Here is a 57,671-nt window from a genome sequence, read left to right on the forward strand (position 1 = left end):
TTCATCGCTGAACCACTCTTCGAGGCCGTCGGCGACGTCTTTGGCCGATCCCACGAACAACGGATGCTCGCGAACGTTCCCGCGATTGCTGACCTCGACGAAATCGCGGACGCTCGGATTCTTCTTACCGCTCAGCGCGACGACCTGATCGCGGATCGCCTGCAAACCGCTGATATTCGCGAGTTCGTCGTCCGTGAACGGCTCATCGAGCCCTTTGGAAGCGAAGTCGAAATTGAGGACTTCCGACAGCAAGACAACGCCGTCGATCGGCTTTGGAAGCGACTCGATGAGCGCGAGCTTCTCTTCGGCCGCGGCGCGCGTTTCGCCGACGACCGTGACGACGAGCGGACAAATCTTGACGAGCGTCGATTCACGTCCGAGCAGTTGTACTTGCGTCTTAAAGAGCTGATAGAACTTTTTCGCGAGCTGCAAATCCGGATGCAGCGCGAAGACCAGCTCCGACCAGCGTGCCGCAAACGCTCGTCCTCGTCCGCTTTGTCCGGCTTGAATGACGACGGGATAACCTTGCGGCGAGCGGGGCACCGTGAACGGCCCGCGCGACGTGAACCAATCGCCGCGGTGCTCGAGCGGATGGACCTTGGATGGATCCGCAAAGCGTCCGCCCTTGTCGCCGATGATCGCATCGTCTTCCCACGTGTCCCAGTGGCCGTGAACGACTTGCATGAATTCTTCGGCGCGATCGTAGCGCATGTCGTGCGGCAGCGCCTCGTCGCGCCCCATGTTCGCGGCTTCGGAATCGTTTAGCGATGTCACGACATTCCAGGCGGCGCGTCCGCGCGTCATGAGATCGAGCGTCGCAAAGACGCGTGCGACGTGGAACGGCTCGTAGTACGTCGTCGAATACGTCCCGCCGATGCCGATGCGCGACGTCGTCGCAGCCATCATCGACATGACCGGAACGAGATCCATCTTGACGGTGCGAATTCCGTTTGTGACGGCCTCGATGTAGTCGTCGCCGTATTTGTCCGGCATCGCGAGCCGGTCATCGAAGAACGCGAGGTCGAATTTCCCGTCCTCGAGCGTCCGTCCGATCCGCTGATAGTATTCGGGCGTCAGGAAATCGCTCATCGTGTCGGGATGCCGCCACGAGTAGACGTAGTTCGAGCAATTCTGCGCCTGCAGAAATGCAACGAGCGCCATCTGCGAGTTGACTTGCGCCATGTGCTCTGCTTTCTAGCTCAAGAGCGCCTGCATACCTGCCTTCAAACGGTCGTAGTTCTCTGCGCTGAGGGTCGCGCTGCCGTCGTCGCGCAGCTCGATTGCCTCGTTCGTGAGATACAACCCGTCGAGGACGCGGCTTGCTCCGAGAACGGAGAGCACGGGCTTGAGCGCGTAGTCGACCGAGAGCATATGCGCACTTGATCCGCCCGTCGCAATGGGGTACGCTGACTTGCCGCGTAACGCACCATCCGGCAGATAGTCCAAGAACGTTTTGAGCAGTCCGGAGTACGCCGCCTTATAGACGGGCGTCGCAACCACGATCGCACGCGCATCAGCAATCAATCCGTGGGCGCGAGCCAGCGCCTCCGAGGCGCGGCCGAAGAGCAGGCCATCTGCCGGAAGTTCACGCAACTCGAGCAAGGTCGATTGCCCGGGGTCGGCCAGCTCTCGCGCCACGCGCAGGACGGCCGTCGAACGCGATGGACTCGACGGACTCCCGGCGAGCAGCACGATCGCGCTCACGGCGGGGTTTCGCCGAGCGAAACGAGTGCAGTCGCGAGTGCTTGCGCAGCCGGTGCGATGTTCGACTCATCGATGTCAAAGTGTGGCGTGTGATGCCCGGTGTTCGTCGGGGAACCGACGCACGAGTAAATCGCAAGACCGCCGCGCTCTTGCACGCGCTTCATGAAGAATGTTGCGTCCTCGCTGCCGACGGCAGCTTTCGGTTCAAGCGTTGTCCGAATATTCGGAACTCCCGTGGTCGCGCGTGCCACGGCTTCCCCAAGCGGAACGCTCGACTCGGCTGTCGTTGTGCGCCCCGCCAAGATGATGTCGACGTCGACGCCTTCCATCTCTGCAGCGCCTTTGATCACCGCGTTCGCACGCTCGATCATGTAATCGCAGATCTGCTCCGTATCGCCTCGAACCTCCATCATGAAGAAGGCTCGATCAGCGATGACATTGCGGCCGGCTCCGCCTTCGAGCACGCCGACGTTAATCCGTGAACGACCGGCGCTGTGGCGCGCGATCCCGTACAGTCCGACAACCGCGTGCGCCGCTGCGAGCAGCGCGTTGCGTCCTTGTTCCGGATGTCCACCGGCGTGCGCCGCCTGTCCCTTGAAGGTAACGTCGAGCTTCGCGCTCGCGAGCTGACCCGTCACAATCGGATAGAACACGTGGCTTTCCGAATTCATACCCACGTGAATCGCGACAAAGAAATTGACGTCGTCGACGACGCCGGCGTCGCGCATCGGGATTGCGCCACGTCCGCCTTCTTCCGCCGGTTGGAAAATGAACTTCACCTTCCCGTAAATGCGATCGCGCTGCGATGCGAGCATCTCCGCGACCGCAAGGCCGATCGCGGCATGCACGTCATGACCGCAGGCGTGCATGATGCCTTTATGCGACGACACGAAGGCCTCGCGTACCGGCAGATGCGTGTTGTCATCCGCTTCGAGAATCGGCAGCGCATCGATGTCGCAGCGCAATGCGACGACCGGACCCGGCTGCGCTCCGCGAAGCGTACCAACGATGCCGGTAAAGCCGCCTTCGAACCGTGCCAGCCATTTCGGATCGGCGCCCTCGTCCTTTGCACGCGCGAACGCGGCGTGTACGACATCGTCGCCGGGGACTCCGACGCGGCTGCGTGCATCCATTACGTCGCGTCCGGTTTGCACTTCGATTCCGAGCCCGTCGAGCCGCGCAGCAATCGCGCTCGCGGTACGAAACTCGGTGAGACCAAGCTCGGGGAATTTGTGAAAATCGCGGCGCGTTGCAATCGCGCGCTTCGCGATCTCATCGGTTAGGCGAACCGGATCGAAGGTTTTCATGCGGCGAGGTTTTGGCGCTCGGCCGCAATCGCGCCTTGCGTGACGGGATCGAGCGTGTCGCGCAGCCAGTCGCCGAGCAAGTTGATCGCGAGGACCAAGATAACAAGCGCTAGTCCCGGCATCACTGCAAGCCACCACGCGCCGCTGAACAAATATTGATAGCCTTGCGCGATGCGAATGCCGAGCGACGGCGTCGTGATCGCGACGCCGAGTCCCAGAAACGAGAGGGTCGCCTCGAGCTCTATCGCGCGCGGGATGTCGACCGCGATTTGCACGAGGGACGGACCGACGACGTTCGGCAGAATGTGCCGGGCGAGAATGCGCGGCAGCGATGCGCCGAGACCACTCGCGGCAACGACGTACTCTTTCGTTCGCTCCGCAAGGACGCTCGAGCGTATAAGCCTCGCGTACTGCGCCCAACCGACGATCCCGATGACGATGATGACCTTTTCCAGACCCCGCCCCAGCACGGCCAGAACCGCGAGTGCGATCAGCACCACGGGCAGCGAGAGCTGCACGTCGGCGATGCGCATCGTGAGATGTGCGAACCAACTGTTGGGACGGTAGCCGGCGAGCAGACCGATCGGTGCGCCGATGACGACGCTGATCGTAACCGCGCAGAACCCGACCAGAAGACTGACGCGCAGGCCGTACAAAATGTTTGCGAAGATGTCGCGTCCCAGCTCGTCGGTCCCGAGAAGATAGAATCCGGAGAGCGTGTGACCGAGCGGGGGCGTGAGGCGTGAAAGTAAGTCTTGATGCTGTGGATCGTGCGGCGCAGCGAACGATGCAAATATTGCAAGCACGATCATCGTTAGCAAGACGATTGCCGGAATACGCGGGAGATCGCGCAGCTTACCCATACGTCACGCGCGGATCGAGGAAGCTGTACATGAGGTCGACCGCGAGATTGATCAGCGTGAAGAGACCGGCGATCACGATAACGTACGCAACGACGATCGGATAGTCGAGCCGAGCGATGGCGTCGAGCGCCAGCCGGTTCATCCCGGGAAGTGCGAAGATCGTCTCGGTGATGACGGCGCCGCCGAGCAGCTGGCCGAACTGCAAGCCGAACGCAGTCACGAACGGCAGCAGCGCGTTGCGAAGCGCGTGTTTGAGCGTTACGACGATCGTCGGAAGTCCTTTGGCGCGTGCCGTGCGTACGTAGTCTTGCGAGAGTTCGCCGATCAGTGCAGTGCGAATCAGCCGCGTAAAGAGCGCGATACGGTAGAACGCGAGCGTAAACGCGGGTAAGACGAAATTACGCCAATCGCCGACACCCGACGACGGAAACAGCTCGAACTCGACGCTGAAAATCAAGATTAGCAAGATGCCCAGAAAGAACGTCGGGATCGACGACCCGAGCACCGAGACGAGGCGCAGCGTTCGATCGAGAGCTCGTCCGGGCCGAAGCGCCGCGATGATTCCGAACGGCACGCCAAAAACGAGCGCAACGACCATCGCTGCCACGACGAGCTCGACCGTGACGCCTAAGCGCTGCAGGACGAGCGTCATCGCCGGCTCCGACGTATAAAACGAAACGCCGAGATGTCCATGAAGCACGTCGCCAAGGAAGTGTATGTACTGCGCGCTGAGCGGTAGATCGAGCCCGAGCGAGTGCGCAAGCTCCGCGCGCTGTGCTTGCGTCATCGTCTCGGGCGCGAGAACGGCGATCGGGTCGCCGGCAGCGTGCAGCAGCACGAAGACGACGGTCACGACCGCCCACATCGCGAGGATTGCTTGTAGGAGGCGGGTTAGGACGTATTGCGCCACGTCATTTGCGCGACATCATCCATGCAAGGATGAGCTCGTCGGACGGACGCGATTCCCATGCAACGTGGTTGTTGACGCCGGCAATGACGTCTTCCCAATAAAGCGGTACGTACGCGAAGTCTTTGCGCTCGGCGACTGCATAGCCTTGACGCTCGGCCTGAATGCGGAAATGCGGATCGAAGATGCTCGCGGCGCGCGCCATCGTCTGGTCGGCGCTCGGATCGCAATAATGCTCGCGATTTGTGAAGCCGTATCCAGCCGCATTATCCTTGCAATGAAAGACGGTTTCCCAGGCGCTGATCGGATCCGTCGTTCCCCAACCGGCCATGTACAGCGTGAAGTCGCCTTTGTCCATATTGGGAAAGAAGATCGTCTTTGTGACCGCGTTGACCTGAACGGTGATTCCGGCTTGCGCGAGCATGCCCGCCAACGCTTGCGCGACCACCGAATCGTCGAGATAGCGGTCGGTCGTTGCGTCGAGACGGACGGTAAAGCCGTTAGGGTAACCGGCCTCCGCGAGCAATTTCTTGGCGCCGGCCGGATCGTACGGTAGTCGTTTGACGGATGGATCGAATGACTCGATTGCGGGGGCATTCCATTGTGTGGCCGGAACAGCGGCGCCGTTGAAGACCTTGTCGCGCAACGCATTGACGTCGATCGCTTGATAGACTGCACGACGCACGCGCGGATCCATAAACGGGTTGTTGCCGCCGGGGATGCCGGGCGTTCCGGTCTTGCGCCAATAGTCCATCGCGAGATAGATGATGCGCACGCCGCCGACAGCCGTGATGTAGGCGCTTCCGCTGTGCTTGACGCGTTCGAAATCCTGCGGATCGATTTTCTCGGCGACCTGGACTTGACCCGAAAGCAACGCGGCGAGTCGCGTCGCGCCGTTCGAGATGTTCTCGAGCTTGACGTAGTTGAAAGTCGGCTTAGATCCCCAATAACCGTTCCATGTGCGTAGGTCGAGATGATCTTGCGCAAGCCAGCTGACGAACTCGTATGGACCTGTTCCGACCGGATGCGTGTTGAGAAACTCGCGGCCGTCGCGCTTGATCTCGACCTCGGGCATGACCGGGATTTGCGAGAGATCGAGCGGGATCTGCGGGTTCGGCGTTTTTGTCGTGATGATGACGGCGTTCGGACCCTCAGGATCGACCTTTGAAACGGTGACGAGAAAGTTTCGAATCTGCGCCTTCGGATTCGTCGCCGCATCCATGATCGAGTCGGCGACGTCTTGCGACGTCATCGCACGGCCATTTTGGAATTTGACGCCCTTGCGTAGCTCGATCCGCCAGCGATTCTGTCCGATGATTTTCCAGCTCGTCGCAATGCGCGGCTGCGGGCTGCCGTTCTTCGGATCTTGGATCGTCAGCGTATCGAAGATGTGGCGCTGCCATGCGTACGACGTGTTTTCCGCGCGCATGATCGGGTCGAGGGTAACGGCGCCGCCGTTATAGGCGATGACGAGCGGACTCGAGGCCGAGTTGCCTGGACGAGCTTGTGAGAACGCGGTTTGCGGCGCGATCACAAGCGCGCTCAATACGACCGCGACGAGAATACGAAGTCCAATCCGGCTCACGAAAACCTCCAGAGCGCGCCCAGGGTGGGGCTCCTTCTCCGCCAAAGCGGTTCCTCCGTGCTTCTTCGTCTATTGCTGCGCGGCGTGCTGAGTGCGGTCGCAGCGATCGTCGTGGCCGTCGTCGCCTATGTCGCGTACGTTGCCGTGGGTTGGCACGCCGAGGCCCATCTCGATGGCACGCTCTCCGGTCTGCCGGTAAAAGCGCCGGTCATCGTCTTACGTGACGGGCGCGGAGTCCCTCACGTCCGTGCGCAGTCAATGCACGACCTCATGGTGGCGCAGGGATACCTCGAGGCCTCGGATCGGCTCTTTCAAATCGACCTCGTGCGCCATGTCATCTACGGCCGGCTGGCCGAATGGTTCGGCGAGAAGCTGTTGGAGCCGGACATGCAGGCTCGCACGTTCGATGTAGAGCGCATTATCTCAACTGAATATTCACGTTTGAGCCAGGAACAACGCGACGATCTCGTTGCGTTCGCGAGCGGAGTAAATGCTGCAATGCGGCGCGAGCCGCTGCCGGTCGAATACCGGCTGCTTCTGCTTTGGCCGCAACCTTGGCAGCCGCAAGACACGCTCGCGGTCGGCTTTGCAACGGTGCTGACGCTCACCGATCCCTGGGACGACGTTATCGAACGCGAGCGCGTCTTCGATGCGATGGGACAGAGCGGCACGGATGGTCTGTATTCGATTACCGATCCGCGCTACGACGTGCCGATCACGGACGGACCGCCTGCAGCCGTTCCGACGTTGCCGCCGCTGCGCGTCTACAAACGTCCGCCCGTGCGCGCTGCGCGCGGTAGCAACGAATGGGCGGTTGGCGCCGGGCGCTCGAGCGACGGGCACGCGCTGCTCGCCAACGATCCGCATCTCGACATTACGATGCCGGGCATCTGGTATCTGATCGACTTGCAGGCACCGGGCTTCCACGCGGCCGGCGCGACGCTGGCCGGGACCGCCGGCGTGATTCTCGGGCACAACGATCACGTCGCGTGGGGTGCGACGAACGGGAACGTCATCTCGGAGAGCGTCTACGTCTCCGGCTATCGCGAACAAGAGCGTGACGAAACGTTTCACGTCCGCTTTGGACAGACGGTAGAGCATACGTACAATCAAGATACGCATGGTTTTTCCGTGCTTGGCGACGTCGGCTATTCGGTCGATTGGCCGGCCGCTGCCGATCCCGTTTCACCCGAGACGACATTCGAGCAGCTGAATCGGGCAACGAACGTTGCCGGTGCGCTCGCAGCGCTTCGCGATTATCCGGGTCCGACGCAAAACTTCGTCGTGGCCGATACGAACGGTCAAGCTACGTATCATTTGGCAGGAGAGATTCCTAACGATCCCCTGTGGGGACTACGCACGCATCCGCCCTCGGATCCGCACTACCCGCCGATTCCGTTCGATCAGTTGCCGAAGGTTGCGCCGTCACGTAACGCAGTCGTGTTCACCGCCAACAACCGCATGTACGGCCGCGACTATCGCTATCGGCTCTCGGCATGGTTTGCACCGCCCTATCGCGCCGCGCGCATCGCCCAACTGTTGCGCGCACGCAAGCAGTACGATATTGCATACTTTTCACAGATGCAAGCCGACACGCTCTCGTTGCCCGAGCAAGAGCTCGTCCAGATGACGCTGGATGCGGCAAAACGCGAGCACGCGCAAAACGATCCGCAGCTCGGCCCGCTGCTGAATCAGCTCGCGCATTGGGATGGCCGGTTCGAACCGGATTCAACGGCAGCAAGCCTGGCTTTCGCGCTACGTCAGGCGGCCGTCAACGATTTCATCAGCCAGCATTTCGAGAGCTACGCGGCGCAAGCGTATCGCAGCAGCTCGGATGTCATCGTCGTTTTGATGCGCGCGCTACGTGAACATCCGAAAGGCTATGTACCTTTCGACAATGTCGATGACTTCTTGTTAACGGCGTTGCGTGAAGCGGCACCGCACGCAAACGTGCCGTGGCGAACGGCGGGCTCGATTCCGGTACGGCACGCGTTTTCGTTCCTCGGCATTCCGTGGTTCAACGGGCTCCCGCTGCGGGGCGACGGTGATGCGTACACGGTGCACGCGCAGCTGCCGTTTGCCGGTCAGAGCTTTCGTGCAGTATGGGACGTCGGCAATTGGGATGCAGGCGGGATCGTCATTCCAAGTGGCGAGTCGGGACGTCCGGGATCGGCGCACCATGACGATGCATCCGCCGCATGGTCGTCACAAACGCTCGTGCCGCTACCGTTTTCGACGCAAGCAGTTGATGCGGCCGCGCGCCATCGGCTGGTTCTGGCACCGTAGACTGACAGCGTAATCGCGCCGCACAAATCAGTGCGCCACACACGCATGTGCGCGTCGAGCAGATGCGCAATCGTTTGCGGCGCGGGATGATGGTAGAGGTTGTGCCGGCCATCGGAGATGACGGCGTCGCGTGCGCCGACCGCTGCGATGAAGGCAGGCGTCGAAGCGAAGCGGCTGCCATGATGGCCAACTTTTAGCACGTCGGCATGGAGATCGGCGTGACGCGCGAGTAAGATGTCTTCCGAGAGCTTGCCTGCATCACCCATGAAGAGCACGCGAAACGGACGTACGCGTCCGCAATCGCATTCGAGCATCGCAACGAGCGAGTTCTCGTTGACACCATCGGTCGGGTCATCGATCGGCGTCCCGGAGTCTGTCAGGAATCGCAGACGTATCCCGTCGTCGGTTTGCCACACGTCGCCGGCGCGCGGTGCAACGACGCGCACGTGGCGCTCCCTGGCTTCGTTCAGAGCGTCGTGGTAGGCGTGTCCGCCGTACTCTTGCCCGCCGTCGAAGAACACATCCGCGCCCAGCGCGCGAAGAATCGGTGCGATTCCACCAACGTGATCACCATGAGGATGCGTGAGTAAGATCGCGTCGACGTGATGGATGCCTTGGCGGACCAAGAACGGCACGACGACTTTCTCGCCAACAGATTCAGCTGCTGACGCGCCGTCGCCCGACTCGTTGCGCTCGAGCCGGCCGCCGGTGTCGATCATGATCGCGTGCCCGCGCGGCGTCTGAATCAGGATTGCGTCGGCCTGCCCGACATCGATGAACGTAATGCGTAAATCGTTACGCGCCGCTCGCGGCGGCCATAGGACAAGCGCACACGCAAGCACGGAGACGGCCAGCGCAGCAAGCCTGAATCGCACTAGTCCCTATCGCGACAATCTCTCGCGCGACAAGCAGCAGCCGACCAGTGTCGACACTTCTTGTCATCCCGAGCGAAGTCGAGGGAGAGCGACAAGCACCACCGTAGAGGTGTGAGGTCGACGTCGTGAGCGGTTTCGTGCTCGTATCCGACTCGGCCAACCTCATAAAGAGCTGTTTGAAGATGGATGGCTTGCCGGTTGCCATCCTCTGTCTTAGCCGCTAGAGCAGGCCGGCTGGGGGGAGATTTTCATGGCATCCTTCGATGATGAAGAACGAGTGCGCGCCAGTATTTCCATAAAACTAGAAACTCTGCGCCAACACACTCCGGAATCGCTACAACGCCTCGAACTTCGCGATCTCTCCTTTAAGGAAGCTGAACCAATATTCCGCCGATATTGGGACCTATTCGAGGAGCTTCGCAAGATTTCTCTCAGCACGATCCCTTTTACCGCACTACAGGCCAGCCTGAACCAGATCGATGGCGTGCTCAACTCCTTCACAGCGTTTCAGAACTTCAACCCTGCGCCGTTTGCGCCCGGTCAAGCGCAAGCGACGCAACGAAACATGATTAATAATATTTGGAATCAATGGGATGCTTGTTGGAGCACACTCGCTCCGATTGTAAGCTATGGGACTCGCACCGATCTCGACATCTCCTCCTACGAGCAGCGAGTGAGAACGGTTCTGGACGAGGCCGCAAACCAATCCAGATCAAAGCTCGAAACGCTAGATGAAATGTTATTACAAGCGCAGAGACAAACCGAATCTGCGAAGCAAGCTGCACAGCAGATGCTGGCCACGATGCGCGAAACGGTCGCCGACATTGGTATTGTTAAGCAAGCTAAATTCTTCCGCGACGAGGCCACGCATCAAAGGAACCTGTCTCGAGTCTGGTTGGGAGCTACGATCGTATCTGCCATACTGACCCTCGCCTTTGGCCTATCAAGCCCGCTAATCTATCCAAACGCGGGGACTGAAAGTGGCACCGGACTACAGGAGGCGATTGCGAAGGTCTTGGCTTTTTCCGTACTATCGTTCTTGGTGTTCACATGCGGCAGAAACTACCGAGCTACGCAGCACAATGTCGTCGTAAACACGCATCGACAAAATGCCCTCGCAACCTTCGAGGCGTTTGTCGGCGCGACGACGGACGAAATGACCAAGAATGCCGTCTTACTGAAGGTTACCGAGGCTGTCTTTAATCCCGAACAGACTGGCTATCTGAGTAAGGAAGTTCCCGATAGCCGTACATCTCAGATTCTAGAAATCATTAAAGGAGCCAAAGGAGACTAACAGCGCTAGTTCGTGCGGTAGACAGTCGACTTCGGATGCGGTCGCCCGCGTGCGCTTTTCGGTGAGGAGTAGGATGCAAAATAATTCGAAGCGTCTTCAAGACCAGCTGAATCGCATTAAGGGCGCATTCGCAATACTTTCCGTTCGAGATGAACCTGGTCGGAAGAGGCTTTTGAACGAACTTGAGACTGTGCTACGATTCGCGTTAGGTGAAGAGTCGGAGCGGTACATCCGGCAAACGCGAGAGGTGCATTTTTATCCGCTTGCGTTTATCGCTGGCGGCCCCGATCACACGCCCGAAACGTGGAACAAGGGCAAAGCTGAGGTAATTGGGTTAATTGAAAGTATAGAGCATCACCTGTCCTTTCTTAGCGATCAGAGTGAAGCAGCCGAGACAGAGCCAGCGGAAGAAACCCGCCCCCAAGGGACGAGCATCTTCATCGTTCACGGACACGATAAAGCTATGCTCAACGCGGTCGAATCATTTATTAATAGGCTTGGCTTGCAGGCGGCAGTGCTAGCGGAGGAAGCGAACGAGGGCCGAACTTTAATTGAGAAGTTCGAAGAACACAGCAACGCCGTTTACGCCGTAGCGCTGCTATCGCCCGATGATGTGGGCAGATCAGCCTCAGCCCGGCCGGAGGACGAGAAGCTGCGCCCGCGCCAAAACGTCGTGCTGGAAATGGGATACTTCATCGGCAAGCTAGGCCGTAAGGGCGTCGCTGCGATAATAGACGCTGAAAAGGACGCCGTCGTGGAGTATCTCAGTGACATAAAGGGTCTGGCCTTCGTCCCTTACGACCAAGGCAATGGCGATTGGAGGCGTCTTCTTGCCAAGGAACTGAGGGCGGCGCGGTTACCTATTCGGGAAGACCGGATCTGAAACCCAAGGGAATCTGATTATGCCATTTCAGCTTGAAATACGTTTAAAAAACGGAAACAAACATCGAGGACTACGAGACGCTGCGCGATGCGCAACGAGCCATGGACGAATTGGCCAAGACCGAAAGCGGTTTTGTCAGAACGACTCTCGGCCGATTCACAGTACGTCGTGAAGACATCGATGGGATGCAAATCCACGAATATCCATCCGCATCGTTTGAGGACGTTTTGCCCTGGGATCCAATTCGCGGATTAGACGAGCGAGATTAGGCGGTCGGGGTTCTTGCGGCCGTACTGCGTATCGCCCATGCGCGGGCGATCGAACCTCCTGGCTGACCATAGGCCGTCTGGATGTCGGTAAAGCATGCCGCCGTCGACGTGGCGTACTGCGGGTCATGGATCGTGTAGATCTGTGTTGCGGCATTGTAATCCGCAACGAGAATATAGTGATAGGACGCCGGTAGGGAAAGCATCACGAGAACCTGGCCGCTGTTCAAGGCGGTCCGAAAGCTGGGTTCGTCGCTTCCCATGTTCGCCGCTATGAAGGCTCCCGTTGCGAAAACAGCGGTAACTTGGTTTTCATCGAGAGTCTTATTACAGGCTGGAATCGAGCCGTCAGTGCAGCAGTCGGCAACACCAAGAGCCCGCTGCGCGACAATACACTGTTCGTCGACAGCAACTCCATACTCTGAGCACACCATCAAATAGCACGCGATCCAGCACCAATTGGTCTGTTCCTGCGTCTGAGGTGCAATCATTTACCCGCGTCTAAGTCTGCGTTGGAAGTGTTGCGCAGGTATCGTCGCCCGGCTTGGGATCGGTGAAGGCGTATTCGCTCGGCGTTGGCAGCGCGATAAGTCCCGGACGAACTTGACTGGGTGCGTTCACTCCCTGCTTGAGAACTGAGGCAATATCGTTCCGAATTGTCGTGCTTGAGCTCCAATAGCCGTGACCAAGAGCGTCGCAGTGAAACACAGAAGCATCGATCGCATTGAATTTTTGGTTTGAAGGGACTGCAAAATCGCAACCCACTAAGCCGGCGCGACAATGTCCATGAATCTCACGCGATGCTCGGAGAGCTTCGTCATGGTCACTCCCGTAAAGCGTGAGACCGTTCGCGACAGTCGCTATGCGGGGAATAGCCTCAAAGAAGGTTGCCGAATCGACGTCAGGCGCAGCGAAGATAACCTGTCCAATATGGCTTGTCGTCGTCATTCCTGATCGCGCCAAAAAATCGAGAGCTGAGAGCGCGACGCGATTACCCATGCTGTGAGCTAGAATATTGATCGTTGGCGGAGCTCCAGGCGTGTTGAGGAGCGCGATGAGAAAATCCCGGAAATGGTCCAGCGCCCATGTGTTATTCGTCTCGTCATCGAGATATTTTAGGAGCTGCGCGTTCGATGGCCAGCTATAGACGAGAACGGGAGATCCATTTGAGAGCGAAGCCGTCCACGTAGCGCCCAAGACAAACGGCGAATAAAAGTTGTTGTTAAAGCCGTGGATGAAAATGAGCATGCTTGAAGCTGATGGATAATACTGCTTAATTGCGGCGACGAGATCGGTAACGGAAGCGTCCGGCATTGGAGCCCCGAAAATTGGGCCAGCGGCGACGCCTGCTCCGTAGTTCATCACGCATGTAGGCGAGGGATCGCATGGGTCGATCAGCCTGGTATTGCTGAAAAGGCTCGAAAGGGGAGTTGCGTTCGTAGCGCCGTTCGTCTTCGTGCGATCAGTTGCGTAGAACGTCGTCACAGATGGCGGCGCGGGGGCTCCGCCACCCGAAGTTGTCGAAATCTGCAAGCTCGCAGAGGGCAATCCACTCTACGGTGAGGAGCTCGCGCGAAGCAGACTCGAGCGATCGGGCGACGGATCTCGGACTGTGCGTGCTAGCGTCTTGGCACGTCTCGACGAGATGCCTGAGAGCGATCAGCGGATCTTACTCCAAGCAGCCGTCATCGGACGGTATTTCGATGCCGAGCTACTGGCTCGGATCGTCTCGGAACCGATTGAGCGCGTGCTCGAGGTTCTGCGAAAGGCCCGCAACAAGCAGATACTCCACGAACAACCGGACACACATCTCAAATTTGCCTTCCATCATTCCACGATCCGAGATGTTCTCTATCGTGAATTGCTTGCCGCCGAAGCGATGTTGATCCACACCAAGATCGCAACCGACCTGGAGAAGCAAGTCGCTAGCCCAAGTCGTGATTCCGAGCTCGCGTATCACTGGGGTGCCGCTCGTGTTGCGGATAAAGCCGTCGCCGCCAACGAACGAGCCGGCGATTCGGCGATAGCTGTGTTCGCATATGCCGATGCGGCGCGTTGGTATCGTGCGGCTCTCGATTTCGAAACATCCGACGCCCGCCGCCGAACCGTACTCTGGGAAAAGTTTACGACAGCGTTGTGTCGATCCGGCATTTCTGACAAGACGCGGGAGGCATTCGAAGCGGCGCTTGATGGCTACAGCGAACTCGGTGACACCGACAAGCTGGTCGATCTGCTGATCGCTGCATCGCGACAGTGCTGGAGCGCTGCCGAAAGCAAGGCAGGTATCGAGTATGCGCAGCGAGCGATTGCGCTCAGTCGCAAGGGTACTCAGCGGTATGGTTATGCGGCCATCATGCTCGCCTCATACCATGCTATTCTCGGCGACGTTGAGGCGGCCGAGGAATATCTCGAGGCACTCTCCGGCAGACGGTTGCCTCCTGAAATCTCCGCGCGATGGCATGATACCCGAGGAATTGTCTTTGCACATCGTGGCGACAAGGAAGCGGCGACGACGGCCTTTGAGGCCGCAGCCGTTGACGCTGCCGTCGTTGGAGACGCCGACCTTACGGTAAGGACTCTGAGCAATCGTGCCGACTTTATTCTTGCAAGCGGCCATGTGGATGAAGCGCTTGCATTGTGGGAGGCTGCTTTCCGAACGGCGCGCGATGCAGGATACACGGGGCGAATGGCCTATGCCGCACTCGGCGCCGCCGATGTTCTGCTAAGAGCAGGACGCTTGGCCGAAGCACGCGACCGATTATTGTTTGCGAGCACGTCGGGCGTGCAAACCGCGAGCGTGCGCATTCTACAAGCAAGTCTGGCTACAAGGATAGGGACTCTGCTCGATGACGAGCGCCTGACCTGGTTAGGCCGCGACGACGAGATCGTTGAGATTGCATTTCGCTCTATGGAAGGCCCATGGATCGGCCATGTTGTGTCTGCTAGAGTCGAAGCTGAGCTCGCTGCCGGCGAGCCAAAGGAAGCGATCGACCTTCTCGATCGCGCAATCAGCGCATTGCGTACAGCTGACGGCGCGGAATGGATGCTGGCGCTCGCGGCCAGCCTCGACGACAACCTCGCGCAACGCGCGATCCCATTGCTGGAGGAAGCTGCGCGGCGCCGCCCCTGGCCCAGCGTTGAGGGTTTCGCACTTATGGCGCTTAGCCAGCGAGCGAAGTCGAAGCTTCCGACCGATGCGAACCCTTCCAAGCTTTTCCAAGCCGCTGGCTGGCGCTGGTTTGAAGCACGCGCACTTGAAGCGATCGGAGATGCAAACGGCGCGGGACTGCTCTACGATCAAATCGGCGACAAGGCGTCCTTGTCGAGACTCGAGCGCACAGGACGTCGTCGCGGAGCACGCGCCGGCTCGGACCTCACGCCGCGGGAACGGGAAGTCGCCTCGCTGGCTCTGCAAGATCTCACCTATCGCGCCATCGCGCTTCGGCTCGGCATCAGCGAACGCACGGTCGAGCATCATCTCTCGTCCGCTCTTGGAAAGCTCGGACTACGATCACGCTGGCAATTGCCGGGAGTCCTGGATTCAATCGCGGGCTAGGTAGTATCCCGATGCGAACACCATCCGAATTCCGCCGTAATGGATTGGGTGAAGGCGACACGTAGCGATGTTGTCCGTAACGCTGCCGGAACGGTCGACGTATATCGCGGCTCTTATTTGGAGTCGGTGCACTCGTTTCTTGCGTGTATTGCCGACGCCGATGGCAACGTAATTGAGGCGCACGGCGGCGTTGACCAAATATTCCCCGTCCGCTCGCTCGCGAAGCCGTTTATCGCCGCCGAACTCGTCCGAAGCGGCACCGCCGAAGCATTCGCCTTTACTGACGCTGAGTTAGCCCTTAGCGCAGGGTCGCACGACGGAGAACCAATCCACGTTGCAGCCGTACTCGCGCTCTTACGTCGGCTGGACCTAGACGAGTCGGTACTCCAGTGCGGGCCGGCAATGGAGGGGAAAGTATTGGTCGGCACGCCAGCGGCGAACAATTGCTCCGGCAAGCATGCCGCGATTCTTGCAATGTGCCGGCACGAGTCTCTAGTGTATGAATCCTACTTGGATCCTCTGCATCCGATTCAGCAGAGACTTCTTGCGCGTCTGTTCCTAGATTTTTCGTGCCCTTCCGATACCGCAATTGCGACCGACGGATGCGGTCTTCCAATATTCGGTTCCAGCCTAAAGAATATCGCCGTTGCGTATGCGCGATTCGGTGTTTCTACCGAAGAGTCGACCGCAGCGATACGTCTCGCCATGACAACGAGACCAGAATTTATGGGCGGCACGCACGCGAATCTCGATACGAACGTCATCTGCAACAGTGGCGGAGCGGTGCTCGGAAAAATCGGAGCGGAAGGACTGCACGCGGACACGATCGTCGGAACCGGAATCGGCATTGCCATTAAAATCTGTGACGGCAATTCCAGAGCGATCGGACCTGCGCTTGTTCAAACACTCGAAAAACCGTTACAACGGGCGCACGGCGACAGTCCCTGGCTTCGAGAGTTCGCCTTACTGACAGTTACGAATGCTTCCGGCACGACAGTTGGCCAGATCGTCGCCCGAGCAAAATGAAGATTGGGTGATTCCCCGATGCAGACCCCGCCGGCTGTTTGGTAGCGTCTTAGAAATCCGATCCGAGGCAAGGAGACGCCCATGCCCACACGCCTCCGTTACACGCTTGGTCTATTGACGCGTATGGCCTCGCTCGTGCCACGAGCGCGAATGAGCTGTGTTGCAGTTTCGCTCGCATTGGTCTGCGTCCTTAGCCTACAGATCCCGGCTCGTGCGCAAACTGTGACAACAACGCTCGGCCAAATTCGCGGAACCGTATCGGGGAGTAAAGGGCCCATCGGCGGTGCGAGTGTTACTGTTGACGGTCCGGTTGTACGAAGCACGGTGTCGCAGTCGGATGGAACGTTTCATCTTTCCGATTTACCGGCGGGTCTTTACAAACTTGTCGTTAAGGCCAAAGATTACGAAGCGGCAACGAACAGTACCGTCGCCGTGCTCGAAGGCGAGACGGTTGTTACGGTCTCCATGAAGCGGCCGAACGAAAGCGGTCTTAAAGAGATCGCGAGAGTTTCCGTGAGCGCAGGTGGCGGAGGCTTCAATACCACTCCCGCATCGATTCAGACGATATCGACGCAAACGTTGGAAGAACGCGATCTTCCGACGCTCCGGCAAGAATTGGAATCCATTCCGGGTGTTAGCGTAAGCCGTTCGCTCAGCTGGGAAGGCAACGGCAGCACTGCAGTCGACAATGCCGAATTCGTCATCGTCCGCGGCGGCTTTCCGTATGAGACAGGCACGCTCTTCGACGGTCATCCGATGTATGGAAGCGTAAGCGACGAGGGCTTCAGCATCGGGTTCATCGACTCCAATCTGCTTCAACGCGTCGATGTTGTTAAGGGACCCGGTGCAACCACACCGACAATCAACAACGCAATCGGCGGAACAGTGAACTTTGTTACAATCGATCCTCGGGCTGCAAAGCCGGGCGGGTTCGCAGAGCTCGAGACTGACGGCTACGGTGGGTCGATCCTCAAGCTCAAATATGTGGAGCACATTGGAAGCAAGCTCTCGTTGGCGCTTGGCTATCAGCAACAGGAAAGCCCCGGACCGAACAGCGGAGCACGAGATTACTTCGCGCTCAGCACCTATTCGTCGGACACAGTCAACGGCCAACCGTTCGTTCCATGCGCGCCGCAAGGCTGCTACTCGACGCCAAATTCGAACCCCAAGTTCTATATACCGTATGGCGGCCCTACACTGAACTATCAGGGCCTTCTCTGCTGTACACCGGATTTCAGCGGATACAGCGATCGTGGACAAGTGCTGAAGCTACGCTACGATGTCTCGCCGGCACTTTACATCCAAGCGGGATACTTCGGCGATCAGACGCGACAACAACTCGGACTCGAAGACTTGGCTCAAATCACCTTCACTCCACCGGCAGGCTATGCGGGCTCTCTACGACCCGGTGGACTTAATGTCGCCTCCTCGTACAACAACGGCCTCGATTACCTTTCTGGTAGCGGGTATACGTCGGCATTTACACTCGATGCTGTCGGTCAAATCGGACCCGTCACACTCTCGGCTAAGTCCATTCAGTTCAATCAATCGCAGACGTACGCGAACGGGATTCCGTTCGTCGGTATGAACAGCGTCGCGACGATCCCAGTCAACGCTACCCTATACGGAGCGGTCGCGACAGGTGACCCAAGTGCTCCGACCTACACACTCTACAATGGGACGCCCGTCTCGGTAACGACGACGGATCCAGCCTACACGTACACGTACGGTACTCGACTGGGTGGGTTGACGTTACAGGCCGATCTCCCGATCGGCAGCAGCCTGTATACGCTCGCAGTTGACAAAACGCAATACGCGCCGCTGTTTCAGTTCGCTGAGGGCCAAGCTTCGCTTCCAGACTTTGTCTACCCGAATCAATATGCCGGAAATTTCCAGGTGATTGAGTCAGCACTCGCGCGCGCCTCGTTCGCGCTTGCGCCGAAAGTGCAGGCTGTCGCGAGTCTCTATCTGAATCGCTATGATGCGCACGTTTCGACGGACGGAAACGTGACCTTCGCGGATCACTGGAGTAGCTACGACGCTCCCCGTCTCGGGATCACGTGGCGGCCGCAAAGCGACTTGTCAGCGCGATTTTCTGCCGGTGCTTCGATAGCTCCGCCCGTTCTCACGACGATGGTGGGCACGAGCACGTCGCCGAGCGCTAACAGTGTAACGAGCCCAACCTACTATGAGCAGTACTTGACGAACGCGAACCTGCGCCCTGAGACCGCGTTCGGATACGATGGAGGCTTGGACTACCGCTTACGAAACGCGGGGATTGTAACATCGTTCGATATCTATACGACGAATATCATCAATCAGTTCTTTACGGCGACGACGCTCACCGGCGCGGATAACGGATTGCCTTTATATACGGCGGAAAACGAGAACCTCGGGCATGCCAGATATGAAGGTGTCGAGCTATCTCTCGCTCACAATCCTCAACGTGGATTCTTCTGGTCTGCAAGCGCCGCACTGATGCGAGCGGCACCCTACGATCTCCCGCCCGGATTCTACAATCAGCCCGGAATGCCGCTCTCGACAAATCTTGGCATCATCAGTGGACATAACTGGACCGGTGTCCAGGGCGACGCTCTGAACGTTTCGATTCCGTATTCCGTCGGCAACGCGGGCATCGGGTGGCGCGACACAAGGAGCGACTTTCTTCGATTCGACGCGAACTATTACGGCAACAACAACCAATACTATCAGCCGGCCTTCGTCGAGATCGACGCGTCTGCGGGGATACCGCTGGCGCCGAGGACGCAGCTCATCGTCTCCGTCACAAATCTCACAAATATCCACTCCTTTCCTTACACCATTCAAGCCAACGGCTACAACGGCGGCGTGACGCCAATCCTCGCCAACGGACAGCTCGACTTGCCATCGTTTGATGGACCTGGGCCGCGTGTTTTACGCATTGGAGCGACGCGAAAATTCTGATGTATCTCCAAATACTGCGCAAATCGATCCTGGCTATTATTCTCATAGTCGCAAGTTGCATTTCGTTCGCCTCCGCGCAACCAACGGGCGACAACGCGTCAGCGCCGCCGCTCGGCTTTGGGTCACACGTGTGGAGCGACACCATCGCGAACCCAACCAATCCACGCAATATCGTCGTGTGCGGCGCTCGTTGGCTTCCGTCAAACAATGCGATGGCAAGCTTCGTCTACGCCTCCTTTGACGGAGGCAATACCTGGGCACTCACACTCGACGACCGTTCGACGTGGTGGCAGACTGAGCAGTCCTGCGCATTTGGATCCGGGAATCGTGTGTATTTCAACTCGGAGTCTTCCCGCCCGATAGATGGCGACTTGCATCACGAGCTTGGGCAAATGCACTTTTATCGGTCAATAGATGGTGGCAAGACTTGGCTTGCCCCGTATCTCAGTGGCTGGTTCGATCATTCGGCGATGACCGTTGATCCTCGCGGAACCATCTATCTTTTTGCAAACGCCACTTCAGAATACTGGAATAACACGTTCCGAATCGGGCCGGCATTGAGGGTTTCGCACGACGGCGGCCAGTCGTTCGGAAAGATGGTTGAACTCCCGACACGTTTGGGATCAATCTACAGCGGAGCCTACCCATCAGCGGCTCGCGTCCTGCGTTCTGGACGCGTTATCGCAGTCATGTACGCGCGCCATAAGGGCGACGACGCGCGACGCGCCTTTCGCGTCGACGTGGCTTGGACCGACGACGGAGGCAAGACCCTTGGAGGAGGCATCACGATTGCCAGAGATCAGTTTTGCAGCTCGGATGGAAACATGCCATCCATGGCGGTCGACGGCGCAAACCCTCAACGCGTCTACGTCGCCTTTAGTCAGCGCGTGGGCAACGTTCCCTACGATCGAGTCAAGTTATGTCGAGCCGTATTGGCATACTCCGACGATGGCGGAACACATTGGGTCACACGTGTCGTTCCCGGCGCAGGCAATGCGGCTGGCGCTGCCGTGTCCGTAAATCGTCGCGGAATCGTGGCGGTTGCATCGAGCGAGCAGCCAAATCGCTGTTGGCGTTTTCAATATTCGACGAACCAAGGTGCGACATTCTCAAAGGCGACTGATCTCACTCCTTGTCACCCGTTTCGTCCCAACGAACGCTACTTTCAAAATTCCCTGTGGGCAGCAGCTGCCTACGATGCTCCTCCTCACTCAACCGATGCGCAGTATTCAGCGGCATATGAAAATAACTTGGGAATCACCGTCCGAGGCCAAATGGGACAAGTCTGGCGCTCCAACATGGCGGCCTCATCGGACGGCGTCTTTTACATCGCTTGGCCCGCGCCCGGCACTGGTTGGCTGAATGTTGCGAGAGCGCGAGTGGGCGGAAATGTCGTCTCCGTACATGATGTGCAGATTACGCCCCGTACGATTCCGGTCTCGCAACTACCAAATCCAGACACAATTCCAGCGTGGCAGGGCGGAGCCAACAACTTCGTTGACGTGACGAAGACGATCGGACTCATGGTCAACGGAGCCAAGTACGATGCAACAGGCAAGACCGTCACACTTCAATTTCAGTTGTCTAATCGCGGCAGCGAGCCGCTTTATGGCCCCTTGCTGTGGCGCATTGTCCGGTTGGATTCAGATGTTGGCGCTCCGATTGGGACCGACGTTCAACGCGGGAGCACCGTAGATCTGAGCCAATTTCTTCCCAACGGTACATTAGCCGCATTTGCGGCAAGTGATCCGATCACGATCCGTTTCAAGATATTGCGGTACCGACTCCCAGCTTCAGTCATCGTTGGTAGCTACCGCATCGTTGCGCTCGCTTCACGCGTGTGGGCGCAAGTCCACGCTCCGCCAACACCGCAACAGTAAACGTTAGTTATGCGAGACTCGCCCGTCGCTACGAGAGCGGCTTGGTTCATCACGCTCTCTGTTGCACTCTATGTAGTTGCGGGCGCTTTTAGCGACGAGAAGCTGTCATTTCTCTACAAGAACGAACTACACTACAGCGCCAGCGAGGTCTCGACGCTGGGCCTGCTGGTCGGTATTCCCGCCTATCTCCGCCTCTTTGTGGGCGCTGGCGTCGACATCTTCACGCTCTTTGGATATCACCGGCGCAGCTACTACATGCTGTCCTGGCTTCTCTCGGCCATTTCAATGGCCATGCTTGCACTACCGGCGACGTACTCACCACCGCTTGTTATCGCCTCAGCTTTCGTGTCGGCAGCCGGTGGAAATCTTTTCTACGTCATCATGGACGCGGTCATGGTCCATGTTGGAAATGAAACGGGGACCATCGGCCGACTCCAATCGATCCAACAAGGTGTCGGTTTCGTGCTGGGTCTGACGTTCATCGGACCCCTTTCCGGCTACGTCACTCAGCACTGGCCCAATCAACTTTGCTTTGGCGCGTCCGCACTCTGCGCCATACTTGGTATCGCAATCACAAACCTCATCGACGAGCGGCGCGTAGTAGTAAGGACGAACTCTGCCGAGGAAATTGCAAGCCGCTGGAGAGCGGTCGCCGCGATACGTGGCGCGGTTTCGTCGCCGACTTTATGGATATTGATCGGGTATATTTTCTTTCTCATCTTCACGCCTGGTTCGGCTACGGCGCAGTTTTACTATAGCGTCGACGTCCTCCACCTCTCAAAGCAGACGATTGGAAATCTCCGCATCCCCTCATCAATCGGTGTAGTTGCCGGTATCGTCGTCTTTGGCGCCGTTTCGCGTTGGATCGCGGTGTGGTGGATCATTTGGATCGCCTTCATCACCGATTGTCTCGCGTGTACCGTGGGGTTCTGGCTCGTTGATGTCCCGACTGCATACATCGTGAGCCTGGTCGGTGGATTTTTCGGTTCCCTCTACAACCTATCACTTCTTACAATTGCCGCGCGAGCATGCAGGCCTCCCGTCGAGGCAGCAATGTACGGCCTGATGATTGGCGTAATTATCCTAGCCGGAGCGGTATCGGAAAGGCTCGGAAGTGCCATCTACGATGCGCTCGGGCCGCCTCACCACCACACTCTCACATATGCCTTCCACGCCGTGTTGTGGATTGGTCTCATCACGACTCTTCCAGCAGTGCTCCTCATCCCGTTTCTTCCAAGTTGGACGCGCAGCCGTGATCCATTACAAAGACCAACGGAAGCTCAGGCGGCGAATAAACCTTGATATGCCTTTCGGAAACTCCACGCCTCATCCGTGAACGCGTTGCCAGCTCATTCCGACGTTTCAATATTGTGCGCATGTAAGTCTTTATGGTCACCATGAGGGTGCGACCAAAGAATTGCGTCGACGTCATGGATGCCTTGCCGGATCAGAAACGGCACGACAATCTTTTCGCCGACTGATTCCGCTGCAGACGCGACGTCGCCGGACTCATTGTCCTCGAGACGTCCGCCGGTGTCGATCATGATTGCATGTCCGTGTGGCGTTTGAATCAGGATCGCGTCGGCTTGCCCGACGTCGATGATGTGATGCGCACTGTCTAGCTGGCCTCGGTGGTCACTGCACGAGGGCACACGCAGAGTGTGGCAGCGGCCAGCACGCGAACCTTGAATCGCACCAACCCTTATCGCGACAATCAGCTAGACGACCAGCTTGATTCTTTATTGAGGTAGTGTCGACATTCGTTGTCATCCCGAGCGAAGTCGAGGGACCACAATAAATGTCACCGTAGAGCATCTTTGCCGCTAAAGTAGCGAGCAGCGAGTTGCATCCGAGGAGCGCGATATGACGAGCTCAATCAAGACACCGTCCGGCCCCCGTTTTCGATTCGACGTTGTGGCTACGGCCCTGGATTCAATTACTGGGCTTGCAGCGATGTCAGCAGGTCTGGGTTTCTCGCTCACTCTGTCGTGTTTAGGCGCCTTTGCGGCTGCGGTGGTATCTGCAGTCCGCCTTTTCGTGGTTGGCGATAGAGGCGGAGGTTTCGTTATGATTCTTGTGGCTCTGTTCTTCAACCCAATCCTGCCGGGTATCACGCTGCTAGCCGGCGCCATCGTACATATGTTTAGCTTTCGATTTCACGAGCCGTACGATTCCGCGTTACTTGATATGTACAGATTCATTTCGATGCCAATCGGAGTTGGCATCATCGTTCTGGGCGTTGCCTTGCAAATGACGCGCCGGCGCATAAGACTCCGAGAGGCGGCAACACGTGATCAGACGTTCAGTTAGCCCCATGGTAGTGCGCGGCTTCCTGGTAATCGGCCTCTGGATACTGAGCGAGATTCCCATAGACGCCAGTGCGCAAAGCAGTTCATACATTCCGATAGCGATTGCCTCACGGAGGACGACGATAAATAGCGGTCCAGGACGTTACGTGATGATGGAGCTGAAAGCGCCGGGCGGCGGAAATCAAATCGATTACTCCCTGCATTGGCGTCCTGCGGACGGCTTTGACAAGGGCGTCGTATCGATCATCTGCATCGGGTTTCGAATTCGCCTCCCGCAAGCTTTGGCTGGGGGCGAAATTCCGCCAACTCCTGGGGATATCGTCGTTCTCAAACTCGAACATCCAGGCTCGACGACGATAAACTTTCGTTACATGCGAACGACAGATAAGGCAACGGTCTTTCCTCCGAAAACGTCAGTCGTCGTAAACGTTCACTGAGTCATCTCGAGAGCGCTAATGGCATCTCCAAGACGTCCACTGAATATCTCGCACCTCTACACTATAGCCGATTGGGAAGCTGCTCTCGCCTCGGGCCCTGATTGGGAGAAGGCAATTGACATCGCTGGGGATCGTATTCGAAGCCGATGGATCGATCCAGCTGAGCGGATTCTTGGGATGGATGGTGCTGGGTTCGCCATCGTAGCGCTCGACTGCATCATATTGGAATCGTTGTGGGGCTTCATTCACGGCGTCCCCGTCCGACGTCGCGAGGGAGCTTTCGCGTATCGGGAGATCCTAAGCGGGCCTCGTTTTAATTGGAGCAGTGAAGAGTGCGACGGCTTCCGATGCTTTGTACGTAACGGTCTCATGCATGATGCTGAAACACGAAGCCGATGGCGCATAGAAAGGACGATACCAAAGCGGGCGATACTCGAGAAAGGCGCCGACGGATACCTTTTGAATCGCACGACTTTTCATAATGCAATAAAACTCAGTGTCGAAGACTGGGTCGGTACACTACGGTCTGGCGACGCAGAGCGACTGGAACATATGCGAAAAAGGATGAATACGCTGATCGCAACGCACTACGCATAGGTTTCCCGCTAAGCTATGCGCAACGGTTTCGACTAACACAGTGAATCACGATGAGCCATCAGATGGTCAGCTCGAGTTCGCGTATGTGCAGACCTTTACCGCCGGCGGAAACCCTCGGCAGCTGGCTGTAACGTCGAAGCGCTCGAAGGCGCTCTTCGTAGTAAACTGCGCCGAAGACGAAGTAGATCGGGTTTTCAAGACCACCCTTCCCGATCTTCCTCTTATCCCGCTGCATGAGCTGGTAGCTGCGCTGTTAGCGCGCGCCGCGGGAATCCCGGTTCTTAATCCATGCATCGTCAAGGTTGACGAGCAGTCGTGGTTCGGGATGGATTACCTAACCGGCGATCAGAAGCTGGAGTACTCTCTCTCCGGTCCAATATTTGACGAAGCCGAAAACGCGCGTGGCATAGTGTATGAAGCAGTCTGTCTTGATGCCTGGCTGCTGAATCCCGACCGTCACGACGACAACTTGCTCCTGCGCTTAGAAAACGCTGCGAAGTCCATTTGGCGGGCGTACGTGATCGACCACAATAAGGCGCTGGGAAGCGACCTGCCGGAGGCGATGGCGGAGAAAAGGCTGGATAAATTCAGCTCTGATTTCGCGAGCTGGGTCGATCACACGACAGCGTGGCTGCATCCCCAGGCGAGCTGGACCGACCGAGTTGTCTCCTTCACTTGTCTTGAGAAGGTTGCCGAGCGGATTCAAGGTATACCGTCGGGCACAATCGATGCTGTGATGCAGTCGATCCCGGCGAGCTGGGCAAGTGGCAGGTATGTCGAAGCGATTCGCTCCTTCGTACTATCCCGGCAGAAGGCGCTCCCTGCTATACTTAGGACGCATCGTGACAAGTTTCCAAGACTAGGCTTATGACTGACGAAAAGTTGCACTACACCTTGCTACGATATGTTCCTGACAGCCTCAGGGGCGAGGTGTTCAACGTTGGTCTTGTCGGTGTCTATAGTGGAAGGCTGTATATCCGCTCGTTCACGGAGCCCAGCCCACTCATGCGCTCGTTGCTGCCACGTGCGATCATCGATCGATTGCAAAGCTTCGAGTCAGCGCTCATGAAACGTTTTTCGAAAACCTTCCCTAGTCTCGATGAGAATGGGGACGTCCGCACGGACGGATGGCCGTCGGCCGGGTTCTTGACGTACTTGAACCAGGAGGGCTTCGCCGGTTTTGTTATCGACGAACCGCAATGGGTGAAAGTCGCAAATGGCGACGACAGCGCATACACGTTTGATGCCCTGTTTGCCCGCCTCGTCGAGCCACATAAAGTGCAGCAAATTGGGCGACATTCTCGCGGTCAACGTGCCAGAACGATCGTTAGGCGCGTATTCGACGAAAACGATATCGACCCGAATCGGGTTCCACGAGACGTGCGTATCCCAGTTCCTTATTCAAAGAAACCGCGCGATTTTGGCTTTGCATGGGCGAACGGACAGATTACGCTCGGGCAAGTTGTAGATTTCAACGTGCAAGAGGAACTGCAGAAGCAACACGCTGACAGCGCGATCGCGCTAACAGTAGAGATGCAACATGTGCTGCAGGAAGAAAAGCCCTGTATCAACATTATTGCAGCTTCGAATCTTGATAATGTCAACGTCGAGCATGTGAAACGCCTTGAGCAAGTGGGCCAAACATTGATTCTCCCGCGAGACGAAAAAGAGCTCGTAGCTCTGGCTCGGGAGCAGGCACATACTGATGTTTTTGAGGCGTTAAGCAAGCGCGGGATTATCGTTAAAGTTGAAACTACACCGCTTCAGGAGACGGTGCCCATTTTGGCGGAGTCAAAGAAGAAGCAGTAAGTAATCGCGCGTCGCGCTTGTGCAGGCGTGACCAATCGACGAACTTTCAATGGTTCAGCCCGCCGGTCTCTTACGAGCTTTTCAATCGGTTGAGCGAGAACATTCGCAATGTTGCGGAGCGTCTAAGCGTCGGGTGGTGTCGTAGCACGCCGTGCGCACGCCGGTCTCAGCCCGTTCCGTCACGCCGTCGGCTGCGGATTCATCTTGTTCCAAGGTTTAATGAGTACGAGGACTCGCTCCAAGAAGGCAAAGAAGTTGGCGAGATTTCCGGCCGGGTCAGGGTGGTAGTAGAAGGCACCGGTCTTGTCTTCAAGATAAATGAGATGCTTCGCTGGGTCCCCGAATAACTTCAACTTCGCCTTATGGCGCGCCAACGAAATCATATGGTAGCGTATGACGTCGGGCAATGGGAACGGGAGAGCCTCCAGTACGTGAAGGTCATCGTAGTATCCGTTCTCCTCCGCAGCAGCATCTAGTTGCTCGTCGGTATATTCGTCGTCGCTAAAGTAGAGCGTCTGCGGCGTTATTGGTCCGCGATGAGCAGCTTTGTGACGAATGAGGCGTGGAATCCGGTACATCTCATCGAATTGCGCGTCGGAGAATACCTCGTCCAGTCCCGGCACGGTTTTGCGCGCCTTGATAAATGCGCCGTAACCCGCTCCTTGGTCTCTTTCATCTACCGGTAACGTATAAAAGTGAACGACAAGCGCGACGACCTGGTCGACGGCGCTGTAAAGCGTCAAGTAGAACAGATTGAGCGCGTTCGTGTACTCGAAACGAAAGTCTTGACGTTCCATATTGTTTCGCTCCGCCCAGCGGTCTTGCTGGCGATAGAATTCGATGCGGTCTCGGTTGAAGCACAGGCTCGGAATCGAGTCAACGACAAGCGAACGCATTACATCGGCCACTTCTGGTTTTGCCTGTGCCGACTCGTTCATGTCTTGCCATAGTTGTTGGCCGTTTGATTCGCCAAGGACATAGAACATTGTCCACGGCTGATTCTTGATCGGACTAACGAAAGACCAGGGCACATCGAAGCCCCTCATGTGGATTTCCGTCGCGTAAAGTACGGTTTCGACATCGTCGGCGACCAGCATAACTTCGTCTTTCAGAATGTTCACGACAGCGCCGCAGTCGGCGGCGATGACAAGGTCGCAATCGTGCGCGAACGCCTCCTCCGAAATCTTCACCACATCCGTCTCGTCAAGGGCCGCCGCCCTTTTGTACTCCACGCCGAGGCGGTCGAATACATCGCGGACGGTATCAGCGTTTTGCGGGATGATAAGATTGATTTGCAGCGCGATGTCGTCGGCGATGTCTTCGCAGTACCACTTCGCGAGCTGCACGTCGGCCAGACGCGTCGCGTCTGCCTCATTGAGTGTCGTTCGCGCGACGAGGACATTGAGGTGTTTCTTAGCTCGCGCGCTTCCTAATATGGCTCCGATCGTGTAGTCGTAGCGAAAACGGAGCGACGGATCGGGCGGTGCGGTGTCCATGTGTGAATTCTCGCCGGCGGCGATGGCGCGCCAGTGCCCCCCAGCTCTTAGGCAAGGAAATCAGGTTACCATACCTGTCAAGCTCCGACCGCCTGTAGATCCTTGCGGCGGCCGAAATCACCGGCAGTCTTCAATTCGAATTCGTTGTGGCGAACGAATACCGACGTTCTTTTCTAGCAATGAACTCCAGTGCGGAGAGGCTCGTCAACCATCGGTGGGCGAGCTCTTGCCTGGTGCGTATGAACGGAGTAAATTTCATTTGGTTGTGCGTATCAAAAGCTTTATGGTCACCATGAGGATGCGTGAGTAAGATCGCGTCGACGTGATGGATGCCTTGGCGGACCAAGAACGGCACGACGACTTTCTCGCCAACAGATTCAGCTGCTGACGCGCCGTCGCCGGATTCCTTCTGTTCGAGTCGACCACCGGTGTCGATCATGATCGCGTGTCCGCGCGGCGTTTGAATAAGAATCGCATCGGCTTGCCCGACGTCGATGAATGTAATGCGCAAGTCGTTGCGTGGCGTTCTCGGTGGCCGCAACACGAGTGCACACGCCGCCGCCGCGATTACGACGATGCCAAGCTTGAGTCGTAACACAACGCTCTATCGCGACAATCGGCTAGACGGCTAGTGTCGACATCTTGTCAACCCGGGCGAAGCATGTGCCCGGTTGTTGAGTCTCGAGGGACAGCGACAAGCGCCAATGTATAGCCGTGTGTGGGGTATGAGCCTGATATCTCCAACTTCTTTGAGGCCGTTTCTGGCCGATATCGCCTCACTGCAGTCGACGTACTCAAGACGCTTTTTGACCAACCCAAGGTCGCTGAGACTCTTCGTACGCATGGGCTATCTACCGTCTCGATCCTAGATGCAACCTGGTTAATTGATGATGTATCCGAACGAGGTGCGCAGCACCGGTCTACTCCAATTGGGCAAAAACTCGGCGTCATTCTCAAGAGCGACGAGATCACCGACCTTGCCGTCGAATTGTTAAGCTATATCGGGAATCCGCAGTTCGGACAGGAAGTTCAAGACGCAATAGCCGGGAATCGTTCGGTTAGCCCAGCGGTTGATGTGTTCCGGGATATTCGCTCGTTTACGCAAGTCGTTCTCGAGTCGCTCCGCGATCGAGTCACCTGTAGGGGAGTGACGGCGTTGGACGTTGATGATCCAATTGCTGCTTTAGAGTGACTGTCGGAACGAGCAGGGACAGTGACGTCCTCCTTGCTCAACGCGTACTCATGGCCGATCGGTACATCAACCCTTGGCATTTGGGTTGCTTAAAGGCAGTGCGTGACACATCGAATGAGCGCGAGACAATGGCTTACGGCAGCCCTATGGCTCGGGGTGCTGATTGTGCTTTTTTCCTTGGAACGCGCGTTTGGCCAGAGTACTTCCGTTACTTCGGCGGCGCTGCGTGGGTGATTCTCTTCTACTACTGCTTTGGGATGATGTGTGGCTTTTCGCAGGGGAGTTTTGACGACTGGGGAGGTCAAAGTCGGAATCAAACTGCGGCCCTTTGGGCTCTTGGTGTCGCAGTTTTCGCCGTGTGCTACTGGGGGCGCCTCATCAGTGCGCCTGAGGCCATAACAACTTCCGCCATCATAACTGCGTTTGCGTTCCTTGGTCTTTTCCTCCGATGAGCTGTTTCATGGACGCCGTTTGTAGCCTCGATCGCATCACTGCCGTCGACTTACTCAAGACGCTCTTTACCAGCCCAAGGTCGCTGAGGCTCTTCGCACCCGTGGGCTGTCTAAGGCTTTCAATCTCGGTCTGATCACAAATTAATAACCCTAACCTCGCGTGGCCTTGGATAGGCTGAAGGTGCTCGCTGATCAAATTCCCCTGGGAGTTCGATGCCTAGAACCTTCGCAAGATTACTCTGGCTCGATATGCGGCTTCATGCAAAGAGTTTTTTGATCTACGTGGTTTCACTCTTGGCAATCGAGACCGTAGTGTCAAACCCTCAATCCGTCGCCACTTCTGCGGCATTCGTCGCTGTCGTCGTCGCGATCTTCGGCGTAAGCGCTGTTCCGACAATCATCATCGCGAGAGATCGCAGCAAACGAATGGTCAGGTTATTACTGTCTCTGTGTGTAACACGACTCGAGCTCGCCATAATAAAGCTTCTGGAGAGTTTCATATTAGGGCTCGGGTCGCTTTTCGTTCCCTTGTTGATGCTATGGTGGCTCGCGATCGTGCCGCCAAATGGGGCCCTGACCTGGTTGGTCCTCGTCCTAGTGGCCGTTCCGCCTTTGACCATCATTGCGAGCGGCTTGAGCTTGCTGCTTGACGCATCGTTCGCATCATATGCCATGCTGGGAATCTCGTTTGCATACGTGGGTCTGATTGATCGCGCAAATGGCGGCTTTACGCCTTGGTCGCGACCACTGTACGAGAGCCTTATCTTTATTGTGGCGAGCGCGTTAGCGATCGGAATGTTTTCGGTCTGCATTCGTTTGTGGACGTTGCGATCGATATCGGAATAGGTGCTGTCCGACGCTTCATCGGACGGAATCGAACTTGAATGGAACAATGCCGGCCTCGACAAGAAGTCCGATGGTACCGTATGGGAATTAGCACGATGAAACGTTTATCTATTCTGGCGGCGTTCGTGGCGCTACTCGGCGCATACCAGCCACACGTCCTTACGTACGCGGATGGCGGCGACATCTCGTCGCTGAATCCGTTCCTTGCGACGGAAGGTAACGCGCCGCTCTACTCCGAGCTAACGATGGCGCAATTCGTTCGGTTTGATGCGCACGGGAATCCGATCCCCGAGCTGATTACCGAGATCCCCACTCGCACGAACGGCGGCATTAGCAACGACGGCAAGACGATTACGTATCATCTCCGTCCTAACGTGAAGTGGAGCGACGGGCATCCGTTCGATGCAGACGACGTCATCTTCACGGTCGCCGTGGCGAAAGACGATCGCAATAATCTCTACATCAGAGATCCATGGGACCGCATCACATCGGTAAGCGCACCAAACAAATACACGGTGCTCTTTCACCTCGAGGAACCGTACGCAACGTTCATCGAGGATTATTTCTCGACCCAGAGCTCGTCGTGCATATTGCCGCGGCATATCATCGGGCCGGGAACGCAGATCAACCAGGCGCCGTACAATAGCTTGCCCGTCGGCATCGGGCCGTTTCGTTACGCAGCCTATAAACGCGGCGACAGCGTCGTAATGGAGGCTAATCCCTACTATTGGCGCGGCCGGCCAAAGCTGCAGCGCGTCGTCTACAAGATCATCACGGATCAAAATACGCTCATGACGCAGCTGCAGACGGGCGAGATCTCGTTGTGGCCGGCGATCAACGGTCCATTACTCGATCGCGCAAAGGCGCTGCCGGGAAAACGGTCGACGACATGGCTGACCAATTTTGTCGGAGGCATCTTTTTCAACGTCGCCAAACCGCAATTGTCCGATCCGCACGTGCGGCGCGCGCTAAGGCTCGCGACCGATCGCGCCACGCTCTTCGATAAGGTCGTCCATCGCAATGGCGTACTCACGCAATCGCTTGTCCCGCGAACCTCGGTCGACTATCTCGACATCTCCGTTACGAAACTCGACCCGGACGCGGCTGCGCGCATGCTCGATGCTGCCGGGTGGAAGCTCGGAGGCGACGGCCTTCGCCACAAAAACGGCGTGGCGCTGACGATCGATCTCGCGATTCCCTCCGGCTACCAGCCAAGCGAGATCCTCGCTTCGATCCTCAAAGAGGATTGGGCAAAAATCGGCGTTGGCGTCACGATCCACATGTGGTCGACGCCGCAGTTTTTTGCTCCATATACGAGCGGCGGAATCATACAGCGAGGGCGATTCGACGCTGCCTTGTATTCGAACGCATCGGGCCCCATCTTCGCGAGCATCAACGGCTATTTCGACTGCGCCTCAATCCCGCCGCGCGGCGGCAACTCGGATCGCTATTGCAATCATCAGGTCGACGCGCTCGATAACCGGTATCTGCATTCATACGATCCGCGCGTGCGCCGCCAAGCTGCCGCGGCGATGCAGCGGCTTCTCGATCAGGATGCTCCTGCGATCACGATCTACGAACGCAAGTACGTTTCCGTCTTCGACAATCGCTTGACGGGCTATTACCCTAGCTCGTTCTCGTTTTGGGGCGACCCGTTGGAGCTAGATATCTAGTTGCGGGTAACACGTCGTTCTCGTGATTTCATCGTGCTCGTCGCCGCGGTGATTGGTCTCTCGCTTGGCGCGGATGCTGCCCAATTAGCCACCTTCGATCCCGGTCCGTATTTGAGCGCACAGCGATTGGTCGATATCGGCGGCCGGCGGCTCAACTTGTATTGTTCGGGTACGTCGTCGCCGACGGTCGTGCTGGACGCAGGTCTTGGCGGTACGATGGCCTTGTGGCGTCTCGTGCAACTCCAGGTTGCAAAAACGACACGCGTTTGCTCCTACGATCGCGCAGGAATGGGATTCAGCGATCCGGCGCCTCCGCCGCGTGACGCCGCAGCGATCGTCACGGATCTTCACGCGCTGTTGCATCGCGCCGGGATCGCCCCGCCATACGTTGTCGTCGGACATTCAGTCGCGGGTTTGTACGATCGCCTTTATGCCGATCGCTATCCGAACGATGTGGCCGGGATGGTGCTCGTCGATCCGGTGTATCCGCATCAAGCGCGAGATTTTGAAATGTCAGCGCCCGTCTTTGCGAAATCCTTGGCGACGGAAGAGACTTTCTTTTCCAAATGCTCGGCTGCGGCGTCGTCCCACGAGCTCATCCCCGGCTCCACGATCTTCGGTGCGTGTGGTCTCCTCGATGCAACGGAACTTCGCAAGCAATGCGATATCGACGGTTTCGCGATATGCAGGTTCGACGAGCTGCAAAACAACCAGCAAAGTACGGCCGCCTATTGGCAGGAAACCGCTTCAGAGTATGAGGCCATGCGCGGCGCAAGCTCCACCGAAGTGCAAAACGAACAGCGCAACTATGGAAATCTGCCGCTCATGGTTTTGACTCGCGAAAAAGGCGGTTTCGGTGACACGGACACGCCGGTTTCGGCTGAACAAAACCTCGAAATGTGGAAGCAGATGCATGCCGCACACCAGCGGATTGCTGCGACATCGACAGCCGGCACTGACGTCGTCGTCGCGCATTCGGGGCATGATATTCAGTTCGAGTATCCAGCCGCTGTCATTTTCGCGATCGAGAAAGTCGTCGACCAGGTTCGTCGCGCGCAGCCGTAGCGACAGCGTCTTGAGCGCGTTCTCATCGGCTTCACAGTTGGCACACAGGCTCGTTCGGTAGTGTAGCGGACGAGCAGCGTTTCGTAATTTGTGAGGAGACTCGAGATGGTGCGACGGACTGACTTTGTTCGTGCAGCCTTGCTTTTAGCTTTTGCCGTAACGGGAAGTGTCCTGACCGGCTGTCATGGTGGTGGCGGCGGCGGAGGCGGTGACTTCGATGGCTTCGATGTATCCGATCCGGCACCAATAGACACCGATCCCGGCGGCTCGGATGACGGCGGAGACGGAGATGGTGGCGACGACGGCGGCGGCGGCGACGTTCCGGATCCGGGCGGCGGATATGGCGCGCATCGCAACAAAAGCGGCGTACGATGGAAAACTGGAGCCGCGACGGCTACGCGATCTCGACCGATCCAGCCCGGCTAGACCCGGGCGCGGTTCACGCGTACCTGTCTAAGGAATCATACTGGGCAACCGGTATCCCGCGGGACGTCGTCGAGCGATCGCTGCGAAACTCACTGTGTTTCGGACTCTACTGGGACGAAGCGCAAATCGGATTCACACGGGTCGTCACCGATTATGCCACGATGGCGTATGTTGGTGACGTCTTCGTTTTGCCCGAGCATCGCGGTCGCGGACTTTCCAAATGGATGATGGAATGCGTGCTGCATCATCCCGAGCTGCAACATCTGCGCCGATGGATTCTCGTGACGCGCGATGCGCACGGCTTATACCGTAAGTTTGGATTTACCGCTCTCAAACGTCCCGAAGGCTACATGGAGCTTCACGATCCAGATATCTACCACACGTAAGGGAGTCTATGGATAAAGTCGATATCAAAACCCGCGACGGTAAGTGTCCCGCATACGTCTTTCGCCCGAGCGGCAAAGGGCCGTGGCCCGCGGTACTCGTTTTCATGGATGGCGTGGGAATTCGGCCGGCGATGCTCGAGCTGGGGGAACGGCTCGCGACGTACGGCTATTTTGTCTTGCTGCCCGACCTCTTCTACCGTGCGGGCTCTTACGAGCCGATGGACCACACCGTGTTCAGCGATGCGGACAAGCGCAAGACGTTGATGGAAAAATTCATTGGGCCTACTACCCAAGATAAAGTCATGTCGGATACGCGCGCGTTCATCGACTACATTGCCGCGCAACCTGACGTGAAGCCGGGTCCGATTGCCACGACCGGCTACTGTTTGGGCGGTTTGATGTCGCTCACTGCTGCGGGGATGTATCCCGACGAAATCGTTGCCGCCGCATCCTATCACGGTGGGCGGCTGGCAACCGATAGCCCGACGAGTCCACATTTACTCGCGCCAAAGATGAAGGCGCGCGTCTACGTCGCCGGCGCAATCGAAGATCAATCGTTCACGGACGAGCAGAAGGCGCTGCTCGAGAAGGCGTTGACGGACGCACGCGTCGACCACAAGATCGAAACCTATCCCAACAAGCACGGCTGGGTATTCCGCGACCTCCCGGTGTATGACAAAGCGGGCGAAGACCGTCACTGGACCTCACTTACCGAACTCTTGAAAGCGAAGCTTGCAGCATGAGTATCACTCGCATCGGCCTCGGTGCGCGCATGAGCAAAGCCGTGCGCCACGGATACACGATCTATCTTGCCGGTCAAGTTCCCGACGATGCGAACGAAGACGTCGCCGGACAAACGCGCCAAGTGCTTGCGAAGATCGATGCGATCCTCGCCGAGGTCGGAACGGACAAATCGCATCTGCTTTCCGCGACGATCTACTTGCGCGATATTGCGACGTTCAATCAGATGAACGGCGTATGGGACGCATGGGTCGATCCGAAAAATACACCGGCGCGCGCGACGGTCGAAGCGAAGTTGGCCCGGCCGGAATTTGGGGTCGAGATCAGCGTCATCGCGGCAACTAAAGTTTAGCGAAAGTTGTTGTAAGTGGCGCCATGAGTGAAACCGCAATTCTTGCCGGTGGCTGCTTCTGGGGGATGCAAGAGCTCCTTCGCAGCTACCCAGGCGTTATCTCCACCCGCGTCGGGTATTCCGGCGGCGACGTTCCGAACGCGACGTATCGCAATCACGGAACGCACGCGGAAGCGCTGGAGGTCGTTTTCGATCCGAGTAAGCTGAGCTATCGCCAGATTTTGGAGTTCTTTTTCCAGATCCACGACCCGACGACGCTCAATCGTCAAGGCAACGATCGAGGCACGAGTTATCGTTCAGCGGTCTACTACACGAGCGATGAACAGAAGCGCGTGGCGGAAGAAGCGATCGCCGACGTCAACGCCTCCGGGCTCTGGCCGGGCAAAGTCGTCACCGAAGTTGCCCCAGCCGGCCCGTTTTGGGAAGCCGAACCCGAGCATCAGGACTACCTCCAGACCTACCCCAACGGCTACACCTGTCATTTCATCCGCCCGGGCTGGAAGCTGGCACAGCGTGCCAAAGCCTAGAAGTCTGACCTCGCTTTTTAGGAATCTGCGAGGAAAGTAGCACAAGACGCCGCAGTCCTACTCTAACTAAGGGGGGACCAAGTGGCAGCTTTCTTTGACCGCTCGCATTCTATTGCGAAACCGGGGTTCAGTCGTTGGCTTGTACCGCCGGCGGCACTCTGTATACATCTCTGCATCGGTGAAGCGTACGCGTTCAGCGTCTTCACGAAACCGATGGCACAGGCGATCGGCGTAACGGCTCCCAAGCCGGGCATTGACTGGACCGTCCCACAGCTTGGATGGATATTTAGCCTCGCAATCCTTTGTCTCGGATTGGCATCCGCATTCGGCGGCAAGTGGGTCGAACGCGTCGGCCCGCGCATGGCAATGTTCGTCTCTGCATTGTTTTTCTGCGGTGGGCTCATCGTCTCAGGAATCGGCGTCAATCTTCACGTGTTGCCGCTCGTATATCTCGGCTATGGCGTAATCGGCGGGATCGGCCTCGGAATCGCCTACATCTCACCGGTATCGACGCTGATCAAGTGGTTTCCGGATCGTCCCGGTCTTGCTACGGGAACGGCGATCATGGGTTTCGGCGGCGGCGCGCTGATCGGCGCACCGCTTTCCGTATTTCTCATGAAGCGCTTCGCGGATGCGACCGGCACGGGCGTCTCGCAGACGATGATCGCGCTGGGCGTTCTCTATTTCATCTGGATGTTCGTCGGCTCGATGATCGTTCGCGTACCCGCGGAAGGATGGAAGCCAGCGGGTTATGTCGCTCCGGTCGAAGCGAAGCGCATGATCACGACCCAGAATGTGCTTCTCGACCAAGCGCTCAAAACGCCGCAGTTCTACCTCTTGTGGGCCGTTCTGTTTCTCAACGTTACGGCCGGTATCGGTGTGCTGGGTCAGGCCTCACTGATGATTCAAGAGATGTTCGGCGTCACTGCGGTCGCAGCCGCAGGTTTCGTCGGACTGATGAGCATCTTCAACATGGCTGGCCGAATATTCTGGGCCTCAATTTCGGATTTCATCGGCCGCAAGATGACGTATGTGATCTTCTTCGTCTTGGGAGCGATCTTGTACGTGCTCGTGCCGACGTTCGGTCACATGGGCAGCGTCGTGCTCTTCGTTATCGCATTCCTCGTGATCATCAGCATGTACGGCGGGGGATTCGCGACGGTCCCCGCATATTTGCGCGATCTCTTTGGAACGGTTAACGTCGGCGCGATTCACGGCGTGCTTCTGACCGCGTGGTCAGCCGCCGGTGTCGCGGGTCCGGTTGCCGTGAATTACATTCGCGAATACCAGATCACGCACGGCGTCGCGAAAGCGGATGCGTACTCGATCACCATGTACTTGATGGCGATCTTGCTCGTCGTCGGTCTCGTCTGCAATTTGGCGATAAAGGCGTTGAACGAACGTTACTACGTGCAGACGCAAACGGCGACGGTTTAGGGAGCGATCATGGAAAAATCAGAAAACAGCAACAGTCTCATGCTCGTCCTCGCCTGGCTATGGGTGGGAATCCCGCTCGCACTGGGCGTTTTGGACACCTTGAACAACGCCTCGAAACTGTTCAAGTAAACGAGGGTCACAGAATAATCTGCGTTTGAGTGACGACGGCCACGAGGCGGCCGTCGTCCTCAATTCGCGTCGTCCACACTTGCGTTCGCCGGCCTTTGTGTAAGGGCGTTGCGGTCGCGATAAGGGTAGCGCCGGTCTTTGTCGGCCTGATGAAGTTCGTCTTGCTTTCCATTGTCGTGGTGCCGTTCGAGCCTTCAGGTAGATTTATGAAGGTCGCGAATCCGCCGATGGTATCGGCAAACGCCATGAGCACGCCGCCGTGAATGCGATCGTTGGCCCCGATGAACTCGGGACGCACGATCATTTTCGCGACAAGCTTTTCCGATTCTGCGATCAAGAACTCGATGCCGAGAACTTGAACGAATGGAAGTTTGCGGTCCCTGACTTTCTCGAGTAATGTCACGGGATAAAGTACATCGGGTTTGGGAGCTTGTAGAGCCGCTCCGCATGTCCGCCGCGCAAGTCGCTCCATTGATCGCCGATGCTTGCGAGGATTGTGTAGCCGCGTGCTGCTATTGCGGCGCGGGCGCCCGATTTGAACGGAATCACGGACTTTGCGTGATCGGAAGCCGGCCGAAGGTAGAAGCCGGCTGGTGTCGGATATCCCGCCTCCGCAAGCTCACGTTTCGTCAACGCCGTTTCCGGTTGACGGCGACCCGTGACGAAGAAGACTGCAACGTGCTCTTGCATCAGCCGTCGCACGAGTTGCAACGTCGCTCGGATCGGCGGAAACTTGTTTTCGCTTTCCCACGTTCGCCACGACTTCGAATCGTAGGTGAAATCCATTTTACGTTCATACGGATACGAGACTAGCGCGGTATCGTCGATGTCGAAAACGACCGCCGGTTTTCGCAGGCTCTGCTTGAGTCGCGCGTTGACGTACGATTGCAAGCGCGCCGTAATAGTCGTGGTGTCGGCGGCGTACTCGCCGGAATCGTAGTATTTGATGATTCGGGTCTCGACGGTGTCGAGATTCGGAATCCCGCGGTCGACGGTGAACGATGGAACGTCCGCGCGTGCTGCTGAGGGAATAAGCAGCATGGCGGTAAGGATGGTGAGGGCAAAGGAGCGCATGCGCGCATCTTTGCGCTTCGGGCATATGAGCCTCCAGGGCGCGCAGCGGGCGATGCAAGCCATGTTTGAGATGAAGAAACTCGACCTGAACGCGCTCCGAAAGGCTTACGCGGGCGCGTAGTCCTCGGCATCGCAGCGAGAGACGCGGACGCGAGCCCGTCCGTGTCCCGTCGGGCTCTGCAAGAAGCTGTGCAAATGAACGTCGCGTCTCGACGATCCGAAGAAGGTCGCTTTCGAGACGTCGACGTTTTTGAAGTCGACTCCGTTGAAGTTGCAACCATAGAATTTCGCGCCGTCGAGCTTGGCGCCGTCGAGGCGCGCGCCATCGAAATTGACGCCCATGAAGGTAGATCCCGAAAGATCCGCGCCACGGAGATCGGCGCCGTCGAGATTGGCTCCCTTGATGTGCAGGTTGCGCAGATCCATGCCGTGCAGATCGACGTCGTCGAAGTTACAGCCCGTGCACGAGATCAAGAATTCGCGGGCCTGTTGCGGCGAGAGATCCTGTGCGTTGACATTGCAGCCGGTCAACCGCGCATTCTCGAAGTGCGCGCCGGCGAGACGGGCGCCGTCGAGATTACAGCCGAGCAGATTAGCATGCGTGAAGGATGCATCCCGCAGGTCTGCGCCTTCGAAGTTCGCTCCGGTTAGCTGGGCGCGATCGAAGACGGCGCCGCGAAGATTCGTACCCTCGAAATTCGCGCCGTTGAGATGTTTGCGCGCGAAATCGTGATTGTGCAGATCACTTTCGCTGTAGTCACATCCGGTGCACACGTCGTCCATCGTGGTCGCGCCGACTGCCTTGGTGACGGCAGCGGCCACGCTCGCACCGATCGCCGTGCCGATGTCCATGCCGGACGCCTCGGCATCCGCGGCTGCCTTGCCCGCATCTTGCTCGATCTTTTTCACATCGGGCATCGGCTCGAGCTGCGCGACCTTTTGCAGGTGCGGCATCGGCGCGACTTTTGGCAACGTCGGCATAGCGGGAGCTTCGGGCTTGACCTTTTGGAGATGCGCGGCTTGAGCGTCGGTTACGGTCGCCTTCACCTTCTGCGTCGCTTTCTCGTGTGTGTCCCAAGCCGGCTGTTGAATAACCTTGACGATGAGCGGATTCGCGATGTCGTCTTTGTCTTTGGTAGCGGGAAGCGTATAGGCGACGCTCGGAGTCATCGTGCGCAACAATACCGACACCAGCACCAGCGCCACCGCGACGGTCGCCGCGATCTCGGGCGCAATCGACGAACCGATCGTGCGGCCGGTGCGCAACAAGCGTTCGATACGAATCGAGATGTTGCGGCGAGTGATGAAAACGCCGGGAGCGGCGACTCCACGCTGCGGCCACGAAGTGACCTCGGCGATACGCGTGAGGCAGAACGCGTAGGAGCGCGCCGCTCCGGTCGTTCGGAGGACGTAGTCGTCGCACGCGACCTCACGCTCGAGGTCGAGTTGGCGCGAGACGAACCACGCAGCCGGATTGAAAAACATGAGGCTGCACGCGACGCGCTGGAGCGCATTCGTCCAATCGTCGTTGCGGCGCAGATGGCCGAGTTCGTGCAGTGCAATCTGATCGATCTCTTTGGGGTCGAGCGACGCAACGAGGCCTCGAGGCAAGAGAATCATCGCATCGAACAAGCCGACCGCGACCGGCACTTCGATCGCATCGGAGACGCAGATGCGCACGTCACGAAAACCTTTGATCGCCGAGGTCCATTCGGGCATTTGATCGCGATATGCGACGTCGAGCGGTAATGAATCGCTCTTGAGTTTCTCGAGCGAGACGATCGCAAAGATCAAGCGGCCGAGCACGACCAGCGCGGCAAGTGCCCACACGACGAAAACGGCCAGCGCAAACGCCGTCGGAATCTTGACTTGCGGTGCCGACAGATTGAACGGGAAGCGGGCGGCGCGTACCGTGTTGTGGTGCGAAACCGGCGATTGAGGTGCAGGCGCCTGCAACTGCGACGACGCCGGAATGGAAGGCATCCAAGCAGTATGGGCGGGTGCGGCTTCGACGCTGACGCGCGGCAGGCTCGTAAAGATCGGAATGACGAACATCGCGACGAGCGCCAGCGCCCAAATAGCATAACGCGTTGCGGCATTCGCGCGCGAGAAGATACGCAGAACTCCCCAAGCGACGAGCCCAATCAACGCTCCCTGCCAAAGGCTGTTGAGAAGCACAGCAAGGACGACGCGTGCGGCGTCGTTCAGCATCAGGTTAGCCATCACGATTCCTCGTCATAGCGCTCGATAAGCGAGCGCAAACGCTGCAGCTCGTCTTCGGACAGGCGCTCATTCTCGATCACACGTAGCGCGAGAGCGCTCGCATTGTTTCCAAAAAACTTCGAAACGACCGATTTGATCGCGGACTGCTCGGCCGCGTCCCTGGCGGTCACCGGCCTATAGATGTAGGCCCGTCCGGATTGCTCGTGCCCGACATGTCCCTTCTGCTCGAGGATCCGCAGTGTCGTGAGCACGGTATTGTAGGCCAGGGCCGGCGGCGGCATAGCCTCGGAGATTTCGGACACCGTCCCGCGGACGAGGCGCCACAGCACCTCCATCACGCGAAGCTCGGCGTCGGTCAGCGTGGGCGATTGCTTTCGAGGCATGGACCTCACTCTAGCAGCCGGGCCCGTGCATGTCAACTAATATATTAGTTGACAACAAGCCCGCCGTTGTGTAGCCTTCTCTTAATTCTTTAGGAGAACCCTGCATGCGTCGCTTGCCCCTAATCTTGTCCACGCTCGCGTTCGCGGCTTTGCTCGCGGGCCGAGCCGCAGGCGCGCCGCTCGCACTTGACGTTCCTAAACTCCCGGGCGATCCTCCGTCCCTCGATCCGACGGCACAACTATCGACTTGGGCCGACGGGCCGGATCTTCCGTTGACTTGGGATGTCGTTCACGCGCGGCCGGCAAGCGAGAAGACGAATGTGCGCGTGGCGACCGACGGAAAGTTTCTCTACTTACGCTTCGATGCGAAGCAAAGCGGACCAATCGTCGTGTCGCAGCACAGCGACGATGTCATCACCGGTGGCAGCAACGGCAACAACGGGACGTTGTCGTGGAGCAACGACGACGCGGTTTGGGTCGATCTTTGGCCGACCGGACCCGCCGGATTTCAATATCAGTTCGAATCGAACCCGGGCGGTTCGCACAACGAAGCTTCATCGGAAAACACTGCGTTCGCTCCACATTGGGAATCGCGCGGTGCGATGCACGACGGTGGCTACACGGTAACGATGGCCATTCCGCTGAGCGTCATCCACGGTTTGCACGCCGGCGCGTGGCGGGCGCAATTCATTCGTTACGTCCGCTCGACCGGAGCCGAATACGTCTGGTCGTATGATGCGCAGCAAACGCAAGCCGACGACGCGTCTCGCGCCGGGACGATAACGATCCCGACGGTCACGGTTGAAGCGGCGCGGCCTAAACCCCGCCTTGCGCCGTATGCGCTCGCCGCAGATGCAGCGCGCAGCGCAGGCGGTTCGACGTCGCGCATCGGCGCGGACGCGTCGCTTCCGATCTCGTCGACGGCGGCGTTCTTTGCAACGTGGCATCCGGACTACTCGAACGTCGAGCTCGATCAGCAGTCGATTTCTCCCACTGTCTACCAACGCATCTATAGCGAAGTGCGGCCGTTTTTCACACAAGCCGCACAATATTACGGGCAGTTCAATTGCGACGTCTGCAGCGGGTACCGCACTATCCTGTATACGCCCGCCATTCCGACGCCGTCGCAAGGCTACGCATTTGAAGGAAAACAGGGCAACTTTGGACTTGCGGCCTTCGACGCCATCGGAACAAACCGAACCGATGCTGCAACGGCGCTTGACTACACGTCACCGGACACGCACTGGTCAGGATCCTTCGAGCATGTCACAGCGGACATCCCCGGGATCGTCGACGATGCGAACCAGATGGGCATCCAATATTCGAGCCTCAAGTACCTCAGCGGTTACGTCAACTACGGCACCGATACGGGGACTAACGTGCCTTCGCCCAGCCGCGGTACTTGGCTCGAGGCAGGCGGTGGCTGGATCAATCAAGATTTCGCGTTCTTCGGTTCGATGCGCAAAGTCGGCGACGAATTCAATCCAGTCGATGGATTCAATTCGCATCCGGGGATTGCGGGGTGGGCTCTTTACAGTGCAAAAGTGTGGTTGTTCGCTCCGAGCGACGTGCTGCAGTCGATGGGCGTCATGGGCTACGTCGATCGATATCAAGGCCCACAGTTCGGCCTTGCGCAAACGGACAATCAGTTCGAGTTCGATCTCTTGACGAAGAGCGCGTGGGATCTGCAGCTCTACTCAGGATCAGACTACTGGCGCTTCGGGCCGACTATGACGCCGATCTCACAAGGCGCGGGCTTTCAGCTCACATATCACAGCGGGTTGCAGAACAACATGGGAAACTTTCCGGCGCACGGAGCTTCGGCGACGCCGACTCTGGTTTCATATGTCACGGGTCGCTACGGGATCGGCCGCCTCGACACGTGGACGCGTAACTCGACGATCCGGGTCGGCGATCGCGGTTCCTTGACGCTTGTGGCCGACAATACGGCGCAGTGGATGCCACACGGTACGCCCGACAATGTTGAATGGTTCGATAGCTTGTCGTACTCGTACCAAGTCAATAGGAACTCGTCGTTTGCGGTCGGTTTGCGTCAGGTAATCGGAAATCCGCCGCAGCCAAATGGTGGCGGTAACTGCATGGGCCGCTGCTCGAACGTCTCGATCGCGTATCATCTGCGCTTGAAGAACGAAGAATTTTATCTTGCGTACGGTGATCCGAACACGCTCCTCACGGTGCCGCAGGCGATCTTCAAAGTCATCTTCTATGCCGGAAGTCAGAAAGGAACGTGATGCGACGGTCTGAAGGCTATCCTAATGGACCTCTTATTGGCTGTTGCGATCGGGTTCGTTTCCGGGCTTCGTACGTTTACGTCGCTCGCAGCGATCTTTTTGGCACGCGGCAGCATGTGGGGATACGTACTCGGCGTTTGCGCGCTCGCTGAATATGTCGTCGACACGATGCCGTGGATTCCATCGCGTACATCGCCTCCCGGTGTCGCCTTTCGCGTCGTGAGCGGGGCCGTTGCCGGCTGGCTCATCACGAGCGCCCACAGTGGGAACTCGATTCTCGGCATTATCGCCGGCATCGTAGGCGCCTTGCTCGGAACCTACGGTGGACATGCCGCGCGTATCGCCGGCATCGCAGCCATCGGCGCACTTCCTGCGGCCATCCTCGAAGATGCCGTCGCGATCGGCCTGGCCTTCATCGTCGTAACGCGCTAGCGCGCACGAGTGCTCCTACCGCGATCATCGCGAGATCGTAGACGGCAAGGGTCCACGCCGGCGGCGGCGTTGCGATCACGTGCGCAAACGGCAAGTGCGCGGTGAGATGGACGGTGCTTTCAATCCATGCGAGTGGCCAGCTTTCGATACGCGCGACGAGGGCGGCAAGTCCAGGTAAGGGCGTCACTGCAATGAGTGCGATTCCGCCCAGCATCGCGACGCCGACGACCGGCACGACGAAAAGATTTGCGAGCGGCGCATAGGGCGCGATAACCAGAAACGTCGACGCCGTCAGCGGCCAGACACCGAGCTGTGTCGCGAACGTGAGCGCGAGCGGTTCACGAAAAATTCCGGGGATGCGTACATGCTCGAGCCAGGCAGCGATTGGTTCTGCGAAGAGCACGATTGCGGTCACGCACGAGAACGACAGCGCGAACGATGCGCCGCCGACCCAGGCCGGCCAGATTGCGGCTACCGCAATTGCGGCGACCGCGAGGGTGTTGAGGGAAAGCGCACGTTCGCCGCAAGCCCGCGCGACGAGCGCGACGGTGACCATCACCGCGGCGCGCAGCGATGGAACATGACCGCCGCTGAGCGTCGCGTACATCCACACGAGCGGGATCGCGCTCAGAGACGCTGCGACGCGCCCCAGGCCGGCACGCGAGAAGACAAATGCGACGAGCGCAGCGACGACGCCCAAGTGCAAGCCCGCGGTGACGAGCACATGGACGGTTCCGGTGTCTTGAAATTCGACGCGCAGTTCGGGCGGGAGCGCACCGCGCGCGCCGTATAGCATCCCAGCGAGAATCGTCGCGTCGGGCTCGCCGAGAAAACGATGCAACGAGCTTCCGGCATACGCGCGCAGACGTGCCGGCAGCGATTCGATGTCGTTACTTGGCGGTGCGCGCGCCACGACGTGTGCGTCGACGAGCCGCGCTGAGAGCCCGCGTTCGCGCGCAAAATCACGTGAAGACGGTTCGCCGGGATTGCGAGGCACATCGAATGGCTCCAGACGGCCGGCCGCAATGACGTGCTCGCCGGGCATAACGTGCTCGTGCACGCTAAGCGCGTAGCGTAGACGGCCGGAAGAGCGCACCTCGAGCGAATCGCCCCAAGGTTGCGAGAGGACGTCGGAAACAACGACACCGCTCAGGCGCGTGTGTTCGATCTCGTGATCGAGCTGCGACGGTGCACCGCGATATGTACCGAGCACCAGTCCGCAGGCAATTGCGCACGCTGTGACCCAGTGCGCACGTGACTTGCACGCCAATGCGAGCGCGGCGAGCAACGCAAGCACCAACACAGGCGTGAACGAGCAGTCGCGCGCAACGACGATCGCATCGAGGACGAGAAGTGCCGGAATCACGAGTGGCGCGCGCATGCGGCTCGTTCGCGACGCGCCCAGCCGAGGAAAGGGGGCGGCGGCGGCGGAAAGCGCGGCGGTGCGTATCATCGTCACCGGCGGCGCCGGGTTCATCGGCTCGCACATCGTCGACCGTTATCTCGAGCTCGGACACGAAGTCGTCGTGATCGATAGCTTGTGGTCGCATGGCGGCGGCCGCCGTGAGAATATTCCCGCGCGCGTCGGATTCGTTCACCTGGACATTCGCGACGATGAAATACAGCGCGTGTTTCTCGACTTTAAGCCCGAGATCGTGTGCCATCATGCCGCGCAGCACTCAGTCGCGATCGGTTCGCGCGATCCGAAGTACGATGCGCAAGTCAACGTGATCGGCTTGCTCAACGTTCTCGACGCGTCGGTTCGCGCGGGGGCGCGTAAGGTGATCTATGCGTCGAGCGGCGCAACGTATGGAACCCCGGAGAAGCTACCGATGGATGAGTCCACGCCGCAGCTTCCGGAGTCGCCCTATGGCATTACGAAGATGGTCGGCGAGCATTATCTGCGGTTCTACAGGAACGAGCGCGGCCTGGATTTCACGGCGCTGCGCTACGCGAACGTCTACGGCCCGCGCCAGGATCCCAACGGCGAGGCCGGCGTGATCGCGATCTTTGCGGGGAAGTTTCTCACGAAAACCGGTGTACGGATCGACTGGGACGGCGAGCAAACACGCGACTACGTCTATGTCGGCGATATCGCACGTTGCAATGTGCTGGCGCTCGAACGCGGATCCGGCGGCGCTTATACAATCGGCACCGGCAAACGTACGAGCGTCAATCAAATTTACGACGCGCTCGTCGAGATCTCGGGCTTTCGAGCTCCGGTCGAACGTGCCGAGAAGCGTCAGGGCGACGTACGCGATGCGCAATTCTCGTATGCGCTCGCGAAGCGTGAGCTCGAGTGGGAGCCGCACGTCGCACTGCTCGACGGCATGCGGATGACGTACGACTACTTCCGCGAACGTTCAACCGCCCGGGTTTAGCCGCGCCGTAAAGGCGGCTGCGGCGTTCGATCGCTCGCAGCTCGACTGGCGCTTCGCACTTCGCTCCGGCGCGGGCGTCGCGATTCCGCTGATCGCGGCGCTCCTCATGGGTGCGCCGCAATTCGGGTTTCCTGCGGCGATGGGCGCGATTGCATCCGGCTTTGCATCACAGCAAGGCGTCTATCGCACGCGTGCATCGGCGATGTTATGGACAGCCGGCGCAATGGCGCTCTCGGCCTTCGTCGGAGCGCTCGCCGGGCACTCGCTCATGGCGCTCGTCATCGTTACGATGCTCTGGGGTTATGCCTATGGAATCATCGCCAGCCTCGGTCCCGCGGCGACGACGATCGGAATCAACTCCGTCATCGCGCTGATCATCTTCGGCCATCTGCCTTCGAACGTCGAGCTTGCGGCTCAGAGCGGCGTGCTCGTTTTTGCCGGTGGTCTCGTGCAGACGTTTTTGCTCGTGAGCGTCTGGCCGCTGCGCCGGTTTTCGGTCGAGCGTCATTCGCTGGCGGCAGCCGCGCGCAATCTCGCGGTTTACGCACTCGACATCGCAGCGGGCAGAGAAGTCTTGCCATCGTCGCAGCCGCTCGCGAACGTACAACAAGCACTCGCCGATCCGCAGCCGTTCGCGCGACGCGGCGACGTCGCGGCGTTTCAGTCGCTGCTCGATGAGCTCAAACGTATTCGCGGCAGTCTGGCGGCGCTCGCAACCGATCGCGCGCTCGGCGGCGATACCGAAGCGATCGACGAGCTGATTCAAGGAAGCGCCAAGATTCTCACGGAAGTTGCGGATGCGCTTGATGCAGCGCGCGAACCGGTCGACTCGAGCGGTACGTGGGAACGTATCAGCTCGGCAGAAGGACGTCTCGAAGCACAGCGCAGCGCGGCGGCGCATGTCCGCAGCGAAGCCCATGCGCTATCTGGACAGCTCCGCTCCGCGTGGCGGCTTGCGACCTTCCCGGCGGACGCGCCGGTTACCGTCGTCGAACAACGCTCGCTGCTTTCGTTCCGTTTGCCCGCGATCGAGGATACGGTCGAGACGCTACGTGCAAACCTAACGCAAAACTCGCCGTTCGGGCGGCTGGCGCCGCGCGTTGCGGCCACCCTTGCGCTGGCTACGATTCTGGGCGGCATTCTACCGACGCAGCACGGCTACTGGATCGCGATGACGGCCGTTATTCTCTTACGGCCGGATTTTTCGCAGACGTTCTTGCGCAGCATCGGGCGGATCGGCGGCACGCTTCTGGGCGCGGTATTCGCGACCGTGATCGCAGCGCACGTTCGTCCCGGCGTCGAGACCTACGTTGCGCTGTGCATCGTCTTTGCGAGCATCGGCTACTACGTATTCAAAGCCAACTACGCACTCTTCACCGTCGCAATTACATCATATGTCGCGTTCGCGCTCGCACTCCTCGGCCAGCCCGAAGCGATGGCATTGCGCGATCGCGTCCTAGGCACCGTCGTCGCGGGAGCGCTAGCCTTGATCGCGATCTTCGTATGGCCGACATGGGAAGCGACGCGTGTCCGAACGGCGCTGGCCGACTTGATCGAAGGCCAGCGTAAATATTTGCGCGCGGTATTTACCGCCTATCTCGACCCCGCAAAATATTCGGCAAAAGATATCGCGGACGCGCAGCGCACGTCTTGGAGCCAGCGCGCGAACGCTGAGGCGTCAGTCGATCGAATGCTGGGCGATCCGCACTCGACGCACGCGATCTCGCCGCAATGCGCGCTCGGCGTGCTCGCCGCATCGCGTCGCATTGGACTCGGAACGCTCTCGCTCAACGCGCACTTCGATCACACCGAGCACGCGACCCGAAGCGGTCTCAAGCCGTTCGCGGACGCGCTCGATAGCGCGCTCGAATACGCCGAGTCGGCGTTGCGCGACGCGCAACCGCATGGCGAGCCGCCGCATCTGCGCGAAGCGTATCGCGCGACACAGGAGCAGATCAGCGCCGATACCGATCCAAACGCTGCCATGCTCCTTGCCGTCGGCGACTCGCTCGTCGACGCGACAAACACGCTCGTCGAACTTGCGAGTACCGAGGAGTGACTTAGGTTCTCGCTTCGGTTCTCGCGGCTACGACGCGGTTGCGGCCCGCGGATTTGGCGGCGTAGAGCGCTTTGTCTGCCGTTTGCACCAACAGATGGGCCGTTTCTCCGTCCTCTGGAAAAATCGCAACACCAAATGACGCCGTAACGCGCCCTACCTTTTGACCGCCTTGCGAGAGTTCGAGTGCACTAATTGCCTCTCGCATCATGTTGGCGCGTGATGTCGCGAGGTCCAGGTCGGCTCCGGGCATGATCAAGAGAAATTCCTCACCACCGAAGCGTCCCGCGACGTCGCCTCGGCGCATGGACGTTGCAAGGACATCTGCGACTCCCCTGAGCACGAGGTCGCCGGCTTCATGCCCGAATGTGTCGTTGAACTTCTTGAAGTGATCGATGTCGAGCATGATCACGGCGATGGCATTTTTCGAACGGAGCGCACGCGCCAATTCGAGATCGAGCGTTTCATCGATGTAGCGCCGGTTGTATATCGCGGTCAACGGGTCGCGCACGGATTGCGAGCGCAGTTTCTCGCGCAGGCGCAAGTTGACGAGGGCCAGAGCGATTGTTTCGCTCAAGACATGGACGGTGTCGGTTTCGTCGCTTTCTTCGGTGCCTTCCAGATAAAGCAAACCAACGGTCTCACTCTGTGCGACGAGCGGCACGCACCAGTGCGTGCTCCCCGCGCCTCCGACGATGTGCGCGCACGAGACTTCGATGTGTCCCAGGCCACTGATGTGCTCTTGTCCTCGGCGCAGAGCCCAGCACTCGGCCGGCGTGAACTCCTCGCGACTGGTGAACGGTCCACTCCACGAGGCTCCCATGTGCAGCAGGTTGTGCGAATTCGCCATGAGGTAGAGCGCGCCGCGTCGTCCGGGCGTAAGCTGCGGTGCGAAACTTTGGATCACCGACGAGAACTCGTCTTCGTCGGCGCAGGCGGGAAGGCGATCGGCCATGCGTCGCACCAGATTGACGGTCCGCGAATAGATCTCGAGCGAGCGTGCTTTCCCACGCAGTTCCGTATTGGTCTCCGTCAGTTTCGCTTCGGCCACGTCACGGCGAGTCGCCTCGGATGAGAGGCGTATCGCCATATCGTTAAAGGCGGTTGCGACGTCCGCGAAGTCATTGACGCTCAGGTTCATGAGATCGATGGCACCGCCTTCGCTTCCCATCTCTTCCAGTGCGCGTTGTAAACGAGCCCGCTGCGCGCGAAAAGCGCCCAACGCGAGCGCCGTCGACACAATGACGGCTAGCGCGACGAGCGGGGTTCCAATGAGTGCGATTACGATCATGTCGGTACGCAAACGCGCTAACCCCTGGTCGATCGTCGCAAGCTCTTGGCTCTCCTGAGTTACGATGGACGCCACCGCCGCGCGCGCCGCATCCATGTCTACCTTGCCGCGATCGATCAATGGAATCTCGTGCCGCAGGTTCCAGTGTAGCGAGCGACGGTCGGCGATGAGGATCGCCGCGTCATCCAACTTACGTGCCACGAGTGTATCCAGCGTTGCGACTTGCGATCGAATCGACAGGTCCGCGCCGGACGAGTAGCGATGCAGATCGCGCATTCCCGCGAGCGCTCGTATGCGTCCGGAAACATAGGGCTCCATGAAACGCTGATCTCCCGTCAGCAAAAATCCGCGGCCTCCGGTTTCGACATCCTTGAGCTCGGAGATGACGCGATTGGCGGAGCCGATCGTCTCGCGGGTGTTGCTGCGCAGAGATTCCGCGACGCGCGTTACGTGTAACGCTTGGACCAGCACTGCGCAATAGACGATCAACGTGATCAGCACGACCGTCGCGGAGAGCCACAGTCGCGTCGAAAGCGTCACCTACACGACCAGGCTCAGCAGCTTATCTGTGACATAGTGTCGCTTGCGGATCTCACGCCCGTCGAGATGCGATTGTACGTTCTTGTCGGCCATCGCAAGGGTGACGGCGCCCTCTTCGCTCAGTCCCGGCTCAGCTACAATTCGCGCGCGAATCTTGCCGTTGATCTGCACGACCAGCGTGATCTCGTCAACGGCTAGCGCTTTGGGATCAACTTCGGGCCACCGCTCGAGATGAACGGAGCGCTCGTAACCCATGCGGTGCCATAGCTCTTCGGCGATGTGCGGCGCGAACGGCGCGAGCACGAGCGGCATCGTATGCACGGCGTAGTGCACGGCTGGATCGTCGCTCAGTCCGTCGCGCAGGGCGCCAGCGAGCGCATTGATCAGCTTGTCGAGCTCGGCGACGGTCGTGTTGAAATGGAAACGGCGCGTCATTACTTCGTCGCTTCCGGACTTCAGCGTCGCGTGGACTTGACGCACGAGATCGCGCTGCAATTTCCCGCGCATCTCGGGTAGGCGATCGACGGGAACTTTGCGAGCCTGCGCGAGCAGCGGTTCACTTGCGCGCCAGACGCGCGCCAAGAAGCGCACGCGGCCCTGGATGCCGGTTTCGGCCCAATCCATCGTGTCTTCGGGCGGCGCTGCGAACAGCAAGAACAACCGCATCGCATCGACACCGTGCCGTTCGGCCGTTGCGTCGATGCCGACGACGTTGCCGCGGCTCTTGCTCATCTTCTCGTGGCCTTCCCCGAGCACCATGCCTTGATTGAAGAGGCGCGTGAACGGCTCGTCGTCCGGCGGGTTGCCGTTCTTCCCTTCGATCCAGCCCATGTCGACGAAAAACATGTAGAAGAATCGGGCGTACAGCAAGTGCAGCACCGCGTGTTCCGCGCCGCCGATGTATTGATCGACGGGCAGCCAGCGCGAGACGATCTTCGGATCCCAGGCGGCACGTTCGTTGTTCGGATCGATATAGCGAACGTAGTACCACGACGAATCGAAGAACGTGTCCATCGTGTCGCTCTCGCGACGCGCCGGACCACCGCATTTGGGGCACGTCGTGTTCATGAAGCGCTCGTCACGCGCGAGCGGCGAGCCTTCTCCGGTGATCGGTACGTCCGGCGGCAGGAGCACGGGCAGCTGATCGTCCGGTACGGCGACTTCACCGTCGGTCGGACAATAGACGATCGGTATTGGCGTTCCCCAATAGCGTTGACGCGAGATCAGCCAATCGCGGAACTTGTAGTTAATCGTCGACTCGCCGATGCCGAGCTCGATCATGCGCTGTGTGATTGCGTCTCGGCCATCCGGCGCGGACAAACCGCTGAACGGGCCGCTATTCACGAGGCGTCCTTCCTCGTCGTCGACGAGGTAGGCTTGATCGGCCGGCGCCTGCGAACCGTCGGAAGGCTCGACGACGAACGTGATCGGTAAACCCATCTGTGTTGCGAAAGCGAAATCGCGATCGTCGTGCGCGGGGACGCCCATGACCGCGCCCGTTCCGTATTCCGCCAACACATAGTTTGCAACCAAAATCGGTACGCGCTCGCCGGTCAGCGGATGAATCGCATCGGCACCGATCGGGATGCCTTGCTTCTCCATCAAGCTCGTTCGCTCGAGCTCCGACTTGCTTTTGAGCGATTGCGCAAAAGCTTCAACTTGCGCGCGGCGCGCCGGATGAACGTCGAGAATCTTCGCAACGAGCGGATGCTCGGGTGCGAGCACGACGAAGGTGACGCCGTAGACCGTGTCGACCCGTGTCGTAAATACCGGAATGCGTTCGGATACTCCGTCGACACCGAAGGAAAACGTGCATCCCTCGCTGCGCCCAATCCAGTTGCGCTGCATCAACTTGATGCGATCCGGCCAACCTTGGAGTCGATCGAGTCCCGCCAGCAAACGATCTGCGAAGTCGGTGATCTTCAGGAACCATTGCGAGAGCAAGCGCCGCTCGACCGCGTTTCCGCAGCGCCAGCACTTGCCGTCTTCGACTTGCTCGTTCGCGAGAACGGTTTGATCGAAGGGACACCAATTGACGGGCGCTTCGCGTTTATATGCGAGTCCCTTCTCGTAAAGCCTCAAGAACAACCATTGATTCCACCGGTAGTAACGTGGCTCGCAGGTCGCAAACTCGCGCGACCAATCGTATCCGGTGCCGAGCAGCCGGATTTGGCGCTGCATGTTGGCGATGTTACTTTGCGTCCATTCGCCGGGTGGAATGCCGCGCTGAATAGCGGCGTTCTCGGCGGGCAATCCGAACGCGTCCCAACCGAGCGGATGCAGCACGTTGTAGCCACGCATGCGCATCAAGCGTGCAACGGCGTCACCGAGCGTGTAATTCTTGGCGTGACCGACATGCAGATCGCCCGAGGGATACGGCAGCATCTCCATCGTGTAGTACGGAGGCCGTGGGTCATCGAGGCGCGTGGCGTACAAACCGTCGGCTTCCCACCGCTCTTGCCATTTGCGCTCGATTGTCCGAAAGTCGTGTCCCTGCGCCGCGTTCGGCGCATGCTCGATTGCCATCGTGGTCTTTGTTTGCCTCGCGGCCGCCCGTGCCTGTCCTTGCCGTCGTCAGCTCCGGCGTGAACGAGGAATATGATACGGAAAGCGGCCCTCGCGGTTGCCGTTATCGCCATCCTCGCGACCGCCGCGCTCGTTCGCCCTCCGCGCGCCGCACCCGCGCTCTCGTTTGCTCCGACGAGTGCAGCGGCTTCGGATGCTGCGGCGGTTGCGGCTCGTTCAGAGTGCGCGGTACCGGGTTGTCATCCTGAGCGTAGCGAGCGCAAGCGAGCGAAGTCGAAGGACCGCCGGAATCGTGCGCATCAGCGCAGATCTCGGCATCACGACAACATCCCACTCCACCCGATCGATCTCAATCGCGCGGATGCCGCAACGATTGCGCGCATTCCGGGCGTCGGCGATTACCTCGCGCAGCGTATCGTCGAGTACCGCGGATTGGTCGGCCCGTTCCAAACACTCGACGATCTGGACGATCTCGACGGCATCTCGGCAACAAGGCTCGCAAGCCTTGGGCGATACGTCGTCGTGAGATAGCTATCCACTAAGCGGGCGCGCCCTCGAATTCACGAACCGCTTTGCTAAGGCGCTCGACGCCCTCGCGAATCACGGGTTCCTTCATTGCCGAAAAATTCAAGCGTAGTCCGTCGCCACGATCGCGATGCGCGAAGAACGTGCGACCGGGAACGAACACGACGTTATCGCGTGCCGCGACTTCGAACAGCTCATCGGTATTGAGGCCCGGAATTGTCACCCAGAGAAACATCCCGCCCCCAGGCGTATTCCATGCTGCATCTTTCGGCATCGTTGCGGCGAGCGCACCGATCATCGCATCGCGCCGCGAACGGTATGCGGCGCGCACGATGTCGAGATGCGTTTGTAGACGCGGCTCGCTGCGCACGAATTCGTAGAGCACGTATTGCGCCCACGGACTGCTGCACAAGTCGGCGCCTTGCTTGGCTGTCACGAGCTTGTCGTGCAGCGTTTTGTCGCGCGTAACCATCCACGCGACGCGCAGACCCGGCGACGCGATCTTTGATCCGGTGCCCAGATACGTGATACCGGCTTTCCGTGCGTACGATAGCAGAGGACGCGCCGGACCGTCTGCATCGAAGCAGATCTCGCCGTACGGATCGTCTTCGAGAATCGGAAGGTCGTGCGCTTCGCAAATCTCGACGATCTTCGGCCGGCGTTCGCGCGCCAGCGTGATTCCGGTCGGATTCTCGAAGTTTGGAATCAAGTACAAGAACTTCGGGCGCTTTTTCGCGCCGCGCAGAGCCGTGTCCAGCGCTTCCGGTATGATGCCGTCCGCGTCGGTCGCGACCGTCAGATATTGCGGTTCGTACGCATCGAAGGCTTGCAGTGCACCGAGATACGTCGGATCTTCAACGACGATCGTGTCGCCGGGATCGATGAGCACACGTGCAAAAAGATCGAGACCTTGCTGCGACCCGCTCGTCACCATAACGTCGTTCGGTTCGATGTTGCTGCTGTAGCGCGCGTTCATGCGCTGTGCGACCCACGAGCGCAACTCGGGAACGCCTTCGGTTACCGAATATTGAAACGCCGCACTGCCGCGCTCGGCAACGACGCGATCCTGCGCTTCGCCGAGCTCTTTGAGCGGAAACAGCTCGGCCGCCGGCAAGCCGCCCGCAAGCGAGATCACTTCAGGCCGTTGCGTGACTTTCAGAATTTCGCGAATCATCGACGGCTGCGATTGCTTCGCGCGTCGCGAGAGCTCGTGGTTCATGGGCTTTCCTTCGCGCCGATTAGGCGAAGGGCATTCTCGCGAACGATCGCATTTCGCGATGCCGCGCTCAAGCCGAGCGCGTCGATCGCGCGTAACTCGGAGTCGTAGGGATACGGGACGTTTGGGAAATCCGTGCCGTATACAATACGGTCTGCGTGCGTTTCGACGAGGTTGCGATCGATCTCGAGCGTCATCGGCGAATCCGCCGCAAACGCCATGGTTGTATCGAGGTACAAGTTCGGGTAGCGCGCGAGCAGCGCAACATACTTGGCGACGATTTCGCCGCCCATGTGCGCGACGACGAATCGCAGTCGCGGATGCCGCTGCAATACGCGCTCGACTCGGCTCGGAGCATCGAGGTCCTCGCTCCACGGAATCGGACCGACGTGCGCGAGGACGAAGCCGCGTTCGCCCAGCCGCTCGTAGACGGGATCGAAGCGCGGGTCCTCGACGTATAGACGCTGCACGTCCTCGTGAATCTTGATGCCGATGCATCCGTCAGCGAGCGCCGCCTCGAAATCGTCGAGATAATTCGGGTCGTCGAGATGGACCGTCGCCAGCGGCAACCCGTAACCGCGGAGCTCGCGCGACGTGGCCGCGAGCCAAGCATTGAGCTCGCGCGCCATTCCGGCCCGGTGCGCATAGCTGCAGAAGACGAACCGCTCGACCCCATTTGCGCGCAACACGGCGGCCACGTCGGCCGGCTCCATCGGCTGGTGCTCCAGCTTCCAGGAGCTGCGCTCGGCGAACCATCGACGGATCGCGGCGAACAGCCGGGGCGGATGGAGGTGGGTATGAAGGTCGATCATCTCTTGACGGGCCTTATTAAAAGTATCATTATCTAAATCCGACATGCCTGCGCCGAAGACGCCCGGGGTTGAAGACGTGCTCCGGGGGCCTATCAAGAGCAAGACGATCTTCCCGGTCCTGATCCTCCATTTCTTGGACGGTGCACCGGACCACGGCTACGGCCTGATGCAGCGCATTCAAGCTGTCTGCGACGGACTGCTCGCCGTCAACACGAACACGATCTACCCGCTGCTTCGCCGGCTCGAGGAGCGCGAATTCATTTCCGGCGAGTGGGAACACCCGACCAAACGCTCGCGCCGGATCTATTCGATTACTCCGGCCGGACGAGAGCGGCTTGCGCGCATCAAGAGCAACATGCGTCCGTATCTCGACGTGATCTCAGCGACCATCGACCGGCTAAACTCAGAGCTTTATCAAATCGCATAAAGGGGAACATCGATGAGCACCTATCGCGCGCCGTTGCGTGACATGCAGTTCGTCCTCAAAGAGCTTGCCGGAATGGACGAGCTCGCGAAGCTGCCCGGTTACGAAGAAGCCGGCGACGTCGTCGATGCAATTCTCGAAGAAGCCGGCACGTTTGCGACCGAAGTGCTCGATCCGATCAATCACTCGGGCGACAAGGAAGGCTGCACGTGGCGCGACGGCGTGGTCACGACGCCCAAGGGCTTCAAAGAAGCGTACGCACAGTTTGCCAAGGCCGGATGGATTGGATTGCCGGTCGACCCTGAGTTCGGGGGTCAAGGTCTGCCGCAGTTGCTGCTCGGTCCGACGCTGGAGATGTGGAACGGCGCGAATGTGGGTTTCGCAAACGCTCCGCTGCTCAATCAAGGCGCGATTGAAGCGATCTTACTTACCGGTTCGCACGAACAAAAACAGCGTTTCATCCCGAAGCTCGTCTCCGGCGAGTGGACTGGGACTATGTGCTTGACCGAACCGCAAGCCGGCAGCGACCTCGCAGCCGTTCGCACGAAAGCCGTCCCCGAAGGCGATCACTATCGCGTCAGCGGGCAAAAGATTTTCATCACGTTCGGCGAGCACGATCTCGTGCCGAACATCGTGCACCTCGTCCTCGCGAAACTGCCGGACGCGCCTGAAGGGACGAAGGGCATCTCGATGTTCATCGTGCCGAAATTCTTGGTGAAGGCCGACGGAACGCTCGGCGAGCGCAACGATGTGCACTGCGCGTCGATCGAGCACAAGATGGGGATCAACGCCAACCCGACGTGCACGCTGAACTATGGTGAGAAGACCGGCGGCGCAATCGGCTATCTCGTCGGCGAGCCGCATCGCGGCATGGAATATATGTTCATCATGATGAACGCCGCACGCTTCTCGGTCGGCGTTCAGGGGCTCGCAATCGCAGATCGAGCCTATCAGAGCGCGCTCTCCTACGCGAAAGAGCGCGTCCAAAGCCGCGACATCAAAGACGTAGCGGCGCGTGGCGCGCAGGCCGTGACCATCTTCCATCATCCGGACGTGCGCCGCATGCTCATGTCGATGAAGGCGCAGATCGAAGCCATGCGTGCGCTTGCGTACGTGACTGCGGCATCGCTCGACTACTCGAACAAGAGTCCGGATGAGTCCGTGCGCAAAGAGCACCGCGCCTTCGTCGAGTTTATGACTCCGATCGTAAAAGGCTGGTGCACGGAAGCCGCTATCGACATCTGCTCGACCGCGTTGCAGACCTTCGGCGGCATGGGCTTCATTGAAGAGACCGGGATCGCGCAGCAATATCGCGACGTGCGGATTACGGCGATCTACGAAGGAACGACCGGAATCCAAGCACTCGACCTCGTCGGACGCAAACTGCTTCGCGACATGGGCAAAACCGCGACCGCGCTCGTCGCGAAAATGAAGACCTTAGCAGGCGAGCTTGCGAGCGCCGACGATCCGGACGTCAAGGCGATTCACGCGGAGTTTGTACGTGGAGTTGACGCGCTTGCGGTAACCTCGCAGGCGATCGGGATGAGCGCCGCAAGCGATGTGCGTCTGGGCGTTGCGTGTTCGGTACCATTTTTGAAGCTGTGGGGAATCGTCGCCGGCGGTTGGCAGATGGCGCGCGCCGCCCAAATTTCCGCGGCGAGAATCGCAGCGCGCGACGCCGACGCCGATTTCTACAAAGCCAAGCTGGCAACGGCCCGATTCTACGCCGAGCACGTCCTTACGCAGGCGCGCTGGTTGCAAGCAGAGATTCAAAATGGTGCGGCCAGTGTCATGGCGCTATCCGAAGATCAATTCGAGCTCGATCGTAAATCCGCGGTGACCGCCTAATGGGGTTGCTCACGCAAGCGAGGCGTGACGGCGTCCGCGTCGTCACGCTAACCAATCCGCCGATCAACGCGCTCGGGTTTGCGCTTTCGGGTGAACTGGTTGCGGCATTCGATGCTGCGGAGAGCGATGCATCGATCGTCGCAATCATCATCACGGGAAGCAACGGCCCCTTCAGCGGCGGCGCCGACATCAACGATTTTCTACGCCGGCCGCCCGCAGATTCGAAATCGGTTCGCGACGTTATCGGGCGCATCGAGCGTGGCACCAAAACGTACATCGCCGCAATCGACGGCATCGCGCTCGGTGGCGGATTCGAGCTTGCACTCGGGTGCGACTATCGGGTCGGAACTGCACGCGCGAAGATAGGCCTGCCCGAAATCAAGCTCGGTCTCATTCCTGGTGCGGGCGGCACACAGCGCCTCCCGCGTTTGATCGGAGC

Annotated in this window: 48 protein-coding genes and 1 pseudogene (2 of these 49 cut by a window edge); 28 read left to right on the plus strand and 21 right to left on the minus strand. The window is 58.9% G+C overall.

The genetic code is table 11. The features are described from left to right. The 6 genes in view from VGG22_10100 to VGG22_10125 are tightly spaced (at most 12 nt apart) and all read right to left on the minus strand, a layout consistent with a single transcriptional unit that may run on beyond the window. On the minus strand, positions 1–1,182 hold the 5' portion of the coding sequence (locus VGG22_10100) for an LLM class flavin-dependent oxidoreductase (protein ID HEY1728715.1). Its footprint begins 195 nt before the window's first position; 1,182 of the gene's 1,377 nt are visible here — the first part of the coding sequence; the start codon lies at positions 1,180–1,182; the stop codon falls past the left edge of the window. 12 nt (positions 1,183–1,194) lie between these two features. Continuing rightward, the gene (ssuE, locus tag VGG22_10105; protein HEY1728716.1) at positions 1,195–1,704 is read right to left on the minus strand and encodes an NADPH-dependent FMN reductase; all 510 of its coding nucleotides are present in this window, start codon (positions 1,702–1,704) and stop codon (positions 1,195–1,197) included. After that, positions 1,701–3,011 carry an amidohydrolase gene (locus VGG22_10110; protein ID HEY1728717.1) on the minus strand — a complete coding sequence of 437 codons (1,311 nt, stop codon included), beginning with the start codon at positions 3,009–3,011 and terminating at the stop codon, positions 1,701–1,703. The genes ssuE and VGG22_10110 overlap by 4 nt, the downstream gene beginning before the upstream one ends. Further along, positions 3,008–3,874, minus strand: coding sequence for an ABC transporter permease (locus tag VGG22_10115; protein ID HEY1728718.1), 867 nt, complete (start codon positions 3,872–3,874; stop codon positions 3,008–3,010). Before VGG22_10115 ends, VGG22_10110 begins: the two co-directional genes overlap by 4 nt. Continuing rightward, entirely contained in the window at positions 3,867–4,784 is a 918-nt protein-coding gene (locus tag VGG22_10120; protein ID HEY1728719.1) for an ABC transporter permease, read from the minus strand. The genes VGG22_10115 and VGG22_10120 overlap by 8 nt, the downstream gene beginning before the upstream one ends. Position 4,785: 1 nt before the next feature. Then, positions 4,786–6,366 carry an ABC transporter substrate-binding protein gene (locus tag VGG22_10125; protein ID HEY1728720.1) on the minus strand — a complete coding sequence of 527 codons (1,581 nt, stop codon included), beginning with the start codon at positions 6,364–6,366 and terminating at the stop codon, positions 4,786–4,788. 57 nt (positions 6,367–6,423) lie between these two features. Between VGG22_10125 and VGG22_10130 the strand changes: the two genes are divergently transcribed. Next, positions 6,424–8,652: a penicillin acylase family protein gene (locus VGG22_10130; protein ID HEY1728721.1), complete on the plus strand. Its 2,229-nt coding sequence runs from the start codon at positions 6,424–6,426 to the stop codon at positions 8,650–8,652. A 128-nt stretch (positions 8,653–8,780) separates the two neighbouring features. Here VGG22_10130 and VGG22_10135 read toward each other — a convergent pair. Continuing rightward, positions 8,781–9,527 (minus strand): annotated as a pseudogene (locus VGG22_10135) (MBL fold metallo-hydrolase). A gap of 250 nt (positions 9,528–9,777) precedes the next feature. Between VGG22_10135 and VGG22_10140 the strand changes: the two are divergent. Continuing rightward, positions 9,778–10,821, plus strand: coding sequence for a hypothetical protein (locus VGG22_10140; protein HEY1728722.1), 1,044 nt, complete (start codon positions 9,778–9,780; stop codon positions 10,819–10,821). 172 nt (positions 10,822–10,993) lie between these two features. Beyond that, positions 10,994–11,704 (plus strand): nucleotide-binding protein, encoded by a 711-nt coding sequence (locus VGG22_10145; protein ID HEY1728723.1) that lies wholly within the window; start codon positions 10,994–10,996, stop codon positions 11,702–11,704. Between the two features lie 265 nt (positions 11,705–11,969). Here VGG22_10145 and VGG22_10150 read toward each other — a convergent pair whose 3' ends face one another. Next, entirely contained in the window at positions 11,970–12,461 is a 492-nt protein-coding gene (locus VGG22_10150) for a papain-like cysteine protease family protein (GenBank protein ID HEY1728724.1), read from the minus strand. Positions 12,462–12,471: 10 nt separating this feature from the next. Then, the gene (locus tag VGG22_10155; protein ID HEY1728725.1) at positions 12,472–13,284 is read right to left on the minus strand and encodes an alpha/beta hydrolase; all 813 of its coding nucleotides are present in this window, start codon (positions 13,282–13,284) and stop codon (positions 12,472–12,474) included. A 298-nt stretch (positions 13,285–13,582) separates the two neighbouring features. Between VGG22_10155 and VGG22_10160 the strand changes: the two genes are divergently transcribed. From VGG22_10160 to VGG22_10180, 5 genes are all read left to right on the plus strand, one after another. Beyond that, the gene (locus tag VGG22_10160) at positions 13,583–15,526 is read left to right on the plus strand and encodes a LuxR C-terminal-related transcriptional regulator (protein HEY1728726.1); all 1,944 of its coding nucleotides are present in this window, start codon (positions 13,583–13,585) and stop codon (positions 15,524–15,526) included. Between the two features lie 39 nt (positions 15,527–15,565). Continuing rightward, entirely contained in the window at positions 15,566–16,552 is a 987-nt protein-coding gene (locus VGG22_10165; GenBank protein HEY1728727.1) for an asparaginase, read from the plus strand. Between the two features lie 222 nt (positions 16,553–16,774). Further along, complete coding sequence (locus VGG22_10170) at positions 16,775–19,495, plus strand: TonB-dependent receptor (GenBank protein HEY1728728.1); 2,721 nt, start codon at positions 16,775–16,777, stop codon at positions 19,493–19,495. Then, positions 19,495–21,375: a sialidase family protein gene (locus VGG22_10175; protein ID HEY1728729.1), complete on the plus strand. Its 1,881-nt coding sequence runs from the start codon at positions 19,495–19,497 to the stop codon at positions 21,373–21,375. The genes VGG22_10170 and VGG22_10175 overlap by 1 nt, the downstream gene beginning before the upstream one ends. Before the next feature lie 9 nt (positions 21,376–21,384). Beyond that, entirely contained in the window at positions 21,385–22,677 is a 1,293-nt protein-coding gene (locus VGG22_10180) for an MFS transporter (protein HEY1728730.1), read from the plus strand. Positions 22,678–22,724: 47 nt separating this feature from the next. Here VGG22_10180 and VGG22_10185 read toward each other — a convergent pair whose 3' ends face one another. Further along, on the minus strand, positions 22,725–23,027 hold the full coding sequence (locus tag VGG22_10185) for an MBL fold metallo-hydrolase (protein HEY1728731.1): 303 nt from the start codon (positions 23,025–23,027) through the stop codon (positions 22,725–22,727). A gap of 638 nt (positions 23,028–23,665) precedes the next feature. Between VGG22_10185 and VGG22_10190 the strand changes: the two genes are divergently transcribed. The 3 genes from VGG22_10190 (at position 23,666) to VGG22_10200 (ending at position 26,527) form a co-directional block, all read left to right on the plus strand. After that, entirely contained in the window at positions 23,666–24,121 is a 456-nt protein-coding gene (locus VGG22_10190; GenBank protein ID HEY1728732.1) for a hypothetical protein, read from the plus strand. 637 nt (positions 24,122–24,758) lie between these two features. After that, complete coding sequence (locus tag VGG22_10195) at positions 24,759–25,589, plus strand: hypothetical protein (protein ID HEY1728733.1); 831 nt, start codon at positions 24,759–24,761, stop codon at positions 25,587–25,589. Continuing rightward, positions 25,586–26,527 (plus strand): hypothetical protein, encoded by a 942-nt coding sequence (locus tag VGG22_10200; protein ID HEY1728734.1) that lies wholly within the window; start codon positions 25,586–25,588, stop codon positions 26,525–26,527. The genes VGG22_10195 and VGG22_10200 overlap by 4 nt, the downstream gene beginning before the upstream one ends. Before the next feature lie 179 nt (positions 26,528–26,706). Here VGG22_10200 and VGG22_10205 read toward each other — a convergent pair whose 3' ends face one another. Then, positions 26,707–27,873 carry a hypothetical protein gene (locus tag VGG22_10205; GenBank protein ID HEY1728735.1) on the minus strand — a complete coding sequence of 389 codons (1,167 nt, stop codon included), beginning with the start codon at positions 27,871–27,873 and terminating at the stop codon, positions 26,707–26,709. Positions 27,874–28,153: 280 nt separating this feature from the next. Then, positions 28,154–28,621: an MBL fold metallo-hydrolase gene (locus VGG22_10210; protein HEY1728736.1), complete on the minus strand. Its 468-nt coding sequence runs from the start codon at positions 28,619–28,621 to the stop codon at positions 28,154–28,156. A 120-nt stretch (positions 28,622–28,741) separates the two neighbouring features. Between VGG22_10210 and VGG22_10215 the strand changes: the two genes are divergently transcribed. The 9 genes from VGG22_10215 (at position 28,742) to VGG22_10255 (ending at position 37,120) form a co-directional block, all read left to right on the plus strand. Then, positions 28,742–29,215, plus strand: coding sequence for a hypothetical protein (locus VGG22_10215; GenBank protein HEY1728737.1), 474 nt, complete (start codon positions 28,742–28,744; stop codon positions 29,213–29,215). A 1,393-nt stretch (positions 29,216–30,608) separates the two neighbouring features. Then, a complete protein-coding gene (locus tag VGG22_10220; protein HEY1728738.1) occupies positions 30,609–32,186 on the plus strand; it encodes a peptide ABC transporter substrate-binding protein in 1,578 nt (525 codons plus the stop codon). Then, the gene (locus VGG22_10225) at positions 32,187–33,251 is read left to right on the plus strand and encodes an alpha/beta hydrolase (protein HEY1728739.1); all 1,065 of its coding nucleotides are present in this window, start codon (positions 32,187–32,189) and stop codon (positions 33,249–33,251) included. It abuts the gene before it with no gap. A gap of 90 nt (positions 33,252–33,341) precedes the next feature. Then, the gene (locus tag VGG22_10230) at positions 33,342–33,677 is read left to right on the plus strand and encodes a hypothetical protein (protein HEY1728740.1); all 336 of its coding nucleotides are present in this window, start codon (positions 33,342–33,344) and stop codon (positions 33,675–33,677) included. Further along, positions 33,623–34,063 carry a GNAT family N-acetyltransferase gene (locus VGG22_10235; GenBank protein HEY1728741.1) on the plus strand — a complete coding sequence of 147 codons (441 nt, stop codon included), beginning with the start codon at positions 33,623–33,625 and terminating at the stop codon, positions 34,061–34,063. Before VGG22_10230 ends, VGG22_10235 begins: the two co-directional genes overlap by 55 nt. 8 nt (positions 34,064–34,071) lie before the next feature. Beyond that, a complete protein-coding gene (locus VGG22_10240) occupies positions 34,072–34,806 on the plus strand; it encodes a dienelactone hydrolase family protein (protein ID HEY1728742.1) in 735 nt (244 codons plus the stop codon). After that, positions 34,803–35,156 (plus strand): RidA family protein, encoded by a 354-nt coding sequence (locus tag VGG22_10245; GenBank protein ID HEY1728743.1) that lies wholly within the window; start codon positions 34,803–34,805, stop codon positions 35,154–35,156. The genes VGG22_10240 and VGG22_10245 overlap by 4 nt, the downstream gene beginning before the upstream one ends. A gap of 23 nt (positions 35,157–35,179) precedes the next feature. Continuing rightward, positions 35,180–35,683 (plus strand): peptide-methionine (S)-S-oxide reductase MsrA, encoded by a 504-nt coding sequence (msrA, locus tag VGG22_10250; GenBank protein HEY1728744.1) that lies wholly within the window; start codon positions 35,180–35,182, stop codon positions 35,681–35,683. Between the two features lie 81 nt (positions 35,684–35,764). Next, positions 35,765–37,120 carry an OFA family MFS transporter gene (locus VGG22_10255; GenBank protein ID HEY1728745.1) on the plus strand — a complete coding sequence of 452 codons (1,356 nt, stop codon included), beginning with the start codon at positions 35,765–35,767 and terminating at the stop codon, positions 37,118–37,120. A gap of 136 nt (positions 37,121–37,256) precedes the next feature. Here VGG22_10255 and VGG22_10260 read toward each other — a convergent pair whose 3' ends face one another. The 4 genes from VGG22_10260 to VGG22_10275 form a co-directional block, all read right to left on the minus strand. Next, positions 37,257–37,652 carry a PaaI family thioesterase gene (locus VGG22_10260; GenBank protein ID HEY1728746.1) on the minus strand — a complete coding sequence of 132 codons (396 nt, stop codon included), beginning with the start codon at positions 37,650–37,652 and terminating at the stop codon, positions 37,257–37,259. Continuing rightward, a complete protein-coding gene (locus tag VGG22_10265) occupies positions 37,649–38,323 on the minus strand; it encodes an HAD family acid phosphatase (GenBank protein HEY1728747.1) in 675 nt (224 codons plus the stop codon). Before VGG22_10265 ends, VGG22_10260 begins: the two co-directional genes overlap by 4 nt. 105 nt (positions 38,324–38,428) lie before the next feature. After that, positions 38,429–40,546: a pentapeptide repeat-containing protein gene (locus tag VGG22_10270; GenBank protein HEY1728748.1), complete on the minus strand. Its 2,118-nt coding sequence runs from the start codon at positions 40,544–40,546 to the stop codon at positions 38,429–38,431. Then, positions 40,546–40,929: a BlaI/MecI/CopY family transcriptional regulator gene (locus tag VGG22_10275; protein ID HEY1728749.1), complete on the minus strand. Its 384-nt coding sequence runs from the start codon at positions 40,927–40,929 to the stop codon at positions 40,546–40,548. Before VGG22_10275 ends, VGG22_10270 begins: the two co-directional genes overlap by 1 nt. A 104-nt stretch (positions 40,930–41,033) precedes the next feature. Between VGG22_10275 and VGG22_10280 the strand changes: the two genes are divergently transcribed. Both VGG22_10280 and VGG22_10285 read left to right on the plus strand, forming a co-directional pair. Beyond that, positions 41,034–43,181 (plus strand): hypothetical protein, encoded by a 2,148-nt coding sequence (locus tag VGG22_10280; protein HEY1728750.1) that lies wholly within the window; start codon positions 41,034–41,036, stop codon positions 43,179–43,181. Between the two features lie 24 nt (positions 43,182–43,205). After that, on the plus strand, positions 43,206–43,613 hold the full coding sequence (locus VGG22_10285; protein HEY1728751.1) for a hypothetical protein: 408 nt from the start codon (positions 43,206–43,208) through the stop codon (positions 43,611–43,613). Here the strand turns inward: VGG22_10285 and VGG22_10290 are convergent. Then, positions 43,594–44,994 (minus strand): ComEC/Rec2 family competence protein, encoded by a 1,401-nt coding sequence (locus VGG22_10290; protein ID HEY1728752.1) that lies wholly within the window; start codon positions 44,992–44,994, stop codon positions 43,594–43,596. The two genes, VGG22_10285 and VGG22_10290, sit on opposite strands and share 20 nt — an antisense overlap. Before the next feature lie 61 nt (positions 44,995–45,055). Between VGG22_10290 and VGG22_10295 the strand changes: the two genes are divergently transcribed. Together VGG22_10295 and VGG22_10300 are read left to right on the plus strand one after the other, a co-directional pair. Continuing rightward, complete coding sequence (locus tag VGG22_10295) at positions 45,056–45,994, plus strand: NAD-dependent epimerase/dehydratase family protein (GenBank protein ID HEY1728753.1); 939 nt, start codon at positions 45,056–45,058, stop codon at positions 45,992–45,994. A gap of 106 nt (positions 45,995–46,100) precedes the next feature. Continuing rightward, positions 46,101–48,053, plus strand: a complete 1,953-nt coding sequence (locus VGG22_10300; protein HEY1728754.1) for an FUSC family protein — start codon at positions 46,101–46,103, stop codon at positions 48,051–48,053. Between the two features lies 1 nt (position 48,054). Here the strand turns inward: VGG22_10300 and VGG22_10305 are convergent, their stop codons facing one another. Next, positions 48,055–49,881 carry a diguanylate cyclase gene (locus VGG22_10305; GenBank protein HEY1728755.1) on the minus strand — a complete coding sequence of 609 codons (1,827 nt, stop codon included), beginning with the start codon at positions 49,879–49,881 and terminating at the stop codon, positions 48,055–48,057. Beyond that, positions 49,882–52,407, minus strand: coding sequence for a leucine--tRNA ligase (gene leuS / locus VGG22_10310; protein HEY1728756.1), 2,526 nt, complete (start codon positions 52,405–52,407; stop codon positions 49,882–49,884). A 72-nt stretch (positions 52,408–52,479) separates the two neighbouring features. On the opposite strand from leuS, the gene VGG22_10315 reads away from it, so the two are divergent. Beyond that, positions 52,480–52,938 (plus strand): helix-hairpin-helix domain-containing protein, encoded by a 459-nt coding sequence (locus VGG22_10315; GenBank protein HEY1728757.1) that lies wholly within the window; start codon positions 52,480–52,482, stop codon positions 52,936–52,938. A gap of 7 nt (positions 52,939–52,945) precedes the next feature. Here VGG22_10315 and VGG22_10320 read toward each other — a convergent pair whose 3' ends face one another. Further along, positions 52,946–54,151: a PLP-dependent aminotransferase family protein gene (locus VGG22_10320; protein ID HEY1728758.1), complete on the minus strand. Its 1,206-nt coding sequence runs from the start codon at positions 54,149–54,151 to the stop codon at positions 52,946–52,948. Continuing rightward, complete coding sequence (locus tag VGG22_10325; protein HEY1728759.1) at positions 54,148–54,960, minus strand: amidohydrolase family protein; 813 nt, start codon at positions 54,958–54,960, stop codon at positions 54,148–54,150. Before VGG22_10325 ends, VGG22_10320 begins: the two co-directional genes overlap by 4 nt. Positions 54,961–55,036: 76 nt before the next feature. Here VGG22_10325 and VGG22_10330 point away from each other — a divergent pair, with 76 nt between their 5' ends. The 3 genes in view from VGG22_10330 to VGG22_10340 are tightly spaced (at most 12 nt apart) and all read left to right on the plus strand, a layout consistent with a single transcriptional unit that may run on beyond the window. Then, positions 55,037–55,387: a helix-turn-helix transcriptional regulator gene (locus VGG22_10330; GenBank protein ID HEY1728760.1), complete on the plus strand. Its 351-nt coding sequence runs from the start codon at positions 55,037–55,039 to the stop codon at positions 55,385–55,387. A gap of 12 nt (positions 55,388–55,399) precedes the next feature. Beyond that, on the plus strand, positions 55,400–57,232 hold the full coding sequence (locus VGG22_10335; protein HEY1728761.1) for an acyl-CoA dehydrogenase: 1,833 nt from the start codon (positions 55,400–55,402) through the stop codon (positions 57,230–57,232). Further along, positions 57,232–57,671 carry the 5' portion of a 3-hydroxyacyl-CoA dehydrogenase NAD-binding domain-containing protein gene (locus tag VGG22_10340; protein ID HEY1728762.1) on the plus strand. The gene runs 1,651 nt beyond the window's last position, so only the first 440 of its 2,091 coding nucleotides appear in the window; it begins with the start codon at positions 57,232–57,234; the stop codon falls past the right edge of the window. The genes VGG22_10335 and VGG22_10340 overlap by 1 nt, the downstream gene beginning before the upstream one ends.

This window comes from Candidatus Baltobacteraceae bacterium (assembly GCA_036489885.1).
Classification (GTDB): domain Bacteria; phylum Vulcanimicrobiota; class Vulcanimicrobiia; order Vulcanimicrobiales; family Vulcanimicrobiaceae; genus JAFAMS01.

Bases quoted from the DNA above. Each gene is read 5' to 3' on its own strand.
- VGG22_10175 (HEY1728729.1), top strand. From the start codon at position 19,495: ATGTATCTCCAAATACTGCGCAAATCGATCCTGGCTATTATTCTCATA.
- VGG22_10220 (HEY1728738.1), top strand. From the start codon at position 30,609: ATGAAACGTTTATCTATTCTGGCGGCGTTCGTGGCGCTACTCGGCGCA.
- VGG22_10320 (HEY1728758.1), bottom strand. From the start codon at position 54,151: ATGAACCACGAGCTCTCGCGACGCGCGAAGCAATCGCAGCCGTCGATG.
- VGG22_10245 (HEY1728743.1), top strand. From the start codon at position 34,803: ATGAGTATCACTCGCATCGGCCTCGGTGCGCGCATGAGCAAAGCCGTG.
- VGG22_10140 (HEY1728722.1), top strand. From the start codon at position 9,778: ATGGCATCCTTCGATGATGAAGAACGAGTGCGCGCCAGTATTTCCATA.
- VGG22_10200 (HEY1728734.1), top strand. From the start codon at position 25,586: ATGACTGACGAAAAGTTGCACTACACCTTGCTACGATATGTTCCTGAC.
- VGG22_10265 (HEY1728747.1), bottom strand. From the start codon at position 38,323: ATGCGCTCCTTTGCCCTCACCATCCTTACCGCCATGCTGCTTATTCCC.
- VGG22_10150 (HEY1728724.1), bottom strand. From the start codon at position 12,461: ATGATTGCACCTCAGACGCAGGAACAGACCAATTGGTGCTGGATCGCG.
- VGG22_10290 (HEY1728752.1), bottom strand. From the start codon at position 44,994: ATGCGCGCGCCACTCGTGATTCCGGCACTTCTCGTCCTCGATGCGATC.
- VGG22_10155 (HEY1728725.1), bottom strand. From the start codon at position 13,284: ATGCCGGACGCTTCCGTTACCGATCTCGTCGCCGCAATTAAGCAGTAT.
- VGG22_10325 (HEY1728759.1), bottom strand. From the start codon at position 54,960: ATGATCGACCTTCATACCCACCTCCATCCGCCCCGGCTGTTCGCCGCG.
- VGG22_10240 (HEY1728742.1), top strand. From the start codon at position 34,072: ATGGATAAAGTCGATATCAAAACCCGCGACGGTAAGTGTCCCGCATAC.
- VGG22_10110 (HEY1728717.1), bottom strand. From the start codon at position 3,011: ATGAAAACCTTCGATCCGGTTCGCCTAACCGATGAGATCGCGAAGCGC.
- VGG22_10280 (HEY1728750.1), top strand. From the start codon at position 41,034: ATGCGTCGCTTGCCCCTAATCTTGTCCACGCTCGCGTTCGCGGCTTTG.
- VGG22_10165 (HEY1728727.1), top strand. From the start codon at position 15,566: ATGGATTGGGTGAAGGCGACACGTAGCGATGTTGTCCGTAACGCTGCC.
- leuS (HEY1728756.1), bottom strand. From the start codon at position 52,407: ATGGCAATCGAGCATGCGCCGAACGCGGCGCAGGGACACGACTTTCGG.
- VGG22_10335 (HEY1728761.1), top strand. From the start codon at position 55,400: ATGAGCACCTATCGCGCGCCGTTGCGTGACATGCAGTTCGTCCTCAAA.
- msrA (HEY1728744.1), top strand. From the start codon at position 35,180: ATGAGTGAAACCGCAATTCTTGCCGGTGGCTGCTTCTGGGGGATGCAA.
- VGG22_10300 (HEY1728754.1), top strand. From the start codon at position 46,101: ATGGGTGCGCCGCAATTCGGGTTTCCTGCGGCGATGGGCGCGATTGCA.
- VGG22_10115 (HEY1728718.1), bottom strand. From the start codon at position 3,874: ATGGGTAAGCTGCGCGATCTCCCGCGTATTCCGGCAATCGTCTTGCTA.
- VGG22_10285 (HEY1728751.1), top strand. From the start codon at position 43,206: ATGGACCTCTTATTGGCTGTTGCGATCGGGTTCGTTTCCGGGCTTCGT.
- VGG22_10270 (HEY1728748.1), bottom strand. From the start codon at position 40,546: ATGGCTAACCTGATGCTGAACGACGCCGCACGCGTCGTCCTTGCTGTG.
- VGG22_10275 (HEY1728749.1), bottom strand. From the start codon at position 40,929: ATGCCTCGAAAGCAATCGCCCACGCTGACCGACGCCGAGCTTCGCGTG.
- VGG22_10180 (HEY1728730.1), top strand. From the start codon at position 21,385: ATGCGAGACTCGCCCGTCGCTACGAGAGCGGCTTGGTTCATCACGCTC.
- VGG22_10235 (HEY1728741.1), top strand. From the start codon at position 33,623: ATGGAAAACTGGAGCCGCGACGGCTACGCGATCTCGACCGATCCAGCC.
- VGG22_10315 (HEY1728757.1), top strand. From the start codon at position 52,480: ATGATACGGAAAGCGGCCCTCGCGGTTGCCGTTATCGCCATCCTCGCG.